The sequence below is a fragment of the Mycobacterium intermedium genome (genome assembly GCF_002086275.1).
GTDB lineage: Bacteria > Actinomycetota > Actinomycetes > Mycobacteriales > Mycobacteriaceae > Mycobacterium > Mycobacterium intermedium.
This window is the reverse complement of the sequence record NZ_MVHT01000028.1, coordinates 1-57,671: the sequence shown is the minus strand read 5'-3', so window position 1 is coordinate 57,671 and position 57,671 is coordinate 1. Positions and strand designations below refer to the sequence as shown.

Annotated in this window: 55 protein-coding genes and 1 pseudogene (1 of these 56 running past the window's edge); 20 read left to right on the top strand and 36 right to left on the bottom strand. The window is 65.9% G+C overall.

Annotated elements, in window-relative coordinates; all coding sequences use genetic code 11:
• Positions 1 to 103, bottom strand: partial view of a DUF222 domain-containing protein gene (locus BST27_RS12340; protein ID WP_170062305.1) — the beginning only. It extends 371 nt beyond the left edge of the window; the window shows 103 of its 474 coding nt (coding positions 1-103); it begins with the start codon at positions 101 to 103; the stop codon falls past the left edge of the window.
• Positions 104 to 250: 147 nt separating this feature from the next.
• Between BST27_RS12340 and BST27_RS12335 the strand changes: the two genes are divergently transcribed.
• Positions 251 to 739 carry a hypothetical protein gene (locus tag BST27_RS12335; RefSeq protein ID WP_069419478.1) on the top strand — a complete coding sequence of 163 codons (489 nt, stop codon included), beginning with the start codon at positions 251 to 253 and terminating at the stop codon, positions 737 to 739.
• A 60-nt stretch (positions 740 to 799) separates the two neighbouring features.
• Here the strand turns inward: BST27_RS12335 and BST27_RS12330 are convergent, their stop codons facing one another.
• The 10 genes from BST27_RS12330 to BST27_RS12285 all read right to left on the bottom strand — a co-directional run bounded on the left by BST27_RS12330 (position 800) and on the right by BST27_RS12285 (position 10,567).
• Positions 800 to 1,690 (bottom strand): CHAD domain-containing protein, encoded by an 891-nt coding sequence (locus tag BST27_RS12330; protein WP_069419477.1) that lies wholly within the window; start codon positions 1,688 to 1,690, stop codon positions 800 to 802.
• A gap of 79 nt (positions 1,691 to 1,769) precedes the next feature.
• Complete coding sequence (locus tag BST27_RS12325; protein WP_069419476.1) at positions 1,770 to 2,534, bottom strand: hypothetical protein; 765 nt, start codon at positions 2,532 to 2,534, stop codon at positions 1,770 to 1,772.
• A gap of 15 nt (positions 2,535 to 2,549) precedes the next feature.
• Positions 2,550 to 3,512: an MlaD family protein gene (locus BST27_RS12320; protein ID WP_069419475.1), complete on the bottom strand. Its 963-nt coding sequence runs from the start codon at positions 3,510 to 3,512 to the stop codon at positions 2,550 to 2,552.
• On the bottom strand, positions 3,509 to 4,555 hold the full coding sequence (locus tag BST27_RS12315) for an MlaD family protein (protein WP_232007286.1): 1,047 nt from the start codon (positions 4,553 to 4,555) through the stop codon (positions 3,509 to 3,511). The genes BST27_RS12320 and BST27_RS12315 overlap by 4 nt, the downstream gene beginning before the upstream one ends.
• On the bottom strand, positions 4,552 to 5,685 hold the full coding sequence (locus BST27_RS12310) for an MlaD family protein (protein ID WP_069419474.1): 1,134 nt from the start codon (positions 5,683 to 5,685) through the stop codon (positions 4,552 to 4,554). Before BST27_RS12310 ends, BST27_RS12315 begins: the two co-directional genes overlap by 4 nt.
• 1 nt (position 5,686) lies before the next feature.
• Positions 5,687 to 6,709: an MlaD family protein gene (locus BST27_RS12305; RefSeq protein ID WP_069419473.1), complete on the bottom strand. Its 1,023-nt coding sequence runs from the start codon at positions 6,707 to 6,709 to the stop codon at positions 5,687 to 5,689.
• The gene (locus tag BST27_RS12300) at positions 6,697 to 7,710 is read right to left on the bottom strand and encodes an MlaD family protein (RefSeq protein ID WP_069419472.1); all 1,014 of its coding nucleotides are present in this window, start codon (positions 7,708 to 7,710) and stop codon (positions 6,697 to 6,699) included. Before BST27_RS12300 ends, BST27_RS12305 begins: the two co-directional genes overlap by 13 nt.
• Positions 7,707 to 8,783 carry an MlaD family protein gene (locus BST27_RS12295; RefSeq protein WP_069419471.1) on the bottom strand — a complete coding sequence of 359 codons (1,077 nt, stop codon included), beginning with the start codon at positions 8,781 to 8,783 and terminating at the stop codon, positions 7,707 to 7,709. Before BST27_RS12295 ends, BST27_RS12300 begins: the two co-directional genes overlap by 4 nt.
• Before the next feature lie 3 nt (positions 8,784 to 8,786).
• Positions 8,787 to 9,653: an MlaE family ABC transporter permease gene (locus tag BST27_RS12290; RefSeq protein ID WP_069419470.1), complete on the bottom strand. Its 867-nt coding sequence runs from the start codon at positions 9,651 to 9,653 to the stop codon at positions 8,787 to 8,789.
• Positions 9,653 to 10,567, bottom strand: a complete 915-nt coding sequence (locus tag BST27_RS12285) for an MlaE family ABC transporter permease (RefSeq protein WP_079219652.1) — start codon at positions 10,565 to 10,567, stop codon at positions 9,653 to 9,655. The genes BST27_RS12290 and BST27_RS12285 overlap by 1 nt, the downstream gene beginning before the upstream one ends.
• A 554-nt stretch (positions 10,568 to 11,121) precedes the next feature.
• Here BST27_RS12285 and BST27_RS33675 point away from each other — a divergent pair.
• Positions 11,122 to 12,270, top strand: a complete 1,149-nt coding sequence (locus BST27_RS33675) for an Abi-alpha family protein (protein WP_069419468.1) — start codon at positions 11,122 to 11,124, stop codon at positions 12,268 to 12,270.
• A 20-nt stretch (positions 12,271 to 12,290) separates the two neighbouring features.
• On the opposite strand, the gene BST27_RS12275 is transcribed toward BST27_RS33675, so the two are convergent.
• Positions 12,291 to 13,649, bottom strand: coding sequence for a DUF445 domain-containing protein (locus BST27_RS12275; protein WP_069419467.1), 1,359 nt, complete (start codon positions 13,647 to 13,649; stop codon positions 12,291 to 12,293).
• A 428-nt stretch (positions 13,650 to 14,077) separates the two neighbouring features.
• Between BST27_RS12275 and BST27_RS12270 the strand changes: the two genes are divergently transcribed.
• A complete protein-coding gene (locus tag BST27_RS12270; RefSeq protein WP_232007285.1) occupies positions 14,078 to 14,842 on the top strand; it encodes a hypothetical protein in 765 nt (254 codons plus the stop codon).
• Between the two features lie 430 nt (positions 14,843 to 15,272).
• Here the strand turns inward: BST27_RS12270 and hsaB are convergent, their stop codons facing one another.
• The 4 genes from hsaB to hsaA are packed head-to-tail and all read right to left on the bottom strand — an operon-like array spanning position 15,273 to position 18,824.
• The gene (hsaB, locus tag BST27_RS12265; RefSeq protein ID WP_069419466.1) at positions 15,273 to 15,839 is read right to left on the bottom strand and encodes a 3-hydroxy-9,10-secoandrosta-1,3,5(10)-triene-9,17-dione monooxygenase reductase subunit; all 567 of its coding nucleotides are present in this window, start codon (positions 15,837 to 15,839) and stop codon (positions 15,273 to 15,275) included.
• 10 nt (positions 15,840 to 15,849) lie between these two features.
• Entirely contained in the window at positions 15,850 to 16,752 is a 903-nt protein-coding gene (gene hsaC, locus BST27_RS12260) for an iron-dependent extradiol dioxygenase HsaC (RefSeq protein ID WP_069419465.1), read from the bottom strand.
• Entirely contained in the window at positions 16,749 to 17,636 is an 888-nt protein-coding gene (hsaD, locus tag BST27_RS12255) for a 4,5:9,10-diseco-3-hydroxy-5,9,17-trioxoandrosta-1(10),2-diene-4-oate hydrolase (protein ID WP_069419464.1), read from the bottom strand. The genes hsaC and hsaD overlap by 4 nt, the downstream gene beginning before the upstream one ends.
• 3 nt (positions 17,637 to 17,639) lie before the next feature.
• Positions 17,640 to 18,824, bottom strand: a complete 1,185-nt coding sequence (gene hsaA / locus BST27_RS12250; protein WP_069419497.1) for a 3-hydroxy-9,10-secoandrosta-1,3,5(10)-triene-9,17-dione monooxygenase oxygenase subunit — start codon at positions 18,822 to 18,824, stop codon at positions 17,640 to 17,642.
• 188 nt (positions 18,825 to 19,012) lie between these two features.
• Between hsaA and BST27_RS12245 the strand changes: the two genes are divergently transcribed.
• Positions 19,013 to 20,089, top strand: a complete 1,077-nt coding sequence (locus tag BST27_RS12245; RefSeq protein WP_139805127.1) for a ferredoxin--NADP reductase — start codon at positions 19,013 to 19,015, stop codon at positions 20,087 to 20,089.
• A gap of 163 nt (positions 20,090 to 20,252) precedes the next feature.
• Positions 20,253 to 20,795, top strand: coding sequence for a hypothetical protein (locus BST27_RS12240; RefSeq protein WP_069419462.1), 543 nt, complete (start codon positions 20,253 to 20,255; stop codon positions 20,793 to 20,795).
• 83 nt (positions 20,796 to 20,878) lie between these two features.
• Here the strand turns inward: BST27_RS12240 and BST27_RS12235 are convergent, their stop codons facing one another.
• Positions 20,879 to 23,008 (bottom strand): acyl-CoA dehydrogenase family protein, encoded by a 2,130-nt coding sequence (locus BST27_RS12235; RefSeq protein WP_069419461.1) that lies wholly within the window; start codon positions 23,006 to 23,008, stop codon positions 20,879 to 20,881.
• 252 nt (positions 23,009 to 23,260) lie between these two features.
• Here BST27_RS12235 and kstR point away from each other — a divergent pair, with 252 nt between their 5' ends.
• Positions 23,261 to 23,866, top strand: coding sequence for a cholesterol catabolism transcriptional regulator KstR (gene kstR, locus BST27_RS12230; RefSeq protein WP_170062306.1), 606 nt, complete (start codon positions 23,261 to 23,263; stop codon positions 23,864 to 23,866).
• On the opposite strand, the gene BST27_RS12225 is transcribed toward kstR, so the two are convergent.
• Positions 23,863 to 24,942, bottom strand: a complete 1,080-nt coding sequence (locus tag BST27_RS12225; protein ID WP_069419459.1) for an Rv3575c family transcriptional regulator — start codon at positions 24,940 to 24,942, stop codon at positions 23,863 to 23,865. The two genes, kstR and BST27_RS12225, sit on opposite strands and share 4 nt — an antisense overlap.
• 107 nt (positions 24,943 to 25,049) lie before the next feature.
• Between BST27_RS12225 and BST27_RS12220 the strand changes: the two genes are divergently transcribed.
• From BST27_RS12220 to BST27_RS12185, 8 genes are all read left to right on the top strand, one after another.
• The gene (locus BST27_RS12220) at positions 25,050 to 25,919 is read left to right on the top strand and encodes a metal ABC transporter solute-binding protein, Zn/Mn family (RefSeq protein ID WP_372515524.1); all 870 of its coding nucleotides are present in this window, start codon (positions 25,050 to 25,052) and stop codon (positions 25,917 to 25,919) included.
• Positions 25,920 to 25,932: 13 nt separating this feature from the next.
• Positions 25,933 to 26,745, top strand: a complete 813-nt coding sequence (locus BST27_RS12215) for a metal ABC transporter ATP-binding protein (protein WP_069419457.1) — start codon at positions 25,933 to 25,935, stop codon at positions 26,743 to 26,745.
• On the top strand, positions 26,742 to 27,590 hold the full coding sequence (locus BST27_RS12210; protein WP_069419456.1) for a metal ABC transporter permease: 849 nt from the start codon (positions 26,742 to 26,744) through the stop codon (positions 27,588 to 27,590). Before BST27_RS12215 ends, BST27_RS12210 begins: the two co-directional genes overlap by 4 nt.
• 41 nt (positions 27,591 to 27,631) lie before the next feature.
• Complete coding sequence (locus BST27_RS12205) at positions 27,632 to 28,345, top strand: sensor domain-containing protein (protein ID WP_069419496.1); 714 nt, start codon at positions 27,632 to 27,634, stop codon at positions 28,343 to 28,345.
• A 62-nt stretch (positions 28,346 to 28,407) separates the two neighbouring features.
• Positions 28,408 to 29,130, top strand: a complete 723-nt coding sequence (locus tag BST27_RS12200; protein WP_069419455.1) for a sensor domain-containing protein — start codon at positions 28,408 to 28,410, stop codon at positions 29,128 to 29,130.
• Positions 29,131 to 29,140: 10 nt separating this feature from the next.
• Positions 29,141 to 29,899 carry a LamB/YcsF family protein gene (locus BST27_RS12195; RefSeq protein ID WP_069419454.1) on the top strand — a complete coding sequence of 253 codons (759 nt, stop codon included), beginning with the start codon at positions 29,141 to 29,143 and terminating at the stop codon, positions 29,897 to 29,899.
• Positions 29,899 to 30,819: an MBL fold metallo-hydrolase gene (locus tag BST27_RS12190; protein ID WP_069419453.1), complete on the top strand. Its 921-nt coding sequence runs from the start codon at positions 29,899 to 29,901 to the stop codon at positions 30,817 to 30,819. Before BST27_RS12195 ends, BST27_RS12190 begins: the two co-directional genes overlap by 1 nt.
• Before the next feature lie 3 nt (positions 30,820 to 30,822).
• A complete protein-coding gene (locus BST27_RS12185; protein WP_069419452.1) occupies positions 30,823 to 32,064 on the top strand; it encodes an SLC13 family permease in 1,242 nt (413 codons plus the stop codon).
• A gap of 33 nt (positions 32,065 to 32,097) precedes the next feature.
• On the opposite strand, the gene BST27_RS12180 is transcribed toward BST27_RS12185, so the two are convergent.
• The 7 genes from BST27_RS12180 to carD form a co-directional block, all read right to left on the bottom strand.
• Positions 32,098 to 33,468 (bottom strand): cytochrome P450, encoded by a 1,371-nt coding sequence (locus BST27_RS12180; RefSeq protein ID WP_069419451.1) that lies wholly within the window; start codon positions 33,466 to 33,468, stop codon positions 32,098 to 32,100.
• 77 nt (positions 33,469 to 33,545) lie between these two features.
• On the bottom strand, positions 33,546 to 36,161 hold the full coding sequence (locus tag BST27_RS12175; protein WP_069419450.1) for a helix-turn-helix transcriptional regulator: 2,616 nt from the start codon (positions 36,159 to 36,161) through the stop codon (positions 33,546 to 33,548).
• A gap of 52 nt (positions 36,162 to 36,213) precedes the next feature.
• Complete coding sequence (gene rlmB, locus BST27_RS12170) at positions 36,214 to 37,155, bottom strand: 23S rRNA (guanosine(2251)-2'-O)-methyltransferase RlmB (RefSeq protein WP_069419449.1); 942 nt, start codon at positions 37,153 to 37,155, stop codon at positions 36,214 to 36,216.
• Positions 37,156 to 38,562: a cysteine--tRNA ligase gene (cysS, locus tag BST27_RS12165; protein ID WP_069419448.1), complete on the bottom strand. Its 1,407-nt coding sequence runs from the start codon at positions 38,560 to 38,562 to the stop codon at positions 37,156 to 37,158. It abuts the gene before it with no gap.
• A gap of 56 nt (positions 38,563 to 38,618) precedes the next feature.
• A complete protein-coding gene (ispF, locus tag BST27_RS12160) occupies positions 38,619 to 39,098 on the bottom strand; it encodes a 2-C-methyl-D-erythritol 2,4-cyclodiphosphate synthase (protein WP_069419447.1) in 480 nt (159 codons plus the stop codon).
• Positions 39,095 to 39,775, bottom strand: coding sequence for a 2-C-methyl-D-erythritol 4-phosphate cytidylyltransferase (ispD, locus tag BST27_RS12155; RefSeq protein WP_069419446.1), 681 nt, complete (start codon positions 39,773 to 39,775; stop codon positions 39,095 to 39,097). The genes ispF and ispD overlap by 4 nt, the downstream gene beginning before the upstream one ends.
• A complete protein-coding gene (gene carD / locus BST27_RS12150) occupies positions 39,772 to 40,260 on the bottom strand; it encodes an RNA polymerase-binding transcription factor CarD (RefSeq protein WP_003419482.1) in 489 nt (162 codons plus the stop codon). The genes ispD and carD overlap by 4 nt, the downstream gene beginning before the upstream one ends.
• Positions 40,261 to 40,655: 395 nt before the next feature.
• Between carD and BST27_RS12145 the strand changes: the two genes are divergently transcribed.
• From BST27_RS12145 to disA, 3 genes are all read left to right on the top strand, one after another.
• Entirely contained in the window at positions 40,656 to 41,192 is a 537-nt protein-coding gene (locus BST27_RS12145; RefSeq protein ID WP_069419445.1) for a copper chaperone PCu(A)C domain-containing protein, read from the top strand.
• 66 nt (positions 41,193 to 41,258) lie between these two features.
• A complete protein-coding gene (gene radA / locus BST27_RS12140) occupies positions 41,259 to 42,710 on the top strand; it encodes a DNA repair protein RadA (protein WP_069419444.1) in 1,452 nt (483 codons plus the stop codon).
• 17 nt (positions 42,711 to 42,727) lie between these two features.
• A complete protein-coding gene (gene disA, locus BST27_RS12135; RefSeq protein ID WP_139805124.1) occupies positions 42,728 to 43,804 on the top strand; it encodes a DNA integrity scanning diadenylate cyclase DisA in 1,077 nt (358 codons plus the stop codon).
• A gap of 25 nt (positions 43,805 to 43,829) precedes the next feature.
• Here disA and BST27_RS12130 read toward each other — a convergent pair whose 3' ends face one another.
• Both BST27_RS12130 and BST27_RS12125 read right to left on the bottom strand, forming a co-directional pair.
• Positions 43,830 to 44,630, bottom strand: coding sequence for a hypothetical protein (locus BST27_RS12130; RefSeq protein ID WP_139805123.1), 801 nt, complete (start codon positions 44,628 to 44,630; stop codon positions 43,830 to 43,832).
• A gap of 100 nt (positions 44,631 to 44,730) precedes the next feature.
• Complete coding sequence (locus BST27_RS12125; RefSeq protein WP_069419441.1) at positions 44,731 to 45,354, bottom strand: carbonic anhydrase; 624 nt, start codon at positions 45,352 to 45,354, stop codon at positions 44,731 to 44,733.
• Between the two features lie 30 nt (positions 45,355 to 45,384).
• Here BST27_RS12125 and BST27_RS12120 point away from each other — a divergent pair, with 30 nt between their 5' ends.
• Positions 45,385 to 46,278, top strand: a complete 894-nt coding sequence (locus tag BST27_RS12120) for an HhH-GPD family protein (protein ID WP_069419440.1) — start codon at positions 45,385 to 45,387, stop codon at positions 46,276 to 46,278.
• On the opposite strand, the gene BST27_RS12115 is transcribed toward BST27_RS12120, so the two are convergent.
• Positions 46,232 to 47,035, bottom strand: coding sequence for an alpha/beta fold hydrolase (locus tag BST27_RS12115; RefSeq protein ID WP_139805122.1), 804 nt, complete (start codon positions 47,033 to 47,035; stop codon positions 46,232 to 46,234). The genes BST27_RS12120 and BST27_RS12115 overlap by 47 nt on opposite strands.
• 14 nt (positions 47,036 to 47,049) lie before the next feature.
• Here BST27_RS12115 and mhuD point away from each other — a divergent pair, with 14 nt between their 5' ends.
• Positions 47,050 to 47,367 carry a mycobilin-forming heme oxygenase MhuD gene (gene mhuD, locus BST27_RS12110; protein WP_069419439.1) on the top strand — a complete coding sequence of 106 codons (318 nt, stop codon included), beginning with the start codon at positions 47,050 to 47,052 and terminating at the stop codon, positions 47,365 to 47,367.
• Positions 47,342 to 48,694: a serine hydrolase gene (locus BST27_RS12105; protein WP_069419438.1), complete on the top strand. Its 1,353-nt coding sequence runs from the start codon at positions 47,342 to 47,344 to the stop codon at positions 48,692 to 48,694. The genes mhuD and BST27_RS12105 overlap by 26 nt, the downstream gene beginning before the upstream one ends.
• Before the next feature lie 43 nt (positions 48,695 to 48,737).
• Here BST27_RS12105 and clpC1 read toward each other — a convergent pair whose 3' ends face one another.
• From clpC1 to BST27_RS12065, 8 genes and pseudogenes are all read right to left on the bottom strand, one after another.
• The gene (clpC1, locus tag BST27_RS12100) at positions 48,738 to 51,275 is read right to left on the bottom strand and encodes an ATP-dependent protease ATP-binding subunit ClpC (protein WP_069419437.1); all 2,538 of its coding nucleotides are present in this window, start codon (positions 51,273 to 51,275) and stop codon (positions 48,738 to 48,740) included.
• Between the two features lie 272 nt (positions 51,276 to 51,547).
• Positions 51,548 to 51,886, bottom strand: coding sequence for a histone-like nucleoid-structuring protein Lsr2 (lsr2, locus tag BST27_RS12095; RefSeq protein WP_083148487.1), 339 nt, complete (start codon positions 51,884 to 51,886; stop codon positions 51,548 to 51,550).
• Between the two features lie 129 nt (positions 51,887 to 52,015).
• A complete protein-coding gene (gene lysS / locus BST27_RS12090; protein WP_069419435.1) occupies positions 52,016 to 53,548 on the bottom strand; it encodes a lysine--tRNA ligase in 1,533 nt (510 codons plus the stop codon).
• A 77-nt stretch (positions 53,549 to 53,625) separates the two neighbouring features.
• Complete coding sequence (locus BST27_RS12085) at positions 53,626 to 54,444, bottom strand: type III pantothenate kinase (protein ID WP_069419434.1); 819 nt, start codon at positions 54,442 to 54,444, stop codon at positions 53,626 to 53,628.
• Between the two features lie 2 nt (positions 54,445 to 54,446).
• Positions 54,447 to 54,866 (bottom strand): aspartate 1-decarboxylase, encoded by a 420-nt coding sequence (panD, locus tag BST27_RS12080; protein WP_069419433.1) that lies wholly within the window; start codon positions 54,864 to 54,866, stop codon positions 54,447 to 54,449.
• Complete coding sequence (panC, locus tag BST27_RS12075; protein ID WP_069419432.1) at positions 54,866 to 55,789, bottom strand: pantoate--beta-alanine ligase; 924 nt, start codon at positions 55,787 to 55,789, stop codon at positions 54,866 to 54,868. The genes panD and panC overlap by 1 nt, the downstream gene beginning before the upstream one ends.
• Positions 55,786 to 56,697 carry a Rossmann-like and DUF2520 domain-containing protein gene (locus BST27_RS12070; RefSeq protein WP_069419431.1) on the bottom strand — a complete coding sequence of 304 codons (912 nt, stop codon included), beginning with the start codon at positions 56,695 to 56,697 and terminating at the stop codon, positions 55,786 to 55,788. The genes panC and BST27_RS12070 overlap by 4 nt, the downstream gene beginning before the upstream one ends.
• Positions 56,698 to 56,798: 101 nt before the next feature.
• Positions 56,799 to 57,671: pseudogene (locus tag BST27_RS12065) on the bottom strand (hypothetical protein); the annotation flags it as partial.

Sequence of the window (57,671 nt, the reverse complement as noted above, 5' to 3'; positions counted from 1 at the left end):
GCGCGATCGCGTAGCGGAGGTGCCCACTGGCCCTGGCTGGAGTGATACGCAGGGCCGCGGCGATCGCGTCGACCACGTCGGCATCCGTCTGCCCTTCGAACATACTTTCGTATTGTACGAATGGTCGGTGACAAGATGGGCCTTGTCGCAGGTGCAAGGCGAACCCCATCGTTTTATCGGCGTCGAATACGGGGATTCCGTAGGCACGGGCCGGGGTACAACCGCATACCCACCAACCTATGGAGCTCACATGAGTACCAGCAATATCGTCTGGATCGTCGTCGCCGGGGCAGCGGTGATCGCGGTCGTCGCCATCATCGTCGTAGCCATGGAGAAGGCAAAGCGTCGCCGCCAACGACGGCAGGCCGAGGAGATTCGCGAGCAGGCCAGAATGCAGACCGCCGAGCTTGAGCGGCGCGAGGCACTGGCCAACGAAACCGCCGCCAAAGCACGTGCCGCTCAGGCCGAGGCAGAGGTCAAGGCCGCGGAAGCCGCCCGACTGCAAGAGCAGGCGGCCGAGCACCAGCACGAGGCGACGACCTCCCGCGAGCAACTCCGCGAGCAATGGGAACGCGCTGACAGCATCGACCCGACCGTGCGAGCGGACAGGCAAGACGACGAAACCGACCCCATCGAGGCTGATCGCGGCGAGGGCTGGAGCGACGAGTCGCGCGCAGTCACGACTCACACAGCCGCTGCCAACACCCGCGCCGAAGGCAATTACCGCGGGACGGCCTAAGATCGGTTACAGAGCATTCCGGGATGGCCCGCCCCCTCAACGGGCCATCCCGGGTTGCAATTATCGGAGTTGTTGCGTGTCAGCCCGGCACTGCTGAGCGATTCGACGCTCACGCTCGTACAACATGCCGTACGTGAAGCCGTTCTCTCCCGAACTCGTTCCCGCCGTCACCGCCAACCGGCGCAGGGCCGCCAGGGCAATCACCGCGTCCTGATGCTCCCCCAGCACATTTTGAATATGCTTGTAGCGCTTTGCAGTTCGCTTCGCACGCTTGTCCAGCGCCCTGCGCAGTTCGGCGGCGTAGCGTGCCCGTTTGGCGGCCTTCCGCGCCCGGTGCAGCAGGTCGTCGTCACCAGATTCGAGCGCCGCGGCCAGCCGACGGTCCGCTTTGCGCTCGGCGCGGCGGGCTCGCTTTCGCAACGCCTTGACTGTGATGTCGTTGCCGGGGATGGGCGGAGCTGCCCGCCACAGACGCAGCACGTCGATGAGCGCGCGATATCGCGCCGACTCCATTTCCTCGCTCACCCGGGTTCGGGCCGGCAGCTCGGCTGCTCGAAGATCCTTGCGGATCCGCGCTTTGACCGGGCCCAGGACCAGTTCGTCGGGAATCTGGTTCAGCGCCTCGCCCAACCGGCGTTGCTGCACATGGCAATCACGCACGTCCCCGAGCAGACCGGCGAACCACTTGAGCTCGTCGTCCATCCCATCGATTGCCGACTTGTCCAAGAGCTTGCCGAATACCCGCAGCGTGCTGCGTAGCCGCCGGATCGACACTCGGGTGTCGTGAATGGGGTCCACGCCGCTGCGCAGACCTTCGTCGCCGCGCTCGATCTGCTCGACCTGGGCGATGATGTAGTCCGCCAGCGCGCGTGTTGCCGGGGACGCGGTCTCGGCGTCGTAGATGTCGTGCGCCAGCGCCACCCGATCCTTGACGTCGGAGGCGGCGCACATGCCACTACGAATTTCCGCGCGGCGCGGCTGCCAAACCTTCTAAGAGGCGGCCGAACGCATCTCTTTCAGGCGGCGCACCCTACCGGCGTGGTGCCGGCGCGGGAGCAGGGGCAGGCGCCGGGGCCGGATTGGGCACCGGCGGGGGCAATTGTTCCGCGTTACCGGCGTTACTGCTCGTCTTCGGTCCGATGTCAGAAACCTGCCAACTGCCGCCGACCTTGTTGACGGTGATCTGCAACAGGATCAGTGATACGCGCGGCTTGGGGTTCTGCAAGTTACGCGTGGTCTGCGCGGCGGACACCACCACCTGGTACACGTCGCCGGGCTGCGCTACGGCGTCGGTAGCAAGGACCTCACCCGACGACGTGACCTGCGCCTGCACCATGACCCCCTTGAGGATGGGGGTGGCGTTGACGTACTTGTCCTTCAGGGATTGGGAGACGCCGTCCTCCACGGACCGGAAGAAAGCGTCTGGGTCTTCGTAGGTGTACGTCAGCGACTTCAACGCATAGTCCTTGGCTAGCTTGGCCGCGGCGGCGCGGTCCGAGTCGGCCTGCTTCAGCGCCGTAACCTCGTGGTTCAGCCGGTCGTACTGGCGGTACCCGAAGTACCCCCCGGCTATCGCCGCCAACAGAAGCAAGGCCGCAACCGCGCGCCACGACAGCGACGGTCGTGCGCGGAGCCTGCGCAGCCGGCTGAGCCGGGACTCGCCCTTGTCGTCGTCGGCGTCTTCCTCGTCGGCGTCTTTCGCGTCGGCCGCCTCGACTTCTGCAGTGGCTTCTTCGGGAGCCTCTACTTCCTTGGTGACGCTCTCTTCGGTCTCACTGATCGTGTCGGCACTCATGCTCGATCCTCACTGTTATTGCCCCTCAGGCGAATTCACCTGTAGACGCAGCCCGCCCGCGTCGTTGAAGGTCGACTCCCAGAAATCCATCCAGTGCCCCCCGTTGACCCTGACTCCGTACAGGGGCTCGGTGGCCGGCTCCAGGACAGTGGCGAAAGTACCGAGCGGCCCGGACAACATATCGATGTACTCGTTGATGTTGGCCACCATCGTGGGCACCGGAGCACCCGGCGCGAAGGTACCGTCCGCGGCGTTGGTGTACTCACCGGTGTTGCGCACCAGCTTGGTCAAAGCCAACAACGCGGGGGGCAACACCAGCCCGGCCTGGCGCAGCGACGCGTCGGCGTGGACCGCGTCCAGATCGTCAACCAGCGTGAAGACGTTGCCGAAGACCGTCGTAAGCAGCTGCTTCTTTTCCAACTCCATTTTGGAAACCAAGCCCGCAGTGATAGCCAGCGAGTCCAAAGTCGCGTCATTGCCCGCAAAAATCTCCGAAACCGTGGTCACGATGCTCTGCACGTGATTCGGATTGATTACCGAAAGTAGGCCATTGGCCTTGGCGAGTAATTCACTCACCGTCACCGAGGGTGCGACCCGATCCGCGGGAATCACCGCTCCGTCGCTGAAATACGGCGGGGCAATGTGTTTGGTCTTGAAGTCGATGTACTGCTCGCCCACCAGTGACAGGTTCTGGATGCTGATCGCGCTGTTGGCCGGTACCGGATAGGCGGGGTCTAGGTCGATCGACACCCGCAGGCCGCTTGGGGTCGCCTGGACACCTGTGACGCGACCCACCTGGATGCCGCGCATCGTCACTTGCGATGTGGGCAACAGCCCGCCCGACTTGTCCAGCAAAAGCGTTACTCGAGTGGGCTTTACGGTCGGGTTCTTCTTCAAGACTTCGAGCGACAGATACGCCACCCCGAACACCGTCATGACCGCGAGCAGCACCAAAGTCGTTGTGGCTTTGAACCTCATGGCAGTAGCCCCATTGTTCGCATCGCGGAAATCGCCTGGTCCGCCTTGTCTGCGGGGTCCACTTCCGGGGGGCCCTGCGGCTGATGAACCTGCGTGACACTGAATTTCGGACCGCCGTTGTTGAAGAACGGGATCAGCTTGTCGCGGATCAACGCGTTCCACTTGTCGACGTTTACCGGCACCGTGGTGTCTGCCGTCGCGATCGAACCCACCAACGGGGTGACGTAGGAGAGCATCTGGATGAAGTCGGGCGCGTGCGGCACCAACAGATCCGCTCCGCCGCGGCCGAGACCTTGGAGATAGACCAGGAGTTGAAGGATGTCGGGCAATACGCCGGTCATTGCGTTGATGTTGCCCGGGCCGTTGGCCATCAAGCTGTCCAGAACTGCCGCGTCGGCGTGCAGAGTGCTCGTGACGCTCTCCGCGCTGGCGAGGATTTCATCGATCGTCGCTTGGTTTGCCGCCAGGTCGTGCAGCACGCCGGTCAGCTTGTTGCGAATTCGGATCTGCTCGGACGGGTCCTTCGGAAATGCGTTGTTGAAGTTGACCAGTGACTCTTGCAAGGTGGTCAGCGTTCCGCCGGATACCAGGTTCGACACCCCACGCAGGATGTTCTCGACGTTGTCAGCCGGCGTGGTGTTGCGCAACGGAATGGTGTCGCCGTCGCGCAGCGGCGTCGGGGCCGGGTCGTCCGGCGGCAGCAGCGCAATGTAAATGTCGCCCAGGACGGTGGCCTGACGAAGTTCGGCGCGCGTATTCTGCGGCAGCGTAGCGGTGTCGGAGATGTCGACATAGGCGACCGCCGTGTTGCCCACCAGTTCAACCCGGTTCAGCACACCGACACGCACGCCGCCGTAGTCCACCTTTGCCTTGGCCGGCAGGTTCAAAACGCTGGAGAATTCGATCTTGACGCTGAATTTGCCTCCCGGAACATAGGAACCGGGCACCGGCAACCGGGTCGGGTCCAGCGCGCACGCGCCCGTCAGACCGATCACCAAAGCACTCATCAGCACGCTCAACCCGCGCATCATTCGCCCCGTCATGACAGCGCGTTCCCCAGGATGAGGTCGGTCAGACCGAGGGTGACCGGATCCGAAGCGGTGCCGGGCGCGCACGCCGCTTCACTACCCGGCGTTTTCCGCTCGCGCAGCACGCTGCAGATCGCACTGACCTGTGGCGGCGAAACCGCCACCTGCGGCGGCAAATACGGGACATTGTGCGTTCCCCACGACGGCGGGACCGTATCGGTGACCCAATTGCTGAACTGCGACCACGAATTGATGGTCCCGACAATGTTCGGGGTATAGGCGTTGAGAATGTCCCTGAGCCAGGGGATCAGTTTGTCGGTGATGTTGTGATACACCCTGGGCGCGAATCGATTCAGCGCATCTACCAAGATCGGCAGCGCGTGCGCGAGATCGTGCAGCGCCGATCCGAAGCCGTCGGCGAGTCCTTCGATCATCGCGAGGCTGCCAGGCAGGGTGACCAACGCGGTCGCGACGTTGCCCCAGTTCTGCAGCAAAGATGAGGTGAGCAGCTCGCCGTTGTCGACGAGTTCGCGGGTGTGGGCGTCTGCCAGATGCGGGTCGCCGATGATGGTGACCAGATCGCGCAGCGTCTGATTGAGCTCCGTGCCGGTGCCTTCCAACGAGCGACTCACCACGCGGAGGGTGTCGTTGATGGCTTGGGCGCCCGGCGACTTCGACGGGTCCGTCCCCGGCGGGGCGTCCAGCAAGTTATCCACCAGTTTGTCCGCGGCCGCAAAGGTTTCGCTGATGCCGAGCGGAGTCTTGGTGCTTTCCAACTTGATGCACTGCGAACCGGTGAATTTCGGCCCACCGCTGTAGGGCTTGGTCAATTCGACATGCCGGTCCGTGACGATCGATTGTGAGTAGGTGACGGCCCCGACGTCGGCCGGGAGGTCGAGGTCCTTGGGGACGGTGAAGTCGACCTGCACGAAGTCGGGTTTGTTCGTGACCGCCGTTACCCCACCCACTTCGATGCCCAGCAACTGGACCTTATTACCCGGGTAAAGGCCGACGGCGTCGGTGAATTCGGCGCACAACGCCTTGGTGTCGTTCATCTTCGGGAGCGCCAGTTTGGCTCCGGTCACACCGGCGGCAATCAACGCGGCCGCTACCACCACCGCAACGAAAAGGCGTTTCCTGGTCATATCAGCAGTGCCTCATGAGGTTGGGCAGACAGAGGTCTTGTCCGGGTACCAGGAAATGGTCATTCACGGCGACGCCGTTCCCGCTGAGCATCGGCACCACGATGTTGAGGATCTGCCCCAGGCCGTCGGCGGCGCGGCCGATGCGGTCGGGGTGGGTGAACAGGGTGTCGAAAATGTCGTCGATACCGTTGACCGAGGGCGCGACCTCGCGGCTATAGAACACCATGATGCGGTCCACGATGCGGGTCAACTCGCTTAGCAGCGTGAAGAACTCGATGATGTCCACTGCCCTAGACGTATAACCGCGCCCGACCAAGGCGAATTGCTCGATCAGCGCGAGAAGATGCTCGCGATTGGTGGTTAGGGAACTGATCGCATCGTTGACAAAGCCCAGTCCGCGATCCACGTCATCGGACATCCTGCTCAAGAACCTGGTCAGCTCATTGGCCGAATGCACGATCTCGCGCAACGCGTTGGGATACTTGTTGGCGGCGTTGGCTACCTCGGTGAAGGTGTCGTGCAAGACCTTGCCGTTGACGTCCCTGACCAGCGGGGTCACCGACTGAATGAGATCGCTGGTCTCGAACGCGGCTTTGACGTGCCCGGGTGGAATCACCTTCTGCCCCAACGGCACCGCACCCTGGGAGCTAAGCGCCACGTAATGCCCGCCCACCGGCGTCAGCAGCCTGACTTCGAGCGTGGACTCCGAACCGACGAAGACCGAGTCCTTCACGTTGAACTTGATCTGCACAAGATTGCCCGCGAGCTTGACGCTGGTGACCTCCCCGACCGGCACCCCGGCGATGCGCACGTCGTCACCGCTGCGCACACCGCCCGAATGGGTGGCATTGGCCGTATAGCTTTTCTCGCCAAGGGGATTGAGGAAGGCAACGACGGGGATGACCAGCGCGATAATGATGACGATGATGCCGATGACGCCGTGCCGACGACTGCGTTTCGCCGTTTCACGGTCGTCGAGGACCCGGCCCCAGTTCTTCCCGATGTGCGCTCTCACTGCTGGCACACCACCAAATCCTGCTGCCCGAAGGACACTTCGCCAATGTTGGGCAGGTGAACCTCACCGTTGGTGCAGGTAAAGGTGGGGGTGGTTGGCCCTTCGTCGACAAGTGAGCCGCGCAGTCCCTCGATCAGGGAGGGCACCAGCGACAAGCCGGCGATGATCGTCGGCGTCTGCGGAAACATCCGGCTCACCAGGTCGTAGGCCGGCACTGTCGTTCCGTCAAACGTGCGTTCGGCGTATTGCAGGGTGTGGACCAGACTGCGCATCAACGGCAGTTCGATGTCCAGCGAGGTATTGAAGTCGTTGGCTTTGGCCGTAAAAGAGGCCAGCAACCCGTTCAGTGTGCTGATGACGCGGAACAGCTGCTGGGACTTGCCGCCTAGATCATTCGATATCTCGCCGAGGTTGCGTAGCAGCACCTTGATGGCGGACTGCCGGTTTGCGGCGAACGTCGTGATGGTGTCCAGGTCGTGCAGCAGCGGGCCGAGGCCGCTGTCATCACCCTGGATCAGCCGGAGCAGGTTTTCGCCAAATTGATTGATCTGGGCCGCGTCGAGCGTGTCGAACACCGGGCGGAATCCGTTGAACAGCTTGGTGATGTCGAACGACGGGATGGTCTGCCCGACGGGGACGGTGGCCCCGGTGGCCAGCCGTTCACCCGCGGCGCCAGATTGCACCAGCTCCAGGTAGCGCTGTCCCAGCAGATTCTGGAATCGCACGGCGACGACTGTGTCCTTGTACACGGGGTGGGCGCTCAACGCGGTGAAATCGACCCTGGCCATCTGGCCTTCGAGGCGGATCGCCTCAACCTTGCCTACCTGCACGCCGGCGATTCGGACGTCGTTGCCAGCGTCCAGGCCGGAAACGTCGGTGAAGACCGCCGAGTAGTGGTTGACCGTTCCACTGACCGGATTGCGCAGGGCGGTCAGCAGCATCAGCCCGCACACCGTGGCGACGGTCGTGAATAGCGCAACCCAAAAGACAGAGCTGGTCAGCTTTTTCATTCGTCACCCCCTGGCGGCGGTCCAGGCAGCCCAGGCGGCGGCCCAGGCAGTTCTGGCGCAGGCCCAGGCAGCGCAGCCGCGATGCCCGGCGCGGTGTTCATGATTACCTCAACGCGCATCCGCACGTCGCCGTCGACCATCGGAAACGCGGTGCTGGTGCGATCGAGTAACCCGGAGATGCGGTCGTAGGCCGGCGCCAGGCTGCCCAGCGCGTACATCCCGGGGACCGCGGCGTTCATCGTTCCGTTCATCAGCGGGATGAGCCACGGGTTGTTCCGCAACACGATGTCGCCGACATCGCCCAGCAGCTGGCCGGTTTGGCGCATGACCAGGTTGGTGCGGTCCACGCCACCCGGCGCATTCAGGAAGCTCATCGAATTGACCAGGTCGGGTGCCAGGTTCAGGGCGGGGAGAACCGGGCCCAGACCGTTCAAGAACGACGCGAGCACCGAAAGCGAGTGCGACAGCGGCATTGTCTGCGAGTCGGCGAGGATCTTCGCGATGTCCAGCCCTGCCTTGGTGGCCGGCTCGACGAGATCGGCGTGGTCGCGCAAGACTTCGATGACGTGATTGAGCTCCGGTGTGTCGAGAATCCGGCTGAGACGTTGACCCTCACGCAGCAACTCGGTAATCGTGGCCGGCTGAACGTCGGTGCGCACCGTCAACGTCTGATTCGGACGCAACGGAGGCCCCTTGCCCTCGCTGACGAGCTCAACCTCGGTCGTGCCAAAGAGATTCGACGAGGTAAACCGTGCGATCGTGTCTGACGTGAGCGCCTTCGCCTGGCGAGGGTCGAGCAGCACCGTCATTCTCTGTTTGTTGTAGCCGATGGTTTCGAGTTGCTTGACCGACCCAATGGCCATGCCGTGGAACTTCACCTCGGCCCCGGGTGCCAATCCCTCGCCAATTGTGTTGGCGATCATGGTCAATTTGAAGGTGTCGACATACTTCCCGGTGGTCGCCTGGTACACAAAGACGCCCCCAACGGCCAGCACCACGGCGACAATCAGGCCGCGGAGTCGCAGCGTGCCGACGCTGGGGGGCCGAGCGGTTCGGGTGAGAAATGTCGGCATGGCCTACCCCGACAGCCTTAACCCGGGGTTGTTGCCCCAGAACAGCAAGGTCAGCAACATGTCCGAGACCACGATGGTGATCAGGCTGGCGCGGATCGCCCGTCCTGAGGCGCGTCCGACGCCCTCCGGCCCGCCGCTCGCGTAAAACCCCTCATAGCAGTGGATCCCGATGATCAAGACGACGAAGACGACCGCCTTGATCGCCGAGTACACCACGTCGGATGGCTGCATGAACATGTCGAAGTAGTGGGTGTAGGTGCCGGACGCCTGATGCAGGCTCACCATCAGCGCGCAGGACAGATAGCTCAACGCCAGCGTGAACAAGTACAGCGGGATGATGGTAATGATCCCGGCGAGGACGCGGGTAGTCACAACGTAAGGAATGGCCGGGATGCCCTGAACCTCCAGTGCGTCGATCTCTTCTGCGATTCGCATGCTGCCGATTTCGGCGGTCATCCTGGTGGCGGCCTGGGCCCCGAAGCCGATGGCCGCGACCATCGGCGCCAGTTCCCGCGTGTTCGCGTAGGCAGAGATGAAGCCGGTGAGCGGACCCATCCCGACCATGTCCAGGACGGCGTAGCCGACGAGCCCAACCGCGCCACCGATCGCGACACCCATGAACGCCAGCACGCCGATGGTGCCGCCGCCGACGATGATCGAGCCGTTGCCCCAGATCATGTCGACCAGAATCGTCCCGGTTTGCCGCCGGTAGCGCGTGATGGTGCGCGGCAGCGAAGCGATCACTTGGGCCAGGAAGGTGGCCTGGTGACCGAGGCGTTCGAAGACTGACCCGCCGCGGTTGAACACCAAATAGCCGGCCCGCAGCGACGCGGCCATACCGTGCGGCATATGCCGCGATGGGGCGGCCATCAACCCACCTTCGTTGGCATGAACGTGGCAACCAGAGCGGTGATGCCCAGGTTCAGAACGAAGACCGTAACAACGCCCAGCACAACGGCCGCGTTGACCGAGTCGGCCACGCCGCGCGGGCCGCCCTTGCGCGTCTCAAGGCCGCGCTGGCAAGCGATCAGGGTGACGATGATGCCGAAGAGCCACGTCTTGGCCAGCGCCACCCCGACGTCGCCAACGGTCGCATACGACCCGAAGGAGGCGATGTAGCTACCCGGGGTACCGGACTGGTAACCCACGTTGACCACGTAGCCCGCCGCCAGGCCCATGAAGATGATGAAGATGCAAAGCACCGGTGCAAGCAGGATGATCGCGGCCAGACGCGGCGTGACAAGTCGTTGGACCGGGTCGATGCCCATGACCCGCAACGCATCAACCTCGTCACGAATGGAGCGTGAACCCAGGTCGGTGGTCATCGCCGAGCTGGCTGCGCCGCCCAGCAGCAGTGCCGCCATGATCGGTGCGGCTTGGCCGATCACACCAAGGCCGCCGACCGCGCCCGAGATCGACGTCGCACCGATTTGCTGAATGAGGTTGCCGACCTGCACCGCGATGATCACTCCGAAGGGGACGGCTATCAGCAACGCAGGTATCGCGGTGACACCGACGATGAACGCGGCCTGGTTAAGCGTTTCCCGCCACGGATGGCGAAGTCGAAGGATGTCGGTGCTCAAGTAGATCAGGGACTGCGCGCCCAACTCGAAGAATCGGCCGAGGGTCTGCAGACCTTGGTCGGTCCGCCGTACCAACCAACGCCATGGCCCGGCCAGCGTCGCGAGGCGGGGCCGCCCGGGCCGCCGTACCGGCGTGGCCGGGGCTACCGGAGCAGGTGGCTGAGCCGAAGCTTTTGTTTCCGCGAGTGAACTCAACAGCACCGACTCCCTGGCGCGCGACGGCCCGTATCAGTCGCTACCGCCGACAAAGCCAGCTCTGCACACAAAAAACATGGCTTTGTACAGATTCGCGACATTCGAGGTTCCCTTGATCAACGCCGGGTTAGGAGTGATGAAGGGATGGTATTGAGTCCGCATAGTGCCGCTGAGTACGTTATTGAATAGAGACGTAACAGTTATACAACCGTTATAGTCGTGTCTGTCCACATTTTTGACAGCACTCTCCTGCGCGCCATTTATCGCTTCTGCAGGTTTGGTGATAGTTGCGACCGCCGATGGCAAACAAGCTGTTCAGACGGGCTAACGACGGCGCGGGAACCCTGGCTTGTGCGACCCGGGACGGCCCCTTTACACCGGCCGACGAAGTTCGCTCGTCTCGCCCGCACCGCCCCTTTGCGTATCGCAGCTGAAGCGCTCTGATCAACGGGTGCCGAATATTGCCGTCCGATTGCTCGCGACGGTCCGACAAGCGGTTACACTTCGGACCACCACCAACTAATGTGATCTGACGCACAAGATCTGTGAGCAGGTAGAACATGAGCGAATCGAACGGCCAGACCGGCAGGGAGTTGGCCCAGGACGGCGAAACTCACCGCCCCGCCGAGTTGGAGGCGTACGCACAATTCTCTACCGCGCTTCGGGACGCGGCAGGCGTCGTCGAACACACGAGAGGCCTGTTCGTACAGACGTTGCGTGCGGTGACCCATCCGCGCGACGCGGTCACCGGATTCACGAACCTCATTAATTACCTGTCGAATTCGAACTCCGCGGTGCGTGAGATCGCGGCGGCGGCCAACGGCACGTCGCCCCGGGAGGTGGTTGAGATCGAGGCCGCCGTGCTACCCGCTGCGGCCCTGGACGGGGAGCAGAGCGCCCCGGAGTCCAATGGCTCGGCGGCCACGCCGGCCAAGACGTCGCCGGCGCCGGCGCCAGTCGAGCACGCCGAGCCCGCACCGGCCGCAGAAGGCAACAAGGGTGGGCTGCTGGGCACGATGAGCCGCGTCGCCTCCCGCCCGGTCGGCATGTTTGCTGAGACGCTGCGCCAGGTGCAACAGGTGCAACACGGCGTCGCACCGTCAGCGGCCATCGACAACGTCGTCAGCTCGTTCCTGGGCACCACCGGCGTCCGGGATGAAACCGCCGAGTTGAAGAAGCGGGGCGAGGCGCTAATTCGGGTTTCCTGTAAGCCCGAATATTCGCGTCGGGATGTGCATCCCTCATTTTCGAACATTCTCGACGAACTACTTCCGGACGAGGCGCGAATTCTTCGTTTTCTGGCCGTAGCTGGAACGCAGCCAGCTATCGATGTGCGGACGAAAACCCTCTTCCAGGTTGGTTCTGTCAAGTTAGCCGGTGGTGTCAACATGATCACCGAAATGGCGGGATGTAAATGGCTTGATCGGGGTTACCACTATCTGGCCAACCTTAATCGTTTGGGCTTGATCGACTTTTCCAAAGAGCCCGTAGAAGATTACCGGCGTTACGCGTTATTAGAAGTTCAACCGGCGGCCGTCGCGGCCATGGCTCGGGCACCGAGATCTATCAGTGTTTACCGCAGCATTTCACTGACATCATTCGGCAAGCAATTCGTGGCCGCGTGCATCGACACCGAAGGGTACAACGGCGGCGGTTGGGCTACCGACGGTCGTCAGGACAAGATCATCGGGAAGGGTCCGCCCAGCTGATTTGGGCTGATTTGGGGCGTTTACCACCCGAATAGCAGCAGGTGCAGCGCGCCCACTGCGATGCCCAACACCCCGCCGTGAACGTAGAGCAACCACGCATCTTGTTCGATGGCCGAATACAGCATCTCGGAAAACTCGTGCGGTGGCAGGGCACGGAATTTTTCGGTTGCAAAGTCCGCGATCTTCTTTTCCCGCCGCTCGCTGAACTCGTCGAACGACAATAATTCCGGCGCCAGCTCCACCGCCGCCAGACTGGCTTTCCGCTCCAGGACTCCGACGTTGACTATTCCAAGCGACCGAGCGGTCACGGTGGCTATCGGGGTAAGGAGCTGCTCGACTTCTTCCGCCACCGCTTCCTCGATAAGCAGAGCGGTCTTATCACCACTCGCTCCGAACAACAGCTCATTGGCGAAGTTCGGAACCGTCATCACCTCGCGGGCGAGCATGAGCGAAATTTCGGCGGCGGCCTCGTGCTGGCGCTTGGGGAACAGCCCCTGCTTCCACGGGTATCGGTAGCGGGGTTGCGGGTCACCGGGCTCGAAGACCACCTTGACCGCAAGGTAGTTGACCACGATCCCGATCAGCGCCGCGCCGGCAAGCACAACCAGCCACATCGGGATGGCGCTCAAGACGGGCGGATGGGCCTCGCGCACCCACGAGATGTAGAGAGCTAGCGGGATGCCGAAGAAGAACCCGAGGGCGCCGATCTTGATCATGAAGCGCAGCTCCGGGGCGCCCATGCCCTTGATGATGCCGACCAGAACCGCCGGGTTCCGGCGCAAGTGGTTGACCACCATCAACTTCACGTTCAGCAGGTCGCTGATATTGTCGCCGATCTTCGCGAACACTCGCCGTGAGATTTGCGGCAGCCTTTCGTCCAGGTTCCGCAGCGTCTGGTTCTGCACGGCGACAGGCAGGCTGCGCCAGAGCGTGCGGTGTTCGCTCTCGATGATGTCTTCGGCCAGTTGCCGGATATTCGGCCGCAAAGCATCCGCCAAGCGGTCAGCGAGCTCGGCCGGCCCAAGTTCCTCGTAGAAATCTCGAATACTGCCGATCCGAGCGATCGACATATCGACGATGAGGCTGGCCATTTTCTCGGCCCGACAGGGTATGAACCCTTGGAAACCCAGGATGCCGTTGGGCGCAAAAATCGGCAGGATCTGCACTTTGCGCGGTAGGAACGGGAACACTGCCCGCAACCCCGGCACGTAGAAACCGGTAAAGAAGACCGGCGCGAAGAGCATGATCACTCCGGTCCAGTTGGTGATCAGACCGGCGACCGCGCTGAAGATCGGGATGCTGACGAGATCGACGACAAACGCCGATTGGCCGGTCAGCTCCTCCCAATCGATGAACGGGCCTGAGGCGATAACGCTCATACTGCGTCCTCCGTGTTGCCGAGGCATGCGGTGCTTCTTAGGGGGTGACTGATCGTAACAGTCTGGTGCTCGCCAACGAATAGTCGCGACGAAATTCAGCAACGGCGTTCGAATGTAATGTTCGGAACGTCAAATCATTGGACAAGCGCCCACCCTATGCCAATGCCCAAGGACCCGATCGGTGCGTTACGGCAACCACAGCCCCGGATGCCGTCAGATCGAAAGCCGTTGGCAACTGCCTGAATCGAACGCTCGGAGTCGGTGGCGCCGGTGCCACCGCTGGCTACGCGTAAACGGGTGCTGTACACATTCAAATAAAAAATTGCAATATGCGGAGCGTCTTCGTGACTCACCCAATTCACGCCTTCGAGCCGGCCACAGAAATTGACCATTGGCGATGGCCGGCCGTCGCGGTATTGTGCAGCCGCATGAAGCCCGCGACCCTAGTCACCGCGGTCATTTTGATCGCCATTGCCGGGGCATTCTGTCCGTGGGCCCCGAGAGCCGCTGCCGATCCCAGGTACTTGCCACCGTGCGCGGTCACCGTCGCAGCGATCAATCCCAAGACCCAGCTGGCGCACTCGGACTGCCGGCTGCATGCCAACGATCGCGTCGGCGCGGATTTCGACGTGACCTACTTCAGCCTCCCCGAAGCGCCGGGACCCCGGGCGGTGAAAGTGATCGTGACGGACGGGGCCGGCGCGGTGGTCCAGACGATCGACGAGCTCCTCGAACCGTCTAGCCCGAGTGGCGTCGGATTACAGGATCTGGACGGGGACGGCCGCGAGGAAGTCATCATCCCGATTGCCCAGCATCTCTTCAACGGCAGTCCCAACACCCGTTTCTCGGTGTGGCGGGCGGAGGGCGACAGCACCCACTTCGAACGAACCCAGATGGTCGGCCAGGCCGCCTATCCCAGCGGCGACGGCTACGTCGTCAGCAACGGCGGATCGCCCACCAGCCGCGACCTCACCTTCTACCTGCCCACCGGCGCCGGGTTCACCCTCGTCCTGGTGCTGACCATCGAGGCCCAGCAGGTAGAGGCGGGCACGAATCGCGTCCTGACCGTGAATTGCCGTGCGCACAAGGTGGATAGCCTGCAGGCCATCGACATGGATATCGCCACCGCACAGGACACGTTCTGCGCGTCGCCGGCGGCTCGCGCCATTTGGCCTGACGCTCAACGCGTCTGATGCTGGGGCTTTGGCTTGGCGGCCTGGCGCGGCTTCGGCGTCGCCGAGCGTGGGGGTAAATGCCCCACCACCGCGACGCCAGGGCCATAAGCCACACACTCGACGAGCAGACGCCGGTCACGGCCGGTAGCGGCGTCGCCGAGCGTGGGGGTAAATGCCCCACCACCGCGACGCCAGGGCCATAAGCCACACGCTCGACGAGCCTCGCGAGTCACGGCCAGTCGAGGCGTCGCCGAGCGTGGGGGTAAATGCCCCACCACCGCGATGCGCGGGGCCATAAGCCACACACTCGACGAGCAGACGCCGGTCACGGCCAGTCGAGGCGTCGCCGAGCGTGGGGGTAAATGCCCCACCACCGCGACGCCAGGGCCATAAGCCCCACACTCGACGAGCAGACGCCGGTCACGGCCAGTCGCGGCCGGCGAAAGCCCTAGAGCCAAGTGTCTTGGGTGGTCGTCGTCAGGAACGCTTCCAGATCATCGCGCCATTGCGCCGGTGTGGTCTTGTCCGGTTCGATGCCGGTGTACTCCCCGCGGTAGAACAGCAGCGGGCGCGGCTTGACCTTGGGGACCTCGGACAGCGACTGCACCGCACCAAAGACCACGAAGTGGTCCCCGCCGTCGTGTACGGAGGCCACCGTGCAATCGATGTAGGCCAGTGAACCGTCGATGATCGGCGAGCCGAGTTCAGAAGGGTGCCAATCGATCCCGGCGAACTTGTCTGGCTCTTTGGACCCGAAGCGCGCCGAGACGTGCTTCTGACTTTCGGTCAGCACGTTGACGGCGAAGCGACCGCTGGCCTCGATGGCCTGCCACGACCGCGACACCTTGGTCGGACAGAACAGCACCAGGGGTGGATCCAGGGACAGCGCCGCAAACGACTGACAGGCAAACCCGATGGGCACGTCGTCATGCACGGTGGTGATGATGGTGATCCCGGTGCAGAACTGGCCCAGCACGCTGCGGAACGTGCGCGGGTCAATCGGCGCGGCAGTCATGACCTCGAGGTTAGCTCTTGAAGCCGATCGAGAAGTCGTGCCCCCACAGGCTGACCGCGGTGCTTTCCCGGGCGATCCAGTCGTCGTCGGCGACCTGCCTTCCCTCGCAACCGAATTCGACGTCGAATCCACCGGGCGTCTTCATGTAGAAGGACAGCATCAGGTCGTTCACGTGCCGGCCAAGCGTGGCCGACATGGGTACCTTCCGCCGCAAGGCCCGGTCCAAACACAAGCCGACGTCGTCGGAATTCTCGACCTCGACCATCAAATGCACGATGCCGCTGGGGGTCTGGCCCGGCATGAAGGCAAGGCTGTGATGACGAGGGTTGCAGCCTAAGAACCGCAGCCAGGCCGGCGCTCCATCGGCGGGCCTGCCGACCAACTGTGGTGGCAGCCGCATCGAGTCACGCAGCTTGAAGCCCAGCACATCCCGATAGAAGTGCAGCGTCTCGACGTCGTCGCGGGTCGTCAACACCACATGACCCAGGCCCTGCTCGCCGGTGACGAACCTGTGCCCGTACGGGCTGACCACCCGCCGATGCTCCAGCGCGGCACCGTGGAAGACCTCCAGGCCGTTTCCCGACGGGTCGGAGAATCGGATCATCTCGTCGACCCGACGATCGGCCAACTCCGCTGCGGTGGCCTCCTTGTAGGACACACCCTCAACGTCCAGTCGGTTCCGGATTTCCTGCAGCCCTTCGGCGTTCGCGCATTCCCAGCCGGCTTCGGACAACCGGTCGTGCTCCCCGGGCACGATCACCAATCGAGCGGGGAAGTCGTCCATGCGCAGATAGAGCGCGCCCTCGGTGGTGCCCTTGCCCTCGACCATGCCGAGGACCTTCAGGCCGTACTCCCGCCACGCGGCCATGTCGGTGGCTTCGATGCGCAGATAGCCCAGTGATCGGATGCTCATCTCGAACCTCCTAAGAAGTCAATGGTGAGCTTGTTGAATTCGTCGAACTTCTCCACCTGCGCCCAATGCCCACACTGCCCGAACACGTGGAGTTGCGCACGCGGGATGGTCTTGAGCGCGACCAGCGCACCGTCGAGCGGGTTGACCCGGTCTTCGCGACCCCAGATCAGCAGTACCGGCTGGCGTAGCTTGTACACCTCGCGCCACATCATGCCGAGCTCAAAGTCGGCAGCCGCGAACGACTTTCCCATCGCCTTGGTGGCCGCCAGAGATTCCGGCGTGCTGGCTAACTTGAAGCGCTCTTCGACCAACTCTGGGGTGATCAGCTTCTGGTCGTAGACCATGACCCGCAGGAACGCCTCGAGGTTCTCGCGGGTGGGCTCGATGGAAAACTTGCCCAGCCGCTTCACACCCTCGGTCGGGTCAGGTGCAAACAGGTTGATGCTCAACCCGCCCGGGCCCATCAGCACCAGCCGGCCGGCCAGCTCGGGGTAGTCCAGGGCGAACCGCACCGCGGTGCCGCCGCCCAACGAGTTGCCCACCAACGGAACTCGCTGCAGACCGAGCTGGTCGAACAACCCCTTGAGCGCCCGCGCCGCGTAGCGGTTGAACTGTCCGTGCTCGGCGCGCTTGTCGGAGTGTCCGTAACCGGGTTGGTCGACGGCGAGCACATGGAAGTGCTGCGCCAGCACCTCGATGTTGCGGGCGAAGTTCGTCCAACTCGACGCTCCCGGCCCCCCGCCGTGCAGCAGCACCACAGTGGGGGCGTTACCGATGCCCGCTTCGTGGTAGTGCAGCTTCAGCGGCCCGTCGACGTCGACTTCCGCGTAGCGCGACGTGGATTCGAACGTTATTTCTGCTGTCTGATTCGAGACTGAGGTCATGACCTAAACCATGGTGTCGCCGGGGGGCAACCCGAACTCGTGGTTCCCGAAAATCACGTATGCCCGTTCGGGGTCGTTGGCCGCGTGCACCCGGCCGGCGTGCGCATCACGCCAGAACCGTTGCACGGGTTGGTCATTGGCCAAAGCGGTGGCACCGGAGGCCTCGAACAGCCGGTCGATCGAGGCGATGGCGCGGCCGGTGGCACGCACCTGGTCGCGCCGCGCACGGGCACGCAGTTCGAACGGGATCTCCTTGCCGGCGGACAGCAGCGCGTACTCATCGGCGACATTGCCGCTCAGTTGCCGCCACGCGGCGTCGATGTCACTGGCCGCCTCGGCGATGCGAACCTTGGCAAACGGGTCGTCCTTGGCCTTCTCCCCCGCGAACGCCGCACGAACCCGCTTGCCCTGGTGCTCCACGTGCGCGTCGTACGCGCCGTATGCCATGCCGACGATCGGCGCCGAAATGGTGGTGGGATGCATGGTGCCCCAAGGCATCTTGTAGACCGGGGCGGTGTTGGTCTCGTACCCGCCCGCAGTGCCGTCGTTCATCGCCTTGTAGGAAAGGAACCGGTGCCGCGGCACGAAGACATCCTTGACGACGATGGTGTTGCTGCCCGTGCCCCGCAGACCCACCACGTGCCAAACGTCGTCGATGCGGTATTCCGAGCGCGGGATCAGGAAGCTGCCGAAGTCAACAGGTCGGCCGTCCTTGATGACCGGACCGCCCAGGAACGTCCACGTGGCGTGGTCGCAACCCGACGACCAGTTCCACGAACCGTTGACCAGGTAGCCGCCGTCGACCACGACACCGGCACCCATCGGGGCATAGGACGACGAGATCCTGGTGTTCGTGTCCTCGCCCCAGACCTCCTCCTGCGCGCGCTGGTCGAACAGCGAAAGGTGCCAGTTGTGGACGCCGATGATCGAGCTCACCCAGCCGGTGGACCCACACGCGCTGGCTATGCGGCGGACCGCTTCGTAGAACAGCGCCGGGTCACATTGCAGTCCGCCCCACTGCTCGGGCTGCAACAGGGTGAAGAAGCCGATGGCCTCGAGCTCGTTGACGGTCTCGTCGGGCAGGCGACGCAGATCCTCCGTAAGTTGCGCGCGCTCCCGGATCGTGGGCAGCAGATCATCGATGGCAGCCAAGACCGCCTGGGCATCGCGCTGTTGAATGGACGTCACTACGGTTGCCTCCTGAGAGAACACGTTTTCGGCTTAGGGAAAGACTAGAACACGTTCCGATTTGTGTCGAGCAGGGTATTCCTGCGCCTGGTAGCGGTATGAATCGGGTTATCTATAACATGTTCTAGTTGTCACGGAAGAGAGGGCAGGTCTTGGCTGAGGCTATTCCGGGGGACGTGGGCGGGGACATCGGCGCCGACGTTCCCGACGAACCGCTCGGCGACCACGTCCTCGAGCTGCAGATCGCCGAGGTCATCGCCGAGACGGACGATGCGCGGTCGCTGGTATTTGAAGTGCCCGACGGCCCGGGGGACCCGACCATCCCGCCGGAGCGGCTGCGCTATGCGCCCGGCCAGTTCCTGACGCTGCGCGTCCCTAGCGAGAAGACGGGCTCGGTGGCACGTTGCTACTCGCTGTGCAGTTCGCCGTTCACCGACGAAGCGCTGACGGTCACCGTCAAACGAACCGCGGACGGCTATGCCTCCAACTGGTTGTGCGATAACGCCCACAAGGGCATGCGCATCCACGTGCTGGCACCCTCTGGCACCTTCGTGCCCAAGACGCTCGACGACGACTTTCTGCTGCTCGCCGCAGGCAGCGGCATCACCCCGATCATGGCGATCTGCAAGTCCGCGCTGTCCGAGGGCAGCGGGCAGGTGACCCTGGTCTACGCCAACCGCGACGACCGCTCGGTCATCTTCCGCGACGCGCTGCAAGATCTGGCGACCAAGTACCCGGACCGGCTCACGGTGGTGCACTGGCTGGAATCACTGCAGGGGCTGCCGAGCGCCGCCGCGCTGGCGAAGCTGGCCCAGCCCTTCACGGATCGGCCCGCCTTCATCTGCGGTCCCGGCCCGTTCATGGAGGCGGCGCGCCTGGCCCTCGAAGCGCTGCAGGTGCCGCCCGGCCAGATACACATCGAGGTGTTCAAGTCACTGGAGTCCGACCCCTTCGCCGCGGTGACGATCGAGGAGACCGGCGACGAGCCGCCGGCCACCGCCGTGGTGGAGCTGGACGGCGAGACCCACACCGTCTCGTGGCCGCGCAGCGCGAAGTTGCTCGACGTTCTGTTGGCGAAGGGCCTCGACGCACCGTTCTCGTGCCGGGAAGGGCACTGCGGCGCCTGCGCCACCACGCTGCGCAACGGCAAAGTCAGCATGGAAGTCAACGACGTGCTGGAACAACAGGACCTCGACGAGGGGCTGATCTTGGCCTGCCAGGCTCATCCCGAATCAGACTCGGTCGAAGTGACCTACGACGAGTAGGAGCGCTGGTCACACCCTATGGGGCTGACCGAGGTGCCGGGTGACATCTTCAGCGGCGGCAATGGCGGTGTCGGCGGCCCCGGCGGTCAACAGGGCCTGTCAATCTCGTCAAGAATCTGCTTCGGTATGACTTAGCTACGACTCGTCGACGAGAGGACGCAGGATGAAGCGGCTGGTGACGGGCTTGACCGTCGCGGGATGCCTGATGACGTTCCTACCCACCTTCGCGGGTGCCCCGATTGCCGGGGCGGCGGCAAACACCGCCACCACGTTGTTCCCGGTCGATGAGACCACCCAGCTGGAGACGCACAGCTTCGTCAACTGCCACCCCGACGGCAACTGCGACTTCGTCGCGGGCGCCAACCTGCGCACCCCCGACGGCCCAGCCGGATTTCCGCCCAGCCTGTGGGCGCGGCAGACCACCGAGATCCGGCCGACCAACCGGCTGATGTATTTGGACGCGCACGCCACCAGCCAGTTCGAACGCGTCTTCAAAGAGGGCGGGACGGACACGATCACCACCGTCTACTTCGGTGAGGGTCCGCCGGACAAGTACCAGACCACCGGCATCATCAACGCGGTCAGCTGGTCGACGGGTCGGCCGATGACCAATGCGAACGTCATCGTCTGCACGCACATGCAGGTCGTCTATTCCGGCGTGAACCTCACCTCACCGAGCACCTGCGCGCAGGCAAACTTCTCTTAACGCCGAGATTGCCGGCACGGCTGTTGCGAGGCGCCGAACTACTGCCGTAGCGGCAATCTCGCCGGATACGCGGCCAGCACCGCCTAGCGGGGCAGGCCGAGAAGCCGCTCGGCGGCGACCGTGAGGAGGATCTGCTCGGTGCCGCCGGCGATGGTGAGGCACCGGGTGTTGAGGAAGTCGAAGACGGCTCGGTTGCGCACCAAGCCCCCACCGTCGGACACATCCATGGTGAACTCGGCCAATTCCTGCCGGTAGCGCACACCGATGAGCTTGCGCACGCTCGACTGCGAACTCAGATCGTGCCCGCCCAGGGCCAGCTGAGCGATCCGCTGGTCGAGCAGGGCACCGGTTTGGGCGAGCAAGATCAACCTGGCCAGCCGGTCCTGCTGGGCGACGTCGAGGTCGAGTTCGGCCAACACCGCGAGCAGCTCTTCCATCGGATTGCCCAACGCGGTCCCGTTAGCCATCGCCACCCGCTCGTTGGCCAGGGTGGTGCGGGCCAGCCGCCAGCCGTCGTTGATCTTGCCGACCACCAGCTCGTCGGGCACGAACACGTTGTCCAGGAACACCTCGTTGAACAGCGAGTCACCGGTGATCTCACGCAGCGGGCGGATCTCGATACCCGGTGATTTCATGTCCACCAGGAAGTAACTGATGCCCTTGTGCTTCGGCGCGTCCGGGTCCGTCCGGGCCAGGCACACGCCCCACGCGGCCTTGTGCGCCGCCGACGTCCACACCTTCTGCCCGGTGAGCAGCCAGCCGCCGTCGGTACGCACCGCCTTGGTCCGCAGCGACGCCAGGTCGGAACCGGCACCCGGCTCGGAAAACAGTTGGCACCAAAAGAATTCACCACGCAACGTGGCCGGGACGAAGCGCTCGATCTGTTCGGGCGTGCCGTGTTCGAGGATGGTCGGCGCCGCCCACCAGCCGATCACCAGGTCCGGCCGCACCACGCCGGCGGCGGCCAATTCCTGGTCGATCAGCAGCTGCTCGGCCGGGCCCGCGCCGCGACCGTACGGTGCCGGCCAGTGCGGGGCGAGCAAGCCGGCGTCGGCCAACGCAACCTGCCGCTTCTCCTCGGGCAGCGCGGCGACCTCGGCCACGGCCGCGGCGATCTCGGCCCGCTGGTCCTCAACGCCGGACAGGTCGACGCCGAGGCGACGACGGACGCCATCCTGCGTCAACGCGGTGACGCGGCGTAGCCAGTGCTCGGTGCCACCGAGGAAACGGCCGATGCTGTACGCGCGGCGCAGGTAAAGATGCGCGTCGTGTTCCCAGGTGCAGCCGATGCCGCCGAGCACCTGAATGCAGTCTTTGACGTTGGCCTTGGCGGCGGCGATACCCAGAGCGGCGGCCAGCGCGGCGGCAATGGCGAACTGGCGCGCTTCACCAGCCTCCCGGGCCTCCGTAGCCGCTCGGGCGGCGTCGGCGGCGGCCACCTCGGCCTGCTCGGCGCGGCACAACATCTCGGCGCAAATGTGCTTGATGGCCTGAAAGCTGCCGATCGGCTTGCCGAACTGTTCCCGCACCTTGGCGTAGGCGACCGCGGTATCCAGCGCCCACCGGGTGATTCCGGCCGCCTCGGCGGCCAGCAGGGCCGCCGTCAGGTTTTCGATCCGCTCTCCGGCCACGACGGTGGCGGGCGCATCCGTCAGCACCACCCGGCCCAGCGGCCGGGAGAAGTCGGTGGCCGACAGCGGCTCCACCGTGACGCCGTCGTCGGCGCCGTCGACGAGTAGCCAGTCCGCGCCCGCCGGCAGCAACACCAGCCCGTCGGGCACGGCACCCAATGCGAAAGCTGCCGTGCCCGATGCCCGCGACGTCGCTTGGTCGAATCGCACGTCACCCTTGAGCGCCACGCCCGCGACTCGCTCGCCGGACGCCAGTGCGGTCAGCAGTTCGGGATCACGGACCACCAGCGTGGCCAGTGCGGTGGTGGCGACCGGTCCCGGTACCAACGCCTTGGCCGACTCCTCGACCATCGCGCACAGGTCTTCGATGGTGGCCCCGCCCCCGCCGTGCTCCTCGGGCACGGCAACGCCCAACAACCCAAGCTCGGCCAGACCGGCGAACACCGGGCGCCAGGCGTCGGCGTTGCCCTGTTCAATTTGGCGGCTGGCAGCGGTCGCCGGCTCCCCGGAGGCCGCAGCGCGGGCCCAGTCGCGCACCAACTCGCGAACGGCGAGCTGTTCGTCAGTGACGGTCGCTACCACGTGCAGACCTCCGAGTCATTAAATTCACATCATAGTGAGCCTTTCATACCCACTAGAACGTGTTCTAATAGTGGAAGCAATCACCCGTCAAATCGGCGAGTGTTGCGCCAGTACACGTCCCTAAACGGACGGGACCCAGACTCCGTGGAGGTGGGAAATCTACGCACCACACGCGTATCGTTTGCGAACGGACCGCCCGCACGAGGAGTTGCCCGCCACATGTCCCCAGCGAACCCGCGCGAGGTCCTGAACATGGCGGTACTGGCCGAGTCTGAACTCGGTTCCGAAGCGCAGCGGGAGCGCCGCAAGCGCATCCTGGACGCGACCATGGCCATCGCCTCCAAAGGCGGTTACGAGGCGGTCCAGATGCGGGCTGTCGCCGACCGCGCCGACGTCGCCGTCGGCACCCTGTACCGGTACTTCCCGTCGAAGGTGCATCTGCTGGTCTCGGCACTGGGCCGGGAATTCAGCCGGATCGACGCCAAGACCGACCGCTCGGCGGTGGCCGGCGGAACCCCGTACCAGCGGCTGAGCTACATGGTCGGCAAGCTCAACCGCGCGATGCAGCGAAATCCACTGCTCACCGAGGCCATGACGCGCGCCTACGTGTTCGCCGACGCATCGGCGGCCAGTGAGGTCGACCAAGTCGAGAAGCTGATCGACAGCATGTTTGCGCGGGCGATGAGCGACGGCGAACCGACCGAGGACCAGTACCACATCGCCCGGGTGATCTCGGACGTGTGGTTGTCCAACCTGCTCGCGTGGCTTACCCGGCGGGCCTCGGCCACCGACGTGAGCAAGCGACTGGACCTGGCCGTGCGACTGCTGATCGGCGACCACGAGGGCAGCGCGGGTTAAGCCGGAGGGCCGGAGGTGCGGCCCCGGATCAGCTCGGTGTCCAGCAGTTCGACCACGGGCAGCCCGGACCGCGGTGGGCGTTGCACCAACTCGCCCGCGCGGCGTCCCTTTTGCAGGCTCGGCTGCGCCACCGTCGTCAGCCCGCGGTTGAGTGCTTCCGGCACGCCGTCGAACCCGGTGACGGTCAGCTGGCCGGGCACGTAGATGCCATGTGCCCGTAGGTAATCCATGGCCGACAAGGCCAGTATGTCGGCGGTGCACATCAGCGCGGTGATGCGCGGATTGGCCTCCAGCGCCACCTTGGCGGCGTCTCCGCCCGACGTCGGGAGGTGCTCGTAGCTTTCCACCACGGTCAGCGAACCCGGGTCGACGCCGGCCGCCGTCATCGCCTCCCAAACCCCCTTGATCCGTTCGCGCTGCACGTCGAACGTGGGTGATTGCAGCCGTTCGGCGTCGACGAGGTCCTGTCGGCGGTCCCGGCCCAGCCGCATGGTCAGCAGACCGATCTCGCGGTGCCCCAAACCGAGCACGTACTCGGCGATCCCGCGCATCGCGGCCCGATCGTCGATGCCCACCCGGGACACTCCCGGCAGGTCCTTGGGCTGGTCCACCACCACCACCGGAAGCCGGCGCTGCAACACCGCCTCGAGGTAAGGGTCGTCGTCGCACACCGAATAGACCACGAACCCGTCGACCCCGGCGGCGAGCACCGCCGCCTTGCCGTCCTCCAGACTGCGGCTCGGGCCCACCGCGACCAGCAGCAGCCCCTGGCCCTGCTCCTCACACGACTGCGCCACTCCCGCAACGAAATCCCGTGCCGCCGGGTCGCTGAACGAATACGTCAGCGCCTCGGTCATCACCAGTCCGACTGCACCTGCCTTGCGGGTACGCAACGATCGCGCCACCGGATCGGGACCCGCGTAGCCCATCCGCTTCGCAGTCTCGAGCACCCGCTCCCGCAGCTCGGGGGAAAGCTGGTCCGGGCGGTTGAACGCATTTGAGATGGTGGTGCGCGACACCTTGAGCTCGGCGGCCAGCGACGCCAACGTCGTATGCCTCCGCGGTGTCGGACTCACGCTCCGTGAGGCTACAACGGCTCCACGTGCAGGGCACGCGATGCCTCGCCCGATTTTCTAATGGAAACCATTTTCATTAATATTGGCCGGTGCGTACCCTTGTCTGCCTGCTGTGCGTCGGGTTCCTGACGGCGTGCGGCTGGGGTGGGTCTACGGGCGCAAGCTCGCATCCCGGAGCGGCCGTCTTGGTGGCGTCCACCGACGTGTGGGGCAGCGTGGCGCGCGCCGTCGCCGGCGGGCACGTGAGCGTCAAATCCATCCTCACCGGCGCCGACGCCGATCCACACGCCTATCAGGTCAGCGCGGCGGACGTCGCGGCGATCGCGGACGCCGACCTGGTGGTGTACAACGGCGGCGGCTACGACCCCTGGGTCGACCGGGTGCTGGCGGGCCACCCCGGCATCCAGGCCGTCGACGCGTTCTCGCTGCTGGGACCGCAGGCCGGAGCACCCGACGAGCACGTGTTCTACAACCTGGGCGTCGCCAAGGAGGTGGCCGCCACGATCGCCGACCGGCTGGCGACCATCGATCCTGGCAACGGCGCGGACTACCGGGCCAACGCCGCCGAATTCGGTCGTGGCGCCGACGCGATCGCGACTTCCGAACGCGCCATTGCCACCGCCCATCCCGACACCGGGGTGATCGCGACCGAGCCCGTCGTCAACTACCTGCTGGCGGCGGCCGGGCTGGTCAACCGAACCCCGTCATCCTTCACGACGGCCACCGCGCACGACAGCGACCCGTCCCCCGCCGACATGGCATCGGTGCTGGACCTGATCGACCGCCGCGAAGTCGCGGCGTTGCTGGTCAACCCCCAGACCTCGAACGCCGCGATCCACGGACTGCAGGACGCCGCCCACCGCGCTGGGGTGCCGGTGACGGAAGTGACCGAGACCCTGCCCGCCGGCATCGACTACCTGACCTGGCAACGCAACACCGTCGACCAGCTGACGGCCGCGCTGCGGTCGGCCGGCTGAGCCGCAGGCGTCCATGACCCACCACGTGGTGGAGCTGACCGGCGCACGGCTCGCGTTCGGTGAGCGCGTGCTCTGGGACCACTTGAACCTGTCGGTGGCGCCGGGCGAGTTCATCGCGGTCTTGGGCCCCAACGGCACCGGAAAGACGTCACTGCTCAAGGTGCTGCTCGGCCAACTGGCGCTGGACGCCGGCACCTTCTCGGTGGACGGCGCACGCATCGGCTATGTGCCGCAACACCATCCGATTGATCGCGAGGTGATGTTGCGCGGGCGCGACCTGGTCGCCCTCGGTGCCGACGGGCATCGCTGGGGCGTCGCACCGCTGCGCTTCAGCGGGCGGGCCCGCCGCCGCGAAGCCGTGCGGCAGGCGCTGCGACAGGTCAACGGCGAGCAGCTGGCCGACGTCCGGGTGGGCCTGATGTCCGGCGGGGAACTGCAACGGATACGCATCGCCCAGGCACTGGCCAGCGACCCGACCCTGATGCTGTGCGACGAACCCCTGCTGACGTTGGATCCGGCGCACGCCCGCCTGATCGCGGCGCTGATCGACCGTCGCCGACGGGAAGCCGGCACCGCCGTCATCGTCGTGACCCACGAGATCCACCCGATCCTGCAGTACGTGGACCGGGTGCTCTACCTGGTCGACGGCAGGTTCGAGATCGGCACCGTCGAGCAGGTGATGACCACCGAGACGCTGTCGGCGCTCTACCGGGCCGACATCCAAGTGGTACAGGTCAAAGGCCACTACGTCATCGTCGGCGAGGCGGCCGGCAACAGCATGGGCAAGCATGGGCAACCATGGGTAACGATGGGTGAGGCCCCGTGAACGAACGCCTCTCCGAGGTGCTGCACAACCTGTTCGCGTTCGAGCTCACCGCGCACCTGCTCCGGCACGACTTCGTCCAGCAGGCACTGGTAGCCGCGGCGCTGCTGGGGTTGGTGGCCGGGCTGATCGGGCCGTTCATCGTGATGCGGCAAATGTCGTTCGCCGTACACGGTTCCAGCGAGCTGTCGCTCACCGGAGCCGCATTCGCCCTGTTGGCCGGGTTTCAGGTGGGCGCGGGCGCGCTGGTGGGCAGCGCATTGGCGGCGGCGTTATTCGGCCTGCTCGGCCAGCGGGCCCGGGAGCGCGACTCGGTGATCGGCGTGGTGCTGGCGTTCGGCCTCGGGTTGGCGGTGTTGTTCATCCATCTGTACCCCGGCCGGACCGCAACCAGCTTCGCGCTGCTCACCGGTCAGATCGTCGGGGTGGGCTATTCCGGGCTGGCCATGCTCGGGGTGGTCTGTGCGCTCGTGACCGCCGTGCTGGCGATCTGCTATCGGCCGCTGCTGTTCGCCACCGTCGACCCGGAGGTGGCGGCCGCCCGGGGGGTGCCGGTACGCGCCCTGGGCATCGTGTTCGCCGCGTTGGTAGGGGTGGTGGCGGCCCAGGCCGTCCAGATCGTCGGGGCGCTGCTGGTGATGTCGCTGCTGATCACGCCGGCGGCCGCGGCCGCGCGCCTAGTCGCCGCGCCCACCGCAGCCATCCTCACCTCGGTCGCATTCGCTGAGGTGGCCGCCGTCGGCGGTCTCGTGCTGTCCCTGGCGCCCGGCGTGCCGGTCTCGGTGTTCGTGGCCGGTATCTCGTTTGTGATCTACCTGTTCTGCTATTTGCTGGGTCGGCGACGTTGATGCCCGTTTATGCTGGTCAAACTCACAAAGGGGGAAAGCAAGTGCGCAAGCATCTCGTCACGCTCGCCACGGTGGCGGGGGTGAGTGCCTTCGCTGTCGGCTGTACCAACGTCGTCGACGGAAATGCGGTGGCCGCCGACAAGTCCGGTCCGTTCAACCAGACCCCGATATCGGTCGACGACCTGGAAGGGCTGCTGCTGGACAGCGCCGAGATCAACCGCGAGTTGGGCGCCACGTCGATGAAGGTGTGGTTCAACGCCAAGGTGATGTGGGACTGGAGCAAGAGCATCACCGACAAGGACTGCCTGGCGGTGGACGGTCCCGCACAGAGCGCGGTGTACAACGGCACCGGGTGGACCGCGGTGCGCGGACAACGACTCGACGACAGCGTCGACGACTCCAAAAGGCGCAAACACTACGCAATTCAAGCCATCGTGGCCTTCCCGACCGCCCGGGATTCCAACAAGTTCTTCAACGACCAGGTGAAGAGCTGGAACGCCTGCTCGAACCGGCGGTTCCGCGACGCCAACCCGAATCAGCCCGACACCGTTTGGACGGTGGCCGGAGTCAGCAACGACAACGGCACGCTGACCACGTCGCAGGTCCAGGAGGGCGGCGACGGATGGACCTGCCAGCGCGCCCTGACCGTGCGCAACAACATCTCCATCGACGTCGTCACCTGCGCTTACAGCCTCCCGGGCCGGGTCGCCGTCGACATCGTGGACAAGATCGTCACCAAGGCTGCCAAGCTGTAGACCCCACCGCACCCGCTACGAGGACTTCACGGACTTCAAGGACCAGGAACCGAGCACCCGACATGAGCCCATGGCGCGCCACCGCAGCGACCTGCCTGGCGGTCGCCTGCGTCACCGGGTGCACGAGCACGGTCGGGGGGACCGCGTTGCCGGCCGCGACGCTGGGCCACGCCCCCACCACCACGACCGCGCCGTCGTCGTCGCACGTCGTCTCGGCGACCGAACTCGAAGGTCTGCTGCTGACCAGCCAGCAGGTGGTGGACCTGGTCGGTGGAACGAACGTCGCCTCGGTCCTGACGATCGTGAACACGGCGGACGCCTCGACCATCATCGACGACCGGACGTGCGTGGGGATCGGCTCGATCGCCGACGCGTCGGTCTACTCCAACAGCGGCTGGGTCGCCATGCGCGGCAACCAGTTCAGCAGCCCCGGCGTGGTCCAGGCCGACGTCACGCAGGTCGTCACGTCCTTCGCCTCTGGCGCTGACACCGCCGCGTTGTTGCAGCGGGCGCGTCAGGCGTGGGACACCTGCGCCCACCGTCGGTACAGCTTCCACTCGTCGAACGGAAACCACAGCTTCATGGACACCGGGGCGGTCACCGGCGGCGGCTCACGCATCACGGTGTTGCTGCGCCAGGAGGAAGATCCGCGGTGGGCCTGCACGCACGCGATGGCCGTGCAGAACACCGTGCTGACCGAGGCTCGGGTCTGCTTGCTCAGCAGGGACACCACCGCGGCGGTCAACAAACTCCTCGATCAGGTGATCGCCAGGGTGCCGCAATAAGCTGGGTCCCGTGGCCTGCATCGACCTCAACGCCGACCTGGGCGAAGGATTCGGCGTGTGGCGACTCGGCGACGACGACGCCATGCTCGGGATCGTCACCAGCGCCAACGTGGCATGTGGTTTCCACGCCGGCGATCCGACGGGTCTGCTGCGGGTATGCCGGTCGGCCGCCGAGCGCGGAGTGGTGATCGGCGCGCAGGTCAGTTACCGAGACCTGGCCGGGTTCGGCAGGCGGTACATCGACGTGACCGGCGAGGACCTGCTGGCCGACGTCGTGTATCAGATCGGTGCGTTGCAGGCGATCGCGCAGGCAGGCGGTTCTTCGGTGTCCTACGTCAAACCCCACGGCGCGCTATACAGCGCGGTGGTGACCAACCGTGAGCAGGCGGCGGCCGTCGCCGAAGCGGTCAAGCTCGTCGACCCCACGATGCCGGTGCTGGGCCTGGCGGGTTCGGTGTTGTTCGACGAGGCCGCCGACCGAGGCCTGCGTACCGTGCCGGAGGCATTCGCCGACCGGGCCTATCGGCCGGACGGACAACTGGTTTCGCGCCGCTGGCCCGACGCGATGTTGTACGACCCTGCGGCGGTCGCCGAGCGGGTGTTGGCCATGGTGACCACCGGCGAGGTGCCCGCGGTGGACGGCACGCGGATTGCAGTCACCGCGGAATCGGTTTGCGTGCACGGTGATTCGCCTGGAGCCGTGAAGATGGCCGACGCCGTGCGGTATCGGCTGACCAAAGCCGGCATCGAGATCAAGGCTTTCTGCTGATGCGACGGAAACTGGGCCGACCCGATCTTGCCGCCTACGCGGACCGGTTCAACGTGCCCGCAGCCGCGGCCGATGCGCCGCTGTCGGCAACCTGGATGGGCGTGGCCACCCTGCTGCTCGACGACGGGTCGTCGGCCCTGATGACCGACGGCTACTTCTCCCGCCCCAGCCTGGCGCGGGTCGCGGCCGCCAAGGTCGCACCCTCCCCCGCACGGGTGGACGGTTGCCTCGCCCGGGCCAAGGTGTCCCGGCTCGAGGCCGTCATCCCGGTACACACGCACATCGACCACGCGATGGACTCGGCATTGGTCGCCGACCGCACCGGCGCACAACTGGTCGGCGGAGAGTCGGCCGCCAACATCGGCCGCGGGTACGGGCTGCCCGAGGAGCGGCTGGTGGTGGCGACCTCCGGTGAGCGGATCACGTTGGGCCCCTTTGAGGTAACGCTGGTCGCATCCCACCACTGCCCCCCCGACCGGTTTCCGGGTGTGATCAGCGAACCGGTGGTGCCGCCGGTGAAGGCCTCGGCCTACCGCTGCGGCGAGGCGTGGTCGACGTTCATCCACCACGGCCCTTCGGGGCGGCGGGTATTGATCCAGGGCAGCGCAGGATTCGTGCCGGGCGCGTTGGACGGTTACCGCGCCGAGGTGGTCTACCTCGGCGTCGGCCAACTGGGTGTGCAGCCGCGGTCCTACCTGGCGGACTACTGGACCGAGGTAGTGCGCGCGGTTGGCGCCCGCCGCGTCGTCCTCATCCACTGGGACGATTTCTTCCGCCCGTTGTCGAAACCGTTGCGGGCCTTCCCGTATGTGGCCGACGACTTGGATGTGTCCATCCGCACCCTGGACGAACTGGCCGCCGCAGACGGTGTCGAGGTGCAGCTGCCGACGGTGTGGCAACGCGAGGATCCCTGGGTCTAAGCCTTGACGCTGATCGTCTCGCTCATATTGCTGGTTGTCGTCCTGGGATTCGCGGTTGCGCGTCCCCGGGGATGGCCGGAGGCGCTTGCGGCGGTACCGGCCGCCGGCATTCTCATTGCGATCGGCGCGATCTCGCCGCACCAGGCCGCGGCCCAGGTGGCGGGCCTGACACGAGTCGTCGCGTTCCTGGGTGCGGTGTTGGTGCTGGCCAAGCTGTGCGACGACGAGGGCCTGTTCCAGGCCGCCGGCGCGGCGATGGCGCACGCCAGCGCGCGTTCCCGCGGTCTGCTCCGGCAGGTGTTCGTCATCGCCGCCGTCATCACCGCGGCACTCAGCCTGGACGCCACCGTCGTGTTGCTGACGCCGGTGGTCCTGGCCATGGTCCACCGGTTGCGAACGCCGGTGCGGCCCTACGCCTATGCCACCGCACACCTTGCCAATGGCGCCTCGCTGCTGCTGCCGGTGTCCAACCTGACCAACCTGCTCGCCTACCGCGGCGCGCATCTTTCGTTCATCAAGTTCACGATGCTGATGACGTTGCCGTGGCTATCGGCGATCGCCGCGGTGTACTTGGTCTTCCGCTGGTTCTTCGCACGCGATTTGCAGGTGGCGCCCGATCCGGAGTCGGCCGGACCGGTGCCGCAGCCACAGGCCTTCGTGCTGGTGGTTGTGGCACTTACGCTCGTCGGATTCGTCATTGCTGAATCGCTGGATGTGGCGCCGGCCTGGGCCGCGCTCGCCGGGGCATCGGTGTTGGCCGTGCGAAGCCTGTTACGCGGTCACACCTCAGTGGGTGACATCGTCCGCTCGGTGAACCTGCCGTTCCTGATATTCGTGTTGGCGCTGGGCATTGTCGTGCAGGCGGTGATGCTGAACGGGATGACGACCCGAATGTCCACCGTATTGCCGACCGGTTCGAGCCTGCCGGCGCTGCTCGGTATCGCGGCGTTGGCGGCAGTGTTGGCCAATGTGGTCAACAACCTGCCCGCGACGCTGGCGCTGGTGCCGCTGGTGGCGGCCAGCGGACCGGCGGCGGTGCTCGCCGTCCTCATCGGAGTCAACATCGGACCGAATCTGACCTACGTGGGTTCGCTGTCCAACCTGCTGTGGCGACGCGTGCTGCGCCGCCATGCCGTCGAGCCCGCTGTCGGCGAATACACCCGGCTCGGCCTGTGCACCGTGCCCACCGCACTGGTCGCGGCAGTGCTGGCGCTGTGGGGCAGTGTGCGACTGCTGGGCGTCTGAGCGATCACGTCGTGGCGATCGCTCACCCGTGGGCTACCGTGATCGAATTCTTGCGCGGATGGGGGTCGCAGCGACCGCGGTCATGGGCGTCACCAGCGGGAAATCGTCGTCAACCGACTCGACTTTGACGGCCCGCACGATGGTGGCCAGGGCGAGGGTGGCCGCCAACATGGCGAAGTGATCGCCGACGCAGGAGCGCGGCCCGCCACCGAACGGCAGGTACTGCCAACGGCTGCGACCTTTGGACCGTTCCGGGATAAAACGGTCCGGGTCGAACCGCAGCGGGCTCTCCCACAACGCCGGATCGCGGTGCAGGGCATAGAAACTCACAAAGGCGATGGTTCCGGCTTCCACCCGGCAGCCGTCGACCTCGATGTCGCGGGTGGGGGTGCGCATGGTTCCCGGCCCAGGCGGACAGAGCCGGAGCGCCTCGTGTAACACCCGGACCGTGAAACCCAGTTCGGCCACGTCGTCCGGCGTCAGCGCCCGGTCGCCCAGTGCCGCCACCTCGGCACGCACCCGCTCCTGGATGCCTTGGTGGTGACCCAACGACCACAGCGAGTAGGCCAGCGTGGTCGAGGTGGTGTCATGGCCGGCGAGCATGAACAGCACCAACTCATGACAGATTTCGTCGTCAGCCAACGAGCGTCCCGTCTCGGGATCGATCGCCTCGATCAGCGCGCGCACCAGCGGGGCATCACGGTCGGGATCGGTGCGCACCTCGTGCAGTATTTCGGCGGCCACCCGGTGCAACGTCTCGTTGGCCGCGCGGGCGGCCCGCTGGCCTCTTGTTGGTAGCCAGCGCGGCAGATTTATCGGGCGCGCCCCGCGGTCCGACACGTACGCGAGGGACACGTGCAGTGCCTCTCCGACTTCGTCGGCGCGCTCATCGAGGTCCAAGCCCAGCACCGAGCGGCCCAGCGTGCGCAACGTCAGCTTGCGGCATTCTTTGTCCAGGTCGACGACGGCGCCATTCGCCCAGCTGTCGGCGATCCCTTGTGCCGCGCCGGACATGTGCTCGGCGTAGTCGTGCACCTTGCGCTTGGTGAACATGGGCTGCAGCGTGCGTCGCCGCGGCAGCCACCGCTCGTGCGGCAGGTCCAGCAGGTTGCCGCCCATCAACGCGCGCATTTCCACCATGGTGCGGGCTCGGCCCCGGTCGGCCACTTCATCGTTGCGCCCCAACAGATCCCGCGCGCCCTGCGGGCCGGCGATCAGCACAATGTTGGGCAGCAGCCATTTCGGCCCGAGCACGATCCTGGTGACCGGGCCACCGGACTTCGCCAGTGCCTCAAAGCCGCCGATGAATGACCGCACCGCTTTAAGTTGCTGCCGATAGGGGAGCGGATTCTTCGGTGCCAGCGGGAGCGTGCTGACTTCGGCTTTCTCCAGGGTCTCGACCATGCCAACTCCTTCGTCGGTTCGTTGGAGGCACGGTATGGCCGATATACGCAGAGCGCTTGAGTAGTCGACTACCTAATTCATCGGCTGGGCCGGCCGCCTGGCCCGGATCGGACGATCGAGGCCAGCTCTTCGCGCGACTGGGCCCCGACCCGCTGGCAGGCGCGATAAACGTGACCCTCCACGGTGCGCACCGACATCACCAGCTTTTCGGCGATCTCCCGGTTGGACAGACCGGCAGCGACGAGCTCGACGACGTTGCGCTGACGACCCGACAGCTTCAGGCCGGCCGGGGTCCGCAGCGCTGGCGTACACAAACCGCCACACTCATTTGCCAGCTCGCTGGCAATCGCGGCCGCGTACAGGCCGCGCTTGCGTTGCTGCCCTTCGTTGAACGCGATAGCGGCGTGGGCCGCCGCGTCCGCGGCCGCCGCCCGATCACCGATCCGGCGGTACTCCGCCGACGCCGTCAGCAGCCCCTCGCCGTCTCGATCACGTAGAGCCTGCGCGTGCGCGGCCACCGCGGCGGCCAACGGCAGCGACAGTGCCTCCGCCAACTCGTGCGCCCTGGCCGCCTGCGAGGAGTCTCCCCACTGAGCGGCGGCCTGGATACAGGCCAACTCGTGGGCGGGTTGGCCGCGGTCTCGGGCGACTCGTGCCGCCTCGAGGACGATCGCCACGGCGTCGGTCAAGCGGCCGCCCGCCGCCATCGCCCAACCGTCGGCCAGCGAAAGCGCGGTCTGCATGAACAGGAAGTCCGGCGGCACGCATGACCGGGCCGCGGTCACCGCATCGCCGGCTTGGTCCGGCTGTCCGAGCTTGGCGTGCGCCTCGGCCAACGCGAAGTAACTCGCCGGTCTCAACCCCGTTGTGATGGAATGTATTTGGACACCGGCCAACGCCTCATGGACGAGTCGCGCCGCCTCGGCAACATGGCCGCGAACGAGGCAGGCGTTGCCCAACAGCAGAGCCAGATTCGCATAGGCCAGACCGGGAACGTCGCGTGCCGACCCAGCCAATTGTTCAGCGGTACTGACGAATTCGTCGATCCGTCCGGTGAGTCGGCAGGCGCGTCCGTATACGGCGCCGAACCAGAACCTCATGTGGGAGGCCTGAAACGAGGTGGTCGCGCGTTTCAAGGCCTGCGCTGCGACGGCGCTGAGGTCACTGACATCGCCGAGTGCGCCCATGGCCATGATGAATGCGAGCGCTGCCATCATTGCGTGAAAATCCGGCAAGGCTTCGGAAGCCAAAGCGTTCCTTGCCTTTTCGGCCGCCGTCTGGCACCGCGCCGACACCGCGTCCACGCATGCCTCGACCGCCAGGCGCTCGGCCGTCTGTGCCGCGGTCTCAGGCAGCGCGCGCAGACCGTCGAGAATCGAAGACGCATCGGCAGGTCTGCCGAGCATCCACACCAGGTTGGCCGCCCGCACCGTCGCCCAGTGATGGCCGTCAGGGTGGTCGGTCAACTCGCGCAGCGCCGCCTCGGCCTGTTCGCCGCGCCCCAGCAGCACCAGGTTCATCGCGCGAACACCGTCCGCGCCGGACGCCCCGGCACGCGCGGCCGCCGTGGCGAAGCGATCGGCCAAATCCAGGTCCAACAGCGTCATGGCATGCCGGGCGGACGTCAGAAACAACTCGGGATCAGGTTCGAGGTTCGACTCAAGCGTCAGCAGTGCCCGGCGCACGGTAGTCTGCAGGTCCGCGTCAGTGTCGTCGGCGAGCCGACTCGCCAACCGGCCGCGAATCGCCGACAGGTACATCTCACCGGCGCCCGCACGGCGGAGTTCGCCGAACAGCGGGTGCGCCAGCCGTGCCATCAAGCCACCGTTGGTGCGTTCGACATTGATCAAACCCATGCTCTCGGCAGCCTCGACGTCGTCGCGGGATGCCAGATCGCACAACACATCAACGGACAGCGGCTCGCACTGCGAGAGCGTGTCGACCACCAGCGCGCGCCGCGGGCTGAGCTGACCCATCTGGCGTCCAACCGTGTCGGACAGGCTCGGTGATACGGCAACGTCGCCATCCCACATCCATACGCCGGCGAGTTGCCGCATCCGTCCAGCAGCGACCTGATCGGTCACCAGCTGCCGCAGAAACAGCGCGTTGCCACCGGTCAACTTCCGGAAGCGAGCAACGCTGCGAGCGTCGACCGGACCGCCCACGATGCCTTCGATCATCGTGTGTGTTGCCGAGGCCGACAACGATTCCAGATCGAGACGGGTCAGCAAGCCGTCCTTCCACAGCGCTGCCACGGCATCGGGTTCCTCGCCGCCCGCGCGCAACGTGACCACCAACCGCACCCCGGCCGACTGGGCCAACTGATGCACGACCAGCGCGGACAACCCGTCCAGCAAATGTGCGTCATCGATCCCAATCACGACGCGACGCCGACGCTGTTGTGCGACAAACGAATTGATCACGCGGCGCACGTTGGTCAGCGGGTCCGAGAGCGCCTCGCCCAACACGCCGATGAAGGCGCCCAGCGGAAGTGCCCGCGCCGATTCGGTGCCGACGATCCAATTCGTGCACTCACCCGCGACTGTGGCGCGGCGCAACGCCTCACGAGCCAACCAGGTCTTGCCCACCCCGGCTGTACCGGCGATGACTACGCCGGACCGGGTGCCACCGATGGCCCGGCGAATGACGGCCAATTCGGTATCGCGCCCGGTCAACGGCTCGGCACCGATCACTCAGCGACTATAACTTTGGTCGGCGCCGCGGCAGGTCATTCTCTTCGGCCGGTCAACGCCTGCGCTGGCGGGCGATTTCGGCCAGCACCACCCCGGCGGCCACGGACGCGTTCAGCGATTCCATCTGGCCCGCCATAGGAATCGACACCACCTGGTCACAGTTCTGTCGCACCAATCGCGACAGTCCCTTGCCTTCCGAACCGACGACCACCACCAGAGGATCGGTGCCGTCCAGGTCGTCCAGCGCGGTGTCGCCGCCGGCATCCAAACCCACGACCCGCAGCCCGCGATCGGCCCAATCCTTCAGTGTCCTGGTCAGATTGGTCGCCCGCGCTACCGGGACACGCGCCGCGGCGCCGGCACTGGTGCGCCACGCGACCGCCGTCACCGAGGCCGAACGCCGCTGCGGAATCACGACACCGTGCCCGCCGAAGGCCGCTACCGACCGCACGATCGCGCCGAGGTTGCGGGGATCGGAGATGTTGTCCAAGGCGACCAACAACGCCGGCGGTACGTCGAGTGCAGCCGCCAGCAGGTCGTCCGGGTGGGTGTAGTTGTACGGCGGCACCTGCAGTGCGATGCCCTGATGCAGGCCGTTGGCACTCATCCGGTCCAGGTCACTACGCGGCACCTCGAGGATCGATATCCCCAAATCGGCTGCCCGGGAGACGGATTCGGTCAGCCGTTCGTCGGCCTCGACGCCCAACGCGACGTACAAGGCGGTCGCGGGCACCCCGGCGCGCAGACATTCCAGCACCGGGTTGCGGCCCAACACCGTTTCCGCTTCCTCGACCCGCTTGGCCGGACGGCGCGCCTGCTGCGCGGCGGCGGCGCGGGCGCGCTTGGCGGCGGGATGGTTGGGGCGCATGTGCGCCGGCGGAGTGGGGCCACGCCCTTCCAGGGCCCGACGACGCTGGCCGCCAGAGCCTACGGTGGGCCCCTTCTTGGTACCGGCTTTGCGTATCGCCCCCCGGCGCCGCGAATTTCCGGCCATCTACTTGCCGTCACCACCCAGCGTCCACTGCGGCCCGTCCGCGGTGTCGGTGACCTCGATCCCGGCCTTTTTGAGCCGGCAGCGGATTTCGTCGGCCAGCGCCCAATTGCGTTGTTCGCGCGCCTTTTCCCGCTTCTCGATTTCGGACTGCACCAACACGTCGACGGCTCTAAGCGCGGCCGACGTCTCGTCGCGGGTCTCCCAGCGCTCGTCGAGCGGGTCGCAACCCAGGATGCCCATCATCGCCCGGATCGCGCTCGCACTGCGCAGGGCGCCTTCGTGGTCGCCGGCGTCGAGGGCGCGGTTTCCTTCGGCGCGAGTGTGATGGATCTCGGCCAGGGCGACGGGAACCGACAGGTCGTCATCGAGTGCGTCGGCAAAGCGCGGGGTCCATTCGCCGGGCAGGATGGCACCCACTCGGTGGCGAACTCGATGCAGAAATTCCTCGATGCCGACATAGGCCTTCACCGCGTCCTGCAGCGCTACCTCGGTGAACTCCAGCATCGACCGGTAGTGTGCGCTACCCAGGTAGTAGCGCAGCTCGGCGGGCCGCACCCGCTGCAGCATCGCCGGGATGGCGACCACATTCCCCAGCGATTTACTCATCTTTTCCCCACCCATCGTCACCCAGCCGTTGTGCAGCCAGAGGCGGGCGAACCCGTCGCCGGCGGCGCGGCTCTGGGCGATCTCGTTCTCGTGGTGCGGGAAGATCAAGTCCATTCCGCCGCAGTGGATGTCGAATTCGGGTCCGAGATAGGTACGAGCCATCGCCGAGCATTCGATGTGCCAGCCGGGACGCCCACGGCCCCACGGCGACGGCCACGACGGTTCGCCTGGCTTCTCGCCCTTCCAAAGGGTGAAGTCGCGCTGGTCCCGCTTGCCGGTGGCCACGCCCTCGCCCTGGTGCACGTCGTCGATCCGATGCCCGGACAGCTGCCCGTACTCCGGGTAGCTGAGCACGTCGAAGTAGACGTCACCATCGGCGGCGTAGGCGTGACCAGTTTCGATCAGCCGTTCCATTAATTCGATCATCTGGGTGATGTGGCCGGTGGCCCTGGGCTCCGCCGACGGCGGCAACACATCCAGCGCGTCGTAGGCCGCGGTAAAGGCGCGCTCATGGGTGGCCGCCCATTCCCACCACGGGCGGCCCGCGGCGGCGGCCTTGTTCAGAATCTTGTCGTCGATGTCGGTGACGTTGCGGATGAACGCGACGTCGTAGCCCCGCGCGATCAACCAGCGCCGCAGGATGTCGAAGGCCACTCCGCTGCGGACGTGCCCGATATGCGGCAATCCCTGGGGGGTTGCACCGCACTGATAGATGGAGACGTGCCCGGCGCGCAGCGGCACGAAGTCACGCACGGCGCCGGTCGCCGTGTCATGCAGCCGCAAGCGGGCCTTCTCGGTCACGACGTGCCAGCTTACCTGGCCACTTGCCGACCCCCGCGACCGCGAACGCCGCGGAGCTAGCGGGTGGGCACGATCAGTGCCGTTGCGATCGCGGCCAGGCCTTCGCCGCGGCCGGTCAGACCGAGTCCGTCGGTAGTGGTGGCGGACACCGAGACGGGCGCGTTGAGGAGGCGCGACAACACCGCCTGCGCCTCGTAGCGTCGCCAACCGATCTTCGGTCGGTTACCGATCACCTGCACGGCGGCATTTCCAACCCGGTAGCCATGCCCCGTGACCAGCTCGAGGACATGCCGCAGCATCGTGGCCCCGGTGACGCCCTCCCATCGGGGGTCGTCGACACCGAACACGTCACCGATGTCGCCCAGCCCCGCTGCGGACAGCACGGCATCACACAGCGCATGTACCGCCACGTCGCCATCGGAGTGGCCGGCACAACCGTCGGCACTGGGAAACAGCAACCCCACCAGCCAGCAGGGACGCCCGGGTTCGATGGGGTGGACATCGGTGCCCACGCCGACTCGCGGCAGGCCGTTCATCCCCGCACGATAGCGCGCGCCAGCAGCAGGTCGAACTGGGTGGTGATCTTGAATGCCAGTGGGTCGCCGTCGACCACGTGTACCTGGCCGCCAATGTGTTCGACCAGGGAGGCGTCGTCGGTGAAGGCGGCGGTACCGGCGTGCTGATAGGCCCGCACCAAGAGGTCGGTGACGAAACCCTGGGGCGTTTGCACCGCGCGCAATCCGGCGCGCTCAGGGGTTCCTAGCACCACACCGTTGGCGTCCACGGCCTTGACGGTGTCGGACAACGGCAGCGCGGGAACTACGCCGGGGGCGCCACCCCGCAGCGCTTCCACAACGCGCACGATCAAACTCGGCGGCGTCAACGCCCGCGCGGCATCGTGCACCAACACAAATGTCGGCTCGCCAGCCGAACTGGACGTCAAACTAGATAAGGCCAAGCTGACGGTCTCGGTACGGTTCGCCCCGCCGGCAACGATGGTGGCTTTTCGACCGAGAATCAGCTTGGCCTCGTCAGTGCGCCCTGGCGGCACCGCAACTACGACGTTGTCGACGACACCCGAATCCAGCAGGCTCTCGACGGCCCGCTCCACGAGGGAATGCCCCTCGAGTTGGTAAAACGCCTTCGGTACGCCAGCAGCCAGCCGCTCACCCGACCCAGCGGCCGGAACAATGGCGACTACTGAGGTGCTCAGGAGGCTGCGGCCAGGACCTCGTCCAGGATGGTCTCGGCCTTGGCGTCGTCGGTGCTCTCGGCCAGCGCCAATTCGCCGACCAGGATCTGCCGAGCCTTGGCCAGCATGCGCTTCTCGCCCGCGGACAGGCCACGCTCCTGGTCACGACGCCACAGGTCCCGAACGACCTCGGCCACCTTGTTCACGTCACCGGACGCGAGCTTCTCCAGGTTGGCCTTGTACCGACGGGACCAGTTGGTCGGCTCCTCGGTGTGCGGCGCGCGCAGAACCTGGAAAACCTTGTCGAGCCCTTCTTGGCCTACGACGTCCCGAACTCCGACATACTCGGCGTTCTCTGCAGGCACCCGGACGGTGAGGTCTCCCTGCGCTACTTTCAAGACGAGATATTCTTTTTGCTCCCCTTTGATGGTGCGGGTTTCGATCGCCTCGACTAGCGCAGCACCGTGGTGTGGATATACAACGGTGTCGCCCACCTTGAAAATCATCAGTTTTGAGCCCCTTTCGTCACTCCATGCTAACACGGCGGCCAAACACCCGCCGAACAACGGTGCAGGTCAGGGGCACCGGTGGGCAAGATTGGGGCTTGACAGGCGGGCTAGAACGTGCAGTGACCCACGCTGCCGCACAGGGCATTACGGAGCGGGCGGAGCCCCGAATCCAAGTCGCTTGCGCGGTCGACGAAGCACCAATTCGTGGCTGCGCCGGGCGGGTTCGTCGCCCCCCGACACTGTGGCCCACAACACAACGCGCCGGGTCAGCGGATCATTTCGAGGCCTCAGCGCCCACCCCGCGGTCGGCTGACAACCCGCCCCGCTACCGTCTACATGACGCACCTACTACTGTGCATAGTCGAACCGCTGTCACCAGCAGGAGGCAATGAGTGAACCGCTTCAAGATTCGCGCCGCGGTGGTTGGACTGGCCGCTGTCTTCGCCACACTGCTCAGCGGTTGCGGCGCCGGGCAGATCTCTCAGACCGCGGCGCAAGAACCTGCGGTCAACGGCTCCAGGTTCAGCGTGGGCAACGTGGCGCTGCGCGACGTCCGGATCCAGGCCGAACAGAATAAGAAAGACTTCCTTCAGCCGGGTCAATCCGTCGACCTGGTTGCGGTGGTGGTCAACCAATCGCCGGATCAGCCGGACAAGTTGGTCAGCATCGACACCGAGGTCGGCAAGGTGACCCTCAGCGGCGACACCCGCGTGCTGCCGAGCCGCCTGCTATTCCTCGGTGTACCGGAGGGCCAGCGGGTCGGGCCGGGACCCACCGATGGCAACAGCGCCGCCCGGGCCACCCTCCAGTTGAAGCAGCCCATCACCAACGGCATCAACTACAAGTTCACCTTCAACTTTGAAAAGGCCGGCCCGGCGACCTTTGACGTCCCGATCTCGGCTCCCATCAAGAAGCCCAGCGAGGGGTAGCACCCCTGGCTCATTGCTAGCCATTCGTATCGGTCGGTTGTCACACCCGACCGATACGGTCGCGACGTGGCCAATACACGTTCGCAATACCGCTGCTCGCAATGCCGCCACCTCAGCGCAAAGTGGGTGGGCCGCTGTCTGGAGTGCGACAGTTGGGGCACGGTCGAAGAGGTAACCGTGCTCAGCGCGGTCGGCGGATCGGTCAGCGCGAAGGCGCGTCGCACAGCGGCGGCATCTTTGAACCCGGCATCGCGGGCCGTCCCGATTCGCTCCGTGCAGCCGAACTTGAGCCGGCATCGCCCGACGGGCATCGACGAACTGGACCGTGTGCTCGGCGGTGGTGTGGTGCCGGGATCGGTGACGCTCCTGGCCGGCGAGCCCGGCGTGGGCAAGTCGACGCTGCTGCTCAAGGTCGCTCATCGGTGGGCGCAATCGGGCAAGCGCGTCTTGTACATCTCCGGCGAAGAATCGGCCGGCCAGATCCGGCTGCGGGCCGACCGGACTGGTTGCGGCGGAAAGGAACTCGAGGAGATATACCTGGCCGCCGAATCCGACCTGCACGCCGTGCTGGGCCACCTCGACATGGTGCGGCCGGCCCTGTTGATCGTGGACTCGGTGCAGACCCTGTCCACCACCGAGGCCGACGGCGTCGCCGGCGGGGTGACGCAGGTGCGGGCGGTTACTGCGGCGCTCACGGCCGCGGCCAAGGCAAGCGGGATCGCGCTGCTTCTCGTCGGGCACGTCACCAAGGACGGGGCCATCGCGGGCCCGCGCTCACTGGAACACCTGGTCGACGTGGTGCTGCACTTCGAAGGCGACCGCAACGGAGCGCTACGGATGGTCCGCGGGGTCAAGAACCGGTTCGGCGCCGCCGACGAAGTAGGCTGCTTCCTCCTGCACGACAACGGCATCGACGGTGTCGCCGACCCGTCTAATCTGTTTCTGGATCAGCGGCCGACGCCGGTCCCGGGCACCGCCATAACAGTGACGCTCGACGGGAAGCGGCCCCTGCTCGGTGAAGTGCAGGCTTTGCTCACGGGGGGCGACTCCCGGGCGTCGACCGGGTCGCCGCGACGGGCGGTCAGCGGGATCGACCACGCGCGGGCAGCGATGATCACCGCGGTGTTGGAAAAGCACGCCGGGCTGAACATCGCCGCCAATGACATCTACCTGTCCACCGTGGGGGGCATGCGGCTGACCGATCCTTCGTCGGACCTGGCCGTCGCCGTCGCGCTGGCATCTGCCTTTGCAAACCTGCCGCTACCAGCCACGGCGGTGATGATCGGCGAAGTGGGCTTGGCGGGTGACCTGCGGCGGGTCACCGGCATGGACCGTCGCCTGGCCGAAGCCGCCCGTCAGGGCTTCAACGTCGCCCTGGTCCCGCCGGGTGACCACGCCGCTCCCGACGGCCTGCGCACGCTCTGCGCACCCACCATCCTCGCCGCGCTCGAGCACATGGTCGACATCGCCGATCACCGCGCCACCAGACCCACCGGGCCAGTGAAGCTGGACGTTTAACCCCGCGGGGCCGCAGAATGCGAGCTGTGACGCGTCCCTCCCTGCGTGAGGCAATCGCACGCCTGGCACCCGGTACCGGGCTTCGCGACGGCCTGGAGCGCATTCTGCGTGGCCGTACCGGCGCCCTGATCGTCCTTGGCTACGACGAGAACGTCGAGGCCATCTGTGATGGCGGCTTTCCGCTGGACGTCCGCTACGCGCCAACCAGGCTGCGCGAGCTGTGCAAGATGGACGGGGCCGTCGTACTGTCCACCGACGGCAGCCGGATCGTTCGCGCCAACGTGCAGTTGGTGCCCGACCCGTCGATACCCACCGACGAATCGGGCACCCGGCACCGCTCGGCCGAACGCGCCGCGATCCAGACCGGCTACCCGGTCATCTCCGTCAGCCACTCGATGAACATCGTGACCGTGTACGTCGGCGGGGAACGCCACGTGCTGGCCGACTCGGCAACCATCCTGTCGCGCGCCAACCAGGCGATCGCAACGCTGGAACGGTACAAAACCCGCCTCGACGAGGTAAGCCGACAGCTGTCCAGGGCCGAGATCGAGGACTTCGTCACGCTGCGGGACGTGATGACGGTGGTACAGCGGCTTGAGTTGGTCCGTCGCATCGGCCGGGTGATCGACTACGACGCGGTCGAACTCGGCACGGACGGACGCCAGCTGCGGCTACAGCTGGAGGAACTGTTGGGCGGCAACGACGCCGCCCTGGATTTGATCGTGCGCGACTACCACGCGAGTCCGGAACCGCCGTCCAAGTCGCAAATCACCGCAACCCTTGCTGAACTGGACTCGCTATCGGACACCGATCTGCTCGAACTCACCGCGCTGGCAAAGGTTTTCGGATACCCGACGACGGCCGAGGCCCAGGATTCCGCGCTGAGTCCGCGCGGGTACCGGGCGATGGCCGCAATCCCCAGGCTGCAGTTCGCCCACGTCGATCTGCTGGTCCGGTCGTTCGGAACGCTGCAGGATCTGCTGGCGGCCAGCGCCAACGATCTGCAATCGGTGGATGGCATCGGCGCCATGTGGGCTCGCCACGTGCGAGAAGGGTTGTCGCAGTTGGCCGAGTCGACCATCGCAGATCACTAGCCGACGGCGGGCGTCGACGCCGGGGTTAACCGCCTTGAATCGGCGGCGACTCGGCCGGCGCCTGCCCCGGACCCGGGTTGGGGACGGGCCCCGGGGGCTGCGGCGGCTGGTTCAGCACGAACGGCAACGGCTGTGACCGCAGATTGCCCAGTTGGACGACCAGGTTGTAGGTGCCTGGGCCGATGGCCGGCCGCGGCAAGGGGCAATGCGGCGCGGAGCCCATCCCGGTCCAAGTCACCGCCGTGGTCACCTGCTCGCCCGGGGTGAACGTCTTCACCAACGTTTCGTTGGAGGGCGCGCAGTCCAGGTTGGACCACAGCCGCTTGTTGTCCAGCGAGTAGACGTAGGCGGCCAGCACCGCGGCGCCGACGTCGCGCTTGCAGGACACCAGCCCGATGTTGGTCACGACCATGGTGAATTTCGGCTGGTCACCGATGTAGTACTGGGGCTGGTTGGTCAGCCCTTTGACGGCCAGCGTGGAATCGGGGCAGTCGTCGCCCTCTTTGAGCACCGGCGGCGGCTGGACTGCCGCAGTCGGCGTGGCCGACTCCGGGTTGGCCACCGGCGGCGGCGCGCCAGGAGTGTTCCCCTCGGGCTGTCCGGCCGGTTGGCCCGGCGGCGGCGCCTGCGGTGCGTTCGCGGCCCCCTGAGCGGTGCCTGGCTTTTCGGCGTTGGCGGGCTTGGCCCCGGCGCTGCTGTTGCTGACGAAGGCGATGACGATGGCGACAGCGATACCGATCACGACCACCGCGATGCCCAGGGCTAGGCCCCTTCGCCGCCAATAAATCTCCGAAGGTAGCGGGCCACGTGGTTCTAGATCCAGCACAGTGCCACGATAAGCCCAGGTCACACGGATTCGGCTGACCTCTCTCGGCGTGTCGCTAGCTTTGCTGACCACCGGCGGGTAGGGGGCAGGTAAAGGGCCGCTAACTCTCTTCGCCGATGTCACCGACGTGGTCGACCAGCTTCGCCTTCCCCTCGGCGAGCTGGTACGTGACACCGACCAGGGCCAGCGCGCCTTCGCTCACCCGTTCCGCAATGGACGAGGAACGCGAGGCCAGCTGCGCCAGGGTTTCGCTCACGTGCCTGTCCTCGAACTCGTCGACACGGGTCAGGCCGTCCCGCCGGCCCGCCAAGATCGACGGCACCACGCGTTCCACCACGTCACGCACGAAGCCGCCCGGTATGGCGCCTTCGTCGAGCGCGCTCACGGTGGCCTTGACGGCGCCGCAGTTGTTGTGACCGAGCACCACGACCAGCGGGACGTTCAACTGGGTCACCGCGTACTCGATCGAGCCCAGCACCGCAGTGTCGATGGCTTGTCCGGCGGTGCGCACGACAAACACGTCGCCGAGCCCCTGATCGAAGATCAACTCGGCGGCGACTCGGCTGTCAGAACAGCCGAAGATCACCGCGGTCGGCTTCTGTCCGGCGGCCAAGCTGCTCCGGTGATCGACGCTCTGGCTTGGGTGGAGAGGCTGGCCGGCGACAAATCGCTCGTTACCCTCTCTGAGTGCTTTCCATGCGGACACCGGGTTTGTATTGGGCATGGCAGCCATTCTGTAGGGGTTTGGCCGACAATGCCTAGGGAATCGGGCGGTTCGCCGCTGTGTTCATATGAACTTCTGGGTTGGTATGAGCGCGCACAGCGTGATCTGCCCTGGCGTGAACCGGGTGTGAGCGCATGGCAGATCCTGGTCAGTGAGTTCATGCTGCAGCAGACGCCGGTGGTCCGGGTACTGCCGATCTGGACGGAGTGGGTGCGGCGGTGGCCGACCGCTTCGGCCACCGCGGCCGCCAGCACCGCCGATGTGGTGCGGGCCTGGGGCAAGCTCGGCTATCCCCGGCGGGCCAAGTGGCTGCACGAATGCGCCACCGTCATTGCGAGAGACCACAACGACGTCGTTCCCGACGACGTCGACGTACTGCTCACGCTTCCCGGGGTCGGAAGTTACACCGCGCGCGCCATCGCGTGCTTCGCCTACCGCAAGCGAGTTCCCGTGGTGGACACCAATGTTCGCCGCGTGGTAGCCCGCGCCGTACACGGTCGCGCCGATGCCGGCAGTCCGTCACCGACCCGCGACCACGCGGACGTCGCCGCCTTGTTGCCGGATGACGATGCGGCACCGCGCTTTTCGGTTGCCCTGATGGAGCTGGGTGCGACGGTGTGCACGGCTCGGACACCGCGTTGTGGGCTGTGCCCGCTCAGCCAGTGCGCCTGGCGACGCGCCGGATATCCGCCGGCTGCCGGTCCGCCTCGGCGGGTACAGGCCTACGCCGGAACCGACCGTCAGGTGCGCGGCAGGTTGTTGGATGTATTGCGCGCCAGTGATTCTCCGGTCACCCGCGCCGAGTTGGACGTCGCGTGGCTCACCGACACCGCACAGCGCGACCGCGCGCTGTATTCATTGCTCGCCGACGGACTGGTCACGCAGACGACCGATGGTCGTTTCGGCCTGGCGGGTGAGGAGTAGCCAAGAAAGACTCGACCGCGTGCCGGTACGCCTCCGGGGCGTCGTCGTGAATCAGATGCCCCGCTCCGGGAACATGCAAGTAGGTTGTCCGATAACCGATTTCGGCCATCTGACGCATCTGCCCCGGCGGGGTCACCGAGTTTCCAGCCTCGATGAGCAGCGCGGGCGAACGCACCGCCCGCCACTGTTCCCAGTAGTCGCGAGTGCCCCATTCGGCGGCGATCTCTATCCAGCGCGCGGGGTGGCCGTGTAGCCGCCAACCGGTGGGCGTCCGGTCGAACGCTTCCAAGAAGTATTGGCCGGCCACCGGCCCGAACTCGGCGAATACTTGCTCAGCGGAATCGAATTCGACCGGCAGCGCGTGCAGCCACGGCTCCCACGGACCGGTGGTGCGGCCGACGAAATCCGGTGCCATGTCCTCGACCACCAACGCCGAAACCAGATCGGGCCGCTCGGCTGCCAGACACCAGGAGTGCAGCCCGCCCATCGAATGCCCGATCAGCCTGGCCGGCGTTCCCAGCCCGGCAACCGCATCCCCGAGGTCGGCCACGAACCGCTCGGTACTGATCGGATAGGGATCGTCGACGTCCCGACCCCGGTGCCACGGCGCGTCGTAGGTGTACACCGCGCCCAGCTTGGTCAGCCACGGCAGCTGGCGGGGCCACGTGCTGCCGCGACCCATCAGCCCGTGCACCAAGACCAGCGGCGCGCCCTGTCCGCCGCGGTGGGTCAACAGATCGCTGGGCATGCCGGGCACGGTAACCTAGCCAGATGCCAGTGGTGAAGATCAACGCAATCGAGGTGCCCGCCGACGCTGGTCCCGAGTTGGAGAAGCGTTTCGCCCACCGGGCTCACGCAGTGGACAATCAGCCCGGCTTCCTCGGCTTTCAGCTGCTGCGACCGGTCAAGGGGGAGAACCGGTACTTCGTGGTCACGCAGTGGGAGTCCGAAGAAGCCTTCCAGGCCTGGGCACAAGGACCCGCGATTCATGCCCACGCCGGGGAGCGCGCCAACCCGGTGGCGACGGGGGCCTCGCTCCTGGAATTTGAGGTTGTGATGGACGTTGCGGGGACCGGCCAGAAAGGGTAGCCCCCGGCGGGTGCTGGCGTTCACCGCGGCCGCTGCGTTGGTCGTGACGTTGGCGCCCGGTTGTTCTTCCTCCCCCACGCCGTCAGCGAACGCTGCGAATCCCGGACAACGGATCGACACCAACACCCCGCCCGGCCTGCGGGCCCAGCAGACGTTGGACATGCTCAACTCCGACTGGCCGATCGGCCCGGTCGGTGTCGCCACACTGGCCGTCGGGGACAAGGTCGATTCCGTGGAAACCACCATGGAGGCGCTCTGGTGGGATCGTCCGTTTACCTTCGACGGCGTCGACATCGGCGCCAGCGTGGCGACGTTGCATCTGGTGTCCTCGTATGGGGCACGGCACGACATCCGCATTCACACCGACGACACTGGCCTGGTTGACGGATTCGACCTGGAAACCGAACCACCGTCGGTCAGGTCGTGGGGCGATGTCGACGCCATCCTGAGCAAGACGGGCGCGCGTTACTCCTACCAGGTGGCCAAGGTCAACGGCGGTCAGTGCGACCGCGTGGCGGGCAGCAACACGAGCCAATCCTTGCCGCTGGCATCGATATTCAAGCTCTATGTGTTGCACGCGCTGGCCGGAGCGATCCAGGACGGGACGGTGTCCTGGGACGACCTGCTCACCGTCACCGAGAAGAGCAAGGCGGTGGGCTCGTCCGGACTGGAACTGCCGCCGGGGGCGACGGTCTCGGTGCGCACGGCCGCCGAAAAGATGATCGCCACGAGCGACAACATGGCCACCGACCTGCTGATCGAGAAGTTGGGCACACACGCCATTGAGCGGGCGCTGGCCACCGCCGGGCATCACGATCCGGCCAGCATGACGCCGTTCCCCACCATGTACGAACTGTTTTCGGTGGGTTGGGGCCAACCGGACCTACGCGAGCAGTGGCAGCACGCCCCGGCGCCGGTCCGGGCCCAGTTGCTGCAGCAGGCGAATTCAACGCCCTATCAACCCGATCCGACCCGCGCGCACACCCCGGCGTCCAGTTACGGCGCCGAGTGGTACGGCAGCGCGGAGGACATCTGCCGGGTCCACGTCGCGCTGCAGGCCGATGCCGTCGGCAGGGCAGCGCCCGTGCGGCAGATCCTGTCCGCCGTTGCCGGCATCCAGCTGGATCGCGACATCTGGCCGTACATCGGTGCGAAAGCGGGCGGCCTGCCGGGTGACCTGACGTTCAGCTGGTACGCCGTGGACAAGACTGGGCAGCCGTGGGTAGTCAGCTTTCAGCTGAACTGGCCGCGCGATCACGGGCCGACCGTGACCAGCTGGATGCTGCAAGTCGCCAAGCAGGTCTTCGCGCTAGTGCAGCCGCGCTAGCGCGCCGGCTGGGAGTCCCGACTGGGACCCCCAGCGCCTAGAGCTACGCGTCCGGGCCGCCCGCACTGTGTGCGCCGGTCTTGGCCAGATCCGTGTCGGCAGGAGGCTTGCGGGTACCGGTGAAGGTGAACACCGCGTCCTCGCCGCTGCCTTCGCCGTCCCAGTTCTCCACATCGACCGTCACGATCTGTCCGGGACCGACCTCCTCGAAGAGGATCTTCTCCGACAGCTGGTCCTCGATCTCGCGCTGGATGGTGCGCCGCAGTGGGCGGGCGCCCAGCACTGGGTCGAAGCCGCGCTTGGCCAGCAACGCCTTGGCCTTGTCCGTCAGCTCGAGTGCCATGTCCTTGCTCTTGAGCTGGTTGGCCACCCGGCCGATCATCAGGTCGACCATCTGGATGATCTCGTCGCGAGTCAACTGGTGGAAGACGATGATGTCGTCGATGCGGTTGAGGAACTCCGGGCGGAAATGCTTCTTCAGCTCGTCGTTGACCTTCTGCTTCATCCGCTCGTAGTTGCTGTCACCGCCACCTTGGCTGAACCCGAGGCCGACCGGCTTGGAGATGTCGGAGGTGCCCAGGTTGGACGTGAAGATCAGCACGGTGTTCTTGAAGTCGACCGTACGACCCTGCCCATCGGTGAGGCGGCCGTCCTCGAGGACCTGCAACAGGCTGTTGTAGATCTCTTGGTGGGCCTTCTCGATTTCGTCGAACAGCACCACGCTGAACGGCTTGCGCCGCACCTTCTCGGTGAGCTGACCGCCCTCCTCGTAGCCGACGTATCCCGGAGGCGCACCGAACAACCGCGACGCGGTGAACCGGTCGTGGAACTCGCCCATGTCGATCTGGATGAGCGCGTCGTCGTCACCGAACAGGAAGTTGGCCAGCGCCTTGGACAGCTCGGTCTTACCGACGCCGGACGGCCCGGCGAAGATGAACGAACCCGACGGACGCTTGGGGTCCTTCAACCCCGCGCGCGTCCGGCGAATCGCCTTGGACACGGCCTTGACCGCGTCCTCCTGCCCGATGATGCGCTTGTGGAGCTCTTCCTCCATGCGCAGCAGTCGAGTGGTCTCCGCCTCGGTGAGCTTGAACACCGGGATGCCGGTCCAGTTGCCCAGCACCTCGGCGATCTCGTTGTCGTCGACCTCGGCGACCACGTCAAGGTCACCCGAACGCCATTGCTTCTCGCGTTCGGCGCGCTGAGCCACCAGTTGCTTCTCCTGATCACGCAGCCGCGCAGCCTTCTCGAAGTCCTGAGCGTCGATGGCCGATTCCTTCTCGCGGCGGGCCTCGGCGATCTTCTCGTCGAACTCCCGCAGGTCTGGCGGCGCGGTCATCCGGCGGATCCGCATCCGGGCGCCGGCCTCGTCGATCAGGTCGATCGCCTTGTCCGGCAGGAACCGGTCGTTGATGTAGCGGTCGGCCAGCGTGGCGGCCGCGACAATTGCGCTGTCGCTGATCGAAACCCGGTGGTGGGCCTCGTAGCGGTCACGCAGACCCTTGAGGATCTCGATGGTGTGTTCCACCGTCGGCTCGCCGACCTGCACCGGCTGGAAGCGGCGCTCCAGCGCGGCGTCCTTCTCGATGTACTTGCGGTACTCGTCGAGCGTGGTGGCACCGATGGTCTGCAGTTCACCCCGGGCCAGCTTGGGCTTCAGGATGCTGGCCGCGTCGATCGCACCCTCGGCGGCCCCGGCACCGACCAGCGTGTGCAGCTCGTCGATGAACAGAATGATGTCGCCGCGGGTGTTGATCTCCTTCAGCACCTTCTTGAGGCGCTCCTCGAAGTCACCGCGGTAGCGGGATCCGGCGACCAGCGAACCCAGGTCCAGGGTGTAGAGCTGCTTGTCCTTCAGCGTCTCGGGAACCTCGCCGTGCACGATCGCCTGCGCGAGACCTTCGACCACCGCGGTCTTGCCGACGCCGGGCTCACCGATCAGCACCGGATTGTTCTTGGTCCGACGGGACAGCACCTGCATGACCCGCTCGATTTCCTTCTCCCGGCCGATGACCGGGTCGAGCTTGCCTTCCATGGCAGCCGCGGTCAGGTTGCGGCCGAACTGGTCCAACACGAGTGAGGTGGACGGCGAGCCGGACTCGCCCCCGCGACCTCCGGTGCCCGCCTCGGCGGCCTCCTTGCCCTGGTAACCGCTCAGCAACTGAATCACCTGCTGACGCACCCGGGTGAGTTCCGCGCCCAACTTGACCAGCACCTGGGCGGCCACGCCTTCGCCTTCTCGAATCAGGCCCAGCAGAATGTGCTCGGTGCCGATGTAGTTGTGGCCGAGCTGCAGCGCTTCCCGCAGGCTCAGCTCGAGCACCTTCTTGGCACGCGGAGTGAACGGAATGTGCCCGGACGGTGCCTGTTGGCCCTGGCCGATGATCTCCTCGACCTGGCTGCGCACACCCTCCAGCGAGATCCCCAACGACTCGAGGGACTTGGCGGCGACGCCTTCGCCCTCGTGGATCAGGCCCAACAGGATGTGCTCGGTACCGATGTAGTTGTGGTTGAGCATCCTGGCCTCTTCCTGAGCCAAGACGACGACCCTGCGGGCACGGTCGGTAAATCTTTCGAACATCGGCGGTTACCTGCTCTCCCTCAACATCGGTACTCAAATCATTGTCTGCACAGGGGCCGACATCGCGCACCTGCAGTCCACTGTAGTGGTCGGTCAGGCAGGGTTCATAACCTCATTCGCTACCTCAGTTGCGCGACCGGTTGCAGCAGTTAAACGTAGAAAGCCAGCACAGCGTTTCCAGTACTGATCGAATCTGTTACGCCGCCAGCGAACACCGCGCAAAACAAAGACCGGCGCCCAGACCTGAGCCTGGGCGCCGGTAAACCCAAATGTCAGGTCGCGGCGTGGAATGCGTCGATGACGTCGGCCGGGATGCGGCCACGGGTCGACACATTGTGGCCATTGCGGCGCGCCCATTCCCGGATCGCGGCACTTTGCTCACGGTCGATCGCGCCGCGCCCACGGCTGGAACCCGAACGCCCGCGGCGGCGCCCGCCGACGCCACGACCGGCTGCCACCCATTGCTTCAGGTCGTTACGGAGTTTCGCCGCATTCTTGCTCGAAAGGTCGATCTCATAGGTCACCCCGTCAAGCCCGAATTCGACCGTTTCATCCGCGGCGCCTGAACCGTCGAAATCGTCGACCAACGTGACGGTTACTTTCTTCGCCATTGGCTTACCCTCGCGTTTCTTCCTGTGCAGTTAGTGTTGAAGTACGGATAGACTCCCCGCTTACTAATCTGCCATATGGTCGCAAAATACACAATCCAGACGGGTGCCGTACAGTTCACTAGGAACAGTTCAGTTGGAGTGCGGACGAACAATCGGGAACAAAACTGTCTCCCGAATTGACAACCCAGTCAAAGACATCAACAACCGATCGATACCCATTCCGGTGCCAGTGCACGGTGGCATCCCATACTCCAGAGCTGCCAAAAAGTCTTCGTCCAGTGCCATCGCTTCGTCATCACCAGCGGCTGCGGCACGGGCCTGATCAGCGAATCTCTCCCGTTGTATCACCGGATCATTTAATTCCGAGTAACCCGTGGCCAGCTCGACTCCGCGCAGGTAGAGGTCCCACTTCTCGGTGACGCCCGGGATACTGCGGTGCTGGCGCGTCAATGGGGTTGTCTCTACCGGAAAATCCTTCACAAATGTGGGCGCGGTCAACCTGTTGCCCACCGTGTGCTCCCAGAGTTCCTCGACGAGTTTGCCGTGCCCGAACCCTCGGTTGTCCGGAATCTCCACATCGAGTCGCGCCGCGATCCCAAGCAAGCGTTCAACCCTCGTGTCGGGTGTGATCTCTTCGCCCAGCGCTTCCGACAAGGAGGAATACATCTGGATTGTCGCCCATTCCCCATCGATGTCGTACACACTGCCATCCGGCATCGGTAGTTGTCTGGTGCCGATCGCCTCATCGGCCACCTCTTGAATAAGCTCCCTGGTGACCCGCGCCGAATCGTCATACGTGCCGTAGGTCTGGTAGGTCTCAAGCATAGAGAATTCCGGAGAATGCGTCGAATCAGCACCTTCGTTTCGGAACACGCGATTTAGTTCGAAGACCTTGTCGAAACCACCCACGATGCAGCGCTTGAGGAACAGTTCCGGCGCAATCCGCAGGTAAAGATCGATGTCCAGCGCATTGGAATGGGTGACGAAGGGTCGTGCCGCTGCGCCGCCGGCCAACGTCTGCAACATCGGCGTCTCGACTTCCAGGAAGCCGCGCCGATCAAGCGCATTCCGGATGGCGCGGATAACCGCGATGCGCTGCCGGGCCACCGCGCGAGCCTGCGGACGTACGATCAGGTCCACATACCGTTGCCGGACTCGCGATTCTTCACTCATTTCTTTATGCGCGACCGGCAGCGGCCGCAATGACTTGGCGGCCATCCGCCACGAGTCGGCGAGGACCGATAACTCACCCCGTCGCGAACTGATGACGTTGCCGTGCACATAAACGATGTCGCCGAGGTCGACGTCGTGCTTCCACGCGTCCAGTGCGGCCTGACCAACCTTGTCGAGGCTGATCATGGCCTGAAGCTGGGTTCCGTCGCCATCCTGCAGCGTGGCAAAGCACAGTTTCCCGGTGTTGCGGGCGAACACCACGCGGCCGGCCACGCCGACGACGTCCTCGGTTTGGAAGTCGATCGGCAGGTCGGGGTACGCGGCGCGGACCTCGGCAAGGGTGTGGGTGCGTTCCAGCGCGACGGGGTAGGGATCCTGCCCCTCACTCAGAATGCGAGCGCGCTTGTCCCGACGGATTCTGAACTGCTCGGGAAGGTCCCCGGACGGGTCTGTCGGGCCCTCTACGCGGGATGAATCGGCTGAGCTCACGACGTGCCAGCTTAATGACTGCCGCCGGGTCTGCGCTCACGGCACCGGGCCTGGCTCGGCCTGGCTAGGGGGCCTGGCTAGGGCGCCGTGCGCAACCGGCCGCGCTGAATCTCCTGATTGCGTTCGAAAACGAGTCGCAGACCCTGCAGCGTCAGGTGCTTGTCATAGTGATCGACGCTGTGCAGTTCGGGTAGCAGCAGGGGCGCGGTATGCCCGGTCGCCACGACGGCGACATCGTCGCCGGCGGAGAAACCCTTGACGTCCTCACGGATGCGCCCAACCAGGCCGTCGACCAGTCCGGCGAACCCGAACACCGCGCCGGCCTGCATGCATTCGACGGTGTTCTTGCCGACCACCGAGCGGGGCCGGGCCAGTTCCACGCGGCGCAACGCGGCCGAACGGGCGGCGGCGGCGTCCGACGACACCTGCACACCGGGTGCGATGGCACCGCCGAGAAATTCACCCTTGGCCGACACGACGTCCACGCAGATCGACGATCCGAAGTCCACCACGATGGCGGCCGTGCGGAACTTGTGGAATGCCGCCAGACAGTTGACGATCCGGTCGGCGCCAACCTCTTTGGGATTGTCGACCAGCAACGGCATTCCGGTGCGGACCCCCGGCTCGATCAGCACGTGCGGCACCGTCGGCCAGTACTGGTCGAGCATGATCCGCACCTCGTGCAGGACCGACGGCACCGTAGACAGGCCCACGGCGCCGCTGAGCCGCTCCGAGTCGTCACCGATCAAGCCGTCGATGGTGAGCGCCAGTTCGTCTGCGGTGACCTCGGACTCGGTGCGAATCCGCCACTGCTGCACTACTTTCGCGTGCTCCTTGGCTCCCGACAGCAGTCCTACGACGGTGTGGGTGTTGCGGACGTCGATCGCCAGCAGCACGGCTACCGGGCGCCTAACCGGGGATTCATGAGTTCGGCCGCATTGTCCGGCACGAACGCGGGGTCGCTGCCCAAGTCGATCTGCTTGTTGTCGGCGTCGACGAACACGATCCGGGGCTGGTAGGTGCGGGCCTCCGCGTCCTCCATCGTCCCGTACGCGATCAGGATGATCAGGTCACCTGGGTGGACGAGATGTGCTGCGGCGCCGTTGATTCCGATCACGCCGCTGCCCCGCTCGCCGGTGATCGCGTAGGTGACCAGCCGGGCGCCGTTGTCGATGTCGACGATGGTCACCTGTTCGCCCTCAAGCAGATCCGCGGCATCCATCAAATCGGCGTCGATGGTCACCGAGCCGACGTAGTGCAGATCCGCCTGCGTGACCGTGGCGCGGTGGATCTTCGACTTGAGCATCGTCCGCAACATCAATTCCTCCAATGGGTTTGGGCAAGTTCGTCCGGCCCGTTGCTGGTGCCGGCGAGATTGCCGATTTGAATTGCCACGTTGTCCAGAAGTCGGGTGGTGCCCAGTCGGGCCGCGACCAGCAGCCGACCGCATCCGTTGGTCGGCTCCGGCTGCAGCTCCGTACCGCGCAGCTGCAGGTAATCGACCACCAATCCGGGTGTTTCGTCGAGTACCGCGCGGGCCGCGTCCAGCGCCGCCTGGGCGCCCTCGGCGGCGGCGTGCGCCCCCGCCGTCAGCGCCGCCGAAAGCGCGACCGCAACTTCGCGCTGGGCCGGGTCCAGGTAGCGGTTGCGGGAGGACATCGCCAACCCGTCGACCTCCCGCACGGTCGGCACCCCGACCACCTGGACGTCGACGTTCAGGTCGGTGACCATCTGCCGGACCAGGACCAGCTGTTGATAGTCCTTCTCGCCGAAGAAGATCCGATCAGGCTGCACAATCTGCAGCAGCTTCAGCACCACAGTCAGCATCCCAGCGAAATGCGTTGGACGCGAGGCACCTTCGAGTTCGTTGGCGAGGGGTCCCGGCTGCACGGTGGTCCGCATCCCGTCGGGGTACATCGCCGCCACGGACGGTGTGAAGACAATCTCAACACCCTCGGCGCGCAACAGTTCCAGGTCGGCGTCGAGGGTACGGGGATAGGCGTCCAGATCCTCTCCCGCACCGAACTGCAGTGGGTTGACGAAGATCGACACCACGACCACCGCACCCTGTACCCGCTTGGCGGCCCGCACCAGGGTCAGGTGCCCCTCGTGCAGGGCTCCCATGGTGGGCACCAGCATGACTCGCCGACCGGTGTGCCGCAGCGCGCGGCTGACCTGCCTGACCTCGCTTGGCACCGCGTATACGTTGAGTTCGCCGGGATTGAACTTTCGGTCTTTCATCGCGCCAGCACCTCGACGACGTCCTCGGGGGCGTGGGCACGCCGCGCGGTGCGCAGGGCGTTCACCCGATAAGCCTGGGCGAGTTGCGGGTCCACGTCGGCGAGCGCGGCCAGATGACCGGCGACCGCGGCCGCATCGCCGCGGGCCACCGGTCCGGTGAGCGCGGCCTGACCGCGTTGCAGGGTGTTCTGCAGCGCAGCCCGGGCGAGCGGTCCGACGATGCGCTCGGCGATTCCGCCGGGCTGATCGTCGACCAGTTGCTGGCCGAGCAATTCGTCGCCCCGCAGCGCGGCCCGCAACGCTTCGAGGGCATCGGCCAGCACCGTCACAAGGTGATTGCTGGCGTGGGCCAGCGCGGCGTGGTAGAGGATGCGGGCGTCCTCGCGGACCCAGAACGGCTCGCCGCCCATTTCGAGCACCAGCGACTGCGCGATGGCACGGCCGACTTCGTCGGCCGCGGTGATCCCGAAGCACGTGTCGGGCAATCGGCTGATGTCCTCGTCGGAGCCGGTGAACGTCATCGCCGGGTGGATGGCCAGCGGGATACAGCCCTGGTCGGTCAGCGGGGCGAGAATTCCGATCCCGTTCGCGCCGGACGTGTGCGCGACGATCGTCCCGGGACGCACCGCGGAGGTGGCCGCCAAACCCGAAACCAGGCCGGCGAGCTCACCGTCGGGCACCGCAAGCAGGAGCAGCTCGGCACCCGCGGCGACATCCTGGGGCGGCAGCACGGGGGTATCGGGCAGCCGGCGTTGCGCCCGCTGCAGTGACGCTTGGGAGATGGCGCTGCAAGCGACCACAACGTGGTCTGCACGCTCCAGCGCGACACCCAGGGCGGTGCCTACCCGGCCGGCGGAAATGATTCCCACCTTGAGCCTGGCCGGGCGCAAACCGTCGAACTGCCCCATCGCAGACGACCTCACAGGTTTCTTTCGTGCGTTCCAGTCCCATGCCTCGGGTACCGGACGGTCGAGTCAAACTTTAGTCGATAGATCCGGCAGCACCGAGCTCAGCCGCTGCGTCGACGCCGCCGGCCGCCGGCGTTCGGGTCCACCTGGAGCCGCGCAAGGAGGTCGGCGACGGATTGTCCGCCGGTCTGCGGATCCAAGTTGTGGGAGCCCGCCGACTCCTCTTCGGCGCTGCGACGCCGTCTGCCGGACTCCGCCGGCGGCGCGGCGGGGGGCGTCCCACCACCGGCGAGTGGTGGCTCCGCCGCAGGTGAGGCGGGTGGTGCCGGCGCTTCGCCCTGGTTCGGCTGCTCGAGATTGGCCCCCAGGCCCGCCACACCGAAGTCCCGGTATTCGGCCGAGTGGCGGGACCTCGACCGGCGACCGCCGTACTGCGGCGCGACGTCGACATGCCCGATTGTGATATCGCCCTCATCTTCGTCGTCATCCCGGGCCCGGCGCCGCCGCCGACCCGAAGGCGGGGCGAGAGGCGGTTCCGGGGACGGCGCGGGTGGCGGTCCGGCCGGTGCAGCGGCCTCGGCAACCTGCGGCTCCGGCGGGCTGGGCTCAGGGGCAGCAGGCGGCGGAGGCGGAGCCTCGGGGTACGCCCAATTGCTGCCGGGTGCGCCGGGTGGCAGCCAGCGCCCTTCCGCGGTGACCGGTTGCCATTCGGACTGCTGCGGCTGCGGCGGCTCGAAAGGCTGCGGCTGCTGCGGCGAAGGCTGCGGCGAAGGCTGTGGGAAGGACTGGGGGAAAGGCTGGGGACGCTGCCACTCGGACGGCGGTTGTTGCGGCTCGGGCTGCGGCACCTGCTGCACGGGTGGCACCTGCTGCACGGGTGGCGGCGGCTGGCGGTGGCGCGGCGCGGACACCGGCTCGGGTTGCGGGCCCGCCTCGGGGCGTTCCGCGGCCGGTATGGGTTGTCGAGGTGGCGG

Coding starts and splice junctions, on each gene's coding strand:
- BST27_RS12335 (WP_069419478.1), top strand. CDS start 251: ATGAGTACCAGCAATATCGTCTGGATCGTCGTCGCCGGGGCAGCGGTG.
- BST27_RS12330 (WP_069419477.1), bottom strand. CDS start 1,690: ATGTGCGCCGCCTCCGACGTCAAGGATCGGGTGGCGCTGGCGCACGAC.
- BST27_RS12325 (WP_069419476.1), bottom strand. CDS start 2,534: ATGAGTGCCGACACGATCAGTGAGACCGAAGAGAGCGTCACCAAGGAA.
- BST27_RS12320 (WP_069419475.1), bottom strand. CDS start 3,512: ATGAGGTTCAAAGCCACAACGACTTTGGTGCTGCTCGCGGTCATGACG.
- BST27_RS12315 (WP_232007286.1), bottom strand. CDS start 4,555: ATGACGGGGCGAATGATGCGCGGGTTGAGCGTGCTGATGAGTGCTTTG.
- BST27_RS12310 (WP_069419474.1), bottom strand. CDS start 5,685: ATGACCAGGAAACGCCTTTTCGTTGCGGTGGTGGTAGCGGCCGCGTTG.
- BST27_RS12300 (WP_069419472.1), bottom strand. CDS start 7,710: ATGAAAAAGCTGACCAGCTCTGTCTTTTGGGTTGCGCTATTCACGACC.
- BST27_RS12295 (WP_069419471.1), bottom strand. CDS start 8,783: ATGCCGACATTTCTCACCCGAACCGCTCGGCCCCCCAGCGTCGGCACG.
- BST27_RS12290 (WP_069419470.1), bottom strand. CDS start 9,653: ATGGCCGCCCCATCGCGGCATATGCCGCACGGTATGGCCGCGTCGCTG.
- BST27_RS33675 (WP_069419468.1), top strand. CDS start 11,122: ATGAGCGAATCGAACGGCCAGACCGGCAGGGAGTTGGCCCAGGACGGC.
- BST27_RS12275 (WP_069419467.1), bottom strand. CDS start 13,649: ATGAGCGTTATCGCCTCAGGCCCGTTCATCGATTGGGAGGAGCTGACC.
- BST27_RS12270 (WP_232007285.1), top strand. CDS start 14,078: ATGAAGCCCGCGACCCTAGTCACCGCGGTCATTTTGATCGCCATTGCC.
- hsaB (WP_069419466.1), bottom strand. CDS start 15,839: ATGACTGCCGCGCCGATTGACCCGCGCACGTTCCGCAGCGTGCTGGGC.
- hsaC (WP_069419465.1), bottom strand. CDS start 16,752: ATGAGCATCCGATCACTGGGCTATCTGCGCATCGAAGCCACCGACATG.
- hsaD (WP_069419464.1), bottom strand. CDS start 17,636: ATGACCTCAGTCTCGAATCAGACAGCAGAAATAACGTTCGAATCCACG.
- BST27_RS12240 (WP_069419462.1), top strand. CDS start 20,253: ATGAAGCGGCTGGTGACGGGCTTGACCGTCGCGGGATGCCTGATGACG.
- kstR (WP_170062306.1), top strand. CDS start 23,261: ATGGCGGTACTGGCCGAGTCTGAACTCGGTTCCGAAGCGCAGCGGGAG.
- BST27_RS12215 (WP_069419457.1), top strand. CDS start 25,933: ATGACCCACCACGTGGTGGAGCTGACCGGCGCACGGCTCGCGTTCGGT.
- BST27_RS12200 (WP_069419455.1), top strand. CDS start 28,408: ATGAGCCCATGGCGCGCCACCGCAGCGACCTGCCTGGCGGTCGCCTGC.
- BST27_RS12190 (WP_069419453.1), top strand. CDS start 29,899: ATGCGACGGAAACTGGGCCGACCCGATCTTGCCGCCTACGCGGACCGG.
- BST27_RS12180 (WP_069419451.1), bottom strand. CDS start 33,468: ATGGTCGAGACCCTGGAGAAAGCCGAAGTCAGCACGCTCCCGCTGGCA.
- rlmB (WP_069419449.1), bottom strand. CDS start 37,155: ATGGCCGGAAATTCGCGGCGCCGGGGGGCGATACGCAAAGCCGGTACC.
- ispF (WP_069419447.1), bottom strand. CDS start 39,098: ATGAACGGCCTGCCGCGAGTCGGCGTGGGCACCGATGTCCACCCCATC.
- carD (WP_003419482.1), bottom strand. CDS start 40,260: ATGATTTTCAAGGTGGGCGACACCGTTGTATATCCACACCACGGTGCT.
- disA (WP_139805124.1), top strand. CDS start 42,728: ATGCGAGCTGTGACGCGTCCCTCCCTGCGTGAGGCAATCGCACGCCTG.
- BST27_RS12125 (WP_069419441.1), bottom strand. CDS start 45,354: ATGCCCAATACAAACCCGGTGTCCGCATGGAAAGCACTCAGAGAGGGT.
- BST27_RS12120 (WP_069419440.1), top strand. CDS start 45,385: ATGCCTAGGGAATCGGGCGGTTCGCCGCTGTGTTCATATGAACTTCTG.
- mhuD (WP_069419439.1), top strand. CDS start 47,050: ATGCCAGTGGTGAAGATCAACGCAATCGAGGTGCCCGCCGACGCTGGT.
- clpC1 (WP_069419437.1), bottom strand. CDS start 51,275: ATGTTCGAAAGATTTACCGACCGTGCCCGCAGGGTCGTCGTCTTGGCT.
- lsr2 (WP_083148487.1), bottom strand. CDS start 51,886: ATGGCGAAGAAAGTAACCGTCACGTTGGTCGACGATTTCGACGGTTCA.
- panD (WP_069419433.1), bottom strand. CDS start 54,866: ATGTTGCGGACGATGCTCAAGTCGAAGATCCACCGCGCCACGGTCACG.
- panC (WP_069419432.1), bottom strand. CDS start 55,789: ATGAAAGACCGAAAGTTCAATCCCGGCGAACTCAACGTATACGCGGTG.
- BST27_RS12070 (WP_069419431.1), bottom strand. CDS start 56,697: ATGGGGCAGTTCGACGGTTTGCGCCCGGCCAGGCTCAAGGTGGGAATC.